Raw genomic sequence first — 57,671 nt, 5'->3', positions numbered from 1 at the left:
AACGTCCCGGCGAGGAGTCACCGCCGAACGACTGGCCGTCCGCGTTCGGCGGCCCCGCCTGGACGCAGGTGGACGACGGCGAGTGGTACCTGCACCTCTACGCGCGCGAGCAGCCGGACTTCAACTGGCGCAACCCCGAGGTCCAGCGCGAGTTCGAGGACATCCTGCGCTTCTGGCTCGACCGGGGCGTGGACGGCTTCCGCATCGACGTGGCCGCGGGCCTGTTCAAGGACGCGTCGTTCCGCGACCTCGGCGGAGAGGACCGCCGCGTGCTGAACGGCCCCATCTACAGCCGGCCGGAAGTCCACGACGTGTACCGGCGGTGGCGGCGGATCCTCGACGAGTACGACGGCGACCGCATGGCCATAGGCGAGGTGTGGACGGACGGGCCGGAAGACCTCGCCCTCTACCTCCGCCCAGACGAACTCCACCAGGTCTTCCAGTTCGACCTGCAACTCGCCTCGTGGTCGGCCGCAGCGTTCCGCGACGTGGCGACGGCCGCGATGAAGGCCGTCGCCCCCACGGGCGCCGCCCCGACCTGGGTCCTGTCCAGCCACGATTCGATCCGGCACGTCACCCGCTACGAGCGGCCGGAGAACGTCCCCGGCATCGGCCACGCCAGAGCGAAGGCGGCGTTACTGATGCTTCTGGCACTCCCAGGTTCGGCCTACCTGTACCAGGGTGAGGAACTGGGCCTGCCCGAGGTGACCGACCTCCCCGACGACGCCAGGCAGGACCCCATCTGGGAGCGCACCAACGGTGAACTGGTGGGCCGGGACGGCTGCCGCGTCCCGCTGCCCTGGTCCGGCGACTCCGAGCCGTACGGGTTCTGCGCGGACGGCGCCCGCCCCTGGCTGCCGATGCCGCGGGACTGGGCGTCGATGACCGTGGAGGCCCAGTCTTCGGACCCGTCCTCCATGCTGGCGTTCTACCGCGAGGCCCTGGCCCTGCGCCGCCGCCTCCTGGACGACCTCCCGGAGGACGTCGAATGGCTCGACTCCCCCGACACGGCCGTCTTCTTCCGGCGGGGCCCGCTGATCTGCGCCCTCAACTGCGGCGACAACCCCGTCCGCCTACCTCCCGGCGAGCCGCTCCTGAGCAGCTCCCCCCTCTACGGAGACCTGCTCCCCGGCAACGCAAGCGCACTAATCGCACACCAGCAATGACACCCCCGTTGGTGGGCCGTCCCCGGCGAGGGGTCAGCGCTTGGGACGGCCCACCGCGAGGTCGGCGCTACAGCGGCGGACGCTGGAGCTGGAGGGGGTCGTCGGCGGTCGGTGCGGACTTGAGCGTCGGCGCGTCCGCGTCGATGCCGGCCCACCGCTTGAGGTCGGCGACCGCCTTGGCCTGCTGCTCCGCGGGCAGCCTGGTGATCAGGCGGCCGCTGTGGTTCATGCCGGGAGCGACGTAGACGGCCGAGTCACGGGCGCCCTTCCCGAGCCGGAACGGCTTGGCGCCCCACGGGTCGTTCTCCCCGTACACGAACATCATCTGGCTCGCGTTCCCGCGCACCCAGCTGTCGATGTCGCGCATGGCGCGGCCGTTGTCGAACCGCATCGGGATCTCGCGCGGGACGTACGTGCGCGGGTGGTAGCTGCGCTCGTGCCGCAGCAGCTTGCGCATGTGCGCGAACTTCGGCGACGGCCAGCCGAGCTCCGTGCCCGCCTGGTAGTAGTACGGGATGTAGGGCTCAAGGCCCTGGTCGGTGTAGAACGACAGGCCGGAGATGGTGTCGAGCGACTCGTACAGCACGTCGTCGGACGAGTCCACCGGCGGCAGGTCCGCGCAGTCGGACTGCAGGCTGTACTGCCAGAACGCCCACTCGTAGTCCATCACCGAGTTCTCGAACGCCCGGTCCGGGGTGCGCAGGATGTCGAACGTCCAGCCGTTCTCCTCGGCGGCGGCGGTGAAGCGCTCGAGCATGGCGGGGCGGCGCTTGAGAAACTCCCGCGCGAGGCCCTGCAGCTGGGCGCGGCACTCGGGGTCGGTCCCGACCGTCTGGAAGAACTCGTCGTAGGCGCGGTCGTCGTTGTTGCGGTAGTCGTTCGGCGCCACGTAGACGACGCTGCCGTCGACGTCACGGGGGTAGAACCGCTTGTGGTAGACGGCCGTCATGCCGCCCTTGCTGCCGCCCGTCGAGATCCACTTGCCGCCGTAGATGGCCTTGAGCGCGCGGATGAGCCGGTGCTCGTCGGTGGCGGCCTGCCAGATCGTGTCCTTCGTCCAGTCCGTGGGGACGGGGCGGGACGGGCTGAAGTACCGGTACTCGACCGAGATCTGGTTGCCGTCGACCAGCGCGGTCGGCTCGGAGGTGAACATCACCTCCGGGGTGTGGTAGCCGCTGGTGTAGAGGACCATCGGCAGGTCGGCGGACTTGTGCTGCAGCATGATGCGCTGCTCGAACCACTGCCCCCGCGGGTTGCGGTGGTCGACCGGCTGCCGGTATTCGAGCCAGAACCAGCGGTAGCCCGGCAACGTCGAGGTCTTCTCCGTCACCTGCATTCCGGGAATCGCCTTGAGGCGGTCGAGGACGTCGCCCGCCTGGGCCGTGCCCGCCGTGGCCGTGCCCGCCGTGGCCTTGCCCGCCGTGGCCTTGCCCGCCTGGACGGTGACCGCCTGCGCCGCAGTGGCGCCCGCCCCGGTCAGCGCCGCGGCGAGCAGCAGTGCCATCGCTCCTTGTGAGACGCGCCGCATTGTGCCCCTTTCACGTGGGTTCTCCACAATCGCGTCGCGACACTAGATCAAATACAGGCCAAAAACGGACCCCTGTCACGCTTGTTACTTATCCGTGATGAAATGGTTCTCTCACCCGACCCACCCCCGATTTACGACACTTCCCCCACCCCAAATGATCAACCGCAGGCCCTGTCACAAGACCTGGACCGGCCCGTGAAACGGCGCCCCGCGCGGACCAGGGCCCCAAGAGTGCCGCCACCCAGGCAGGCACTTGGAACAACCCAGCTCACCTGCATAAATGATCACCCCGCGGGTCGTGCGGCCGGAGGCGCCCCAGGCGCCGGAGGTCGCACGACCCGACGCACGGGCGCCGTTTCACGAGACGCGGAGCGGATCGGGAAACGGTGCGCCGTGCGCAACGGGGGGTTCCAGGGGGTCGTCCCCCTGGGCTAGCAGGGCGGGGTTGGGGAGATTCCGTCGTCCCAGGGGGCTAGGCGTTCGAAGAGGCGTTCGTCGTGCCAGCGGCCGTTCAGGTGGATGTGCCGGCGGGCCGTTCCCACCACCGTGAAGCCGTTGCGTTGCAGGACGCGCTGGGATGCGAGGTTGTCCACCCGGGTGAAGGCTTCGACGCGGTGCAGGCGGAGTGCTCCGAACGCGACGTCCAGCGCCTGCCGCAGCGCCTCTGTCGCGACACCGCGTCCGGCGTGCGCGCGCGCCACCCAGTAGCCGACGAAGCAGCTCTGCAGGGGGCCGCGCAGGACGTTGTTCAGCGTGATCCGTCCGGCGATCTCACCGTCGACCAGGATGACGCCCGGCCACATCTCGCCCGTCGCGTACGCCTCGATCAGGTCGTACAGGTTGTCGCGCTGGCCGTCCACGGTGAAGTACGCGTCGTCGCGCTCAGGCTCCCAGGGGCGCAGGTACTCGCGGTTCTCCGCGCACAGCGCGGCGAGCCGTTCCGCGTCCGCCATCTGGACGACCCGCAGCCGCACCCCGGGCTGGAGGCGGTCCAGCGGGGCGGGCGACCCGGCGAGCGCGGTCATGGCGAGGGGGCCGCATAGCGTCCGATGAACTCCCGCTCCTCGGGGGTGAAGCGCCGCAGCCGGTTGGACTCCGGGTCGAACGCCACGAGGGTCGAGGTGGCCTCTGCGTAGACGTTGTCGTCGTCCCGCACCTCGTAGGCCAGCTTGAACGAGGCCGCGCGCGCCTCGGTCACCCACGTCTCCACGCGGATCGGGTACACGGTCGGCAGCAGCGGCGTCCGGTAGTCGATCTCGTGGCGTGAGATCACCATGCCGCGGACGGGCTTCTCCCCCTTGCGCACCGGGTCGCCGTGGAACATCTCCAGGCGGGCGTCCTCCAGGTAGCCGAGGAACTTCACGTTGTTGACGTGGCCCTGGGAGTCGATGTCGCCGAACCGGATCTTGAACTCGTAGATGTGCCGGTACTCGGCCGCGGGCAGGTCGGTCTGCTGCATGTCCTCGCCTGGGGTACGGGGAAGCCGGGGTTCGGCCCGATGTTACCCGCCGCCGGTTCCGTCCCGATCGCCACGGGGCGCCGTTGGCCGCTCAGTCGCGGACGAGGCAGGGGCGCTTCGGGTCGAATGTCCAGCCGGGCACCAGGTACTCCATCGCGGCGGCGTCGTCCCGGTCGCCGAGGCCGTGCTTGACGTACAGCCGGTGCGCCGCCTCGACGCGCTCCTCGTCGACCTCGACGCCGAGGCCGGGCTCCTCCGGCAGCGTGATCCGGCCGTCCATGATGCGCAGCGGGTCCCGGGTGAGGCGCTGGCCGTCCTGCCAGATCCAGTGCGTGTCGATCGCGGTGATCTCGCCGGGCGCGGCGGCCGCGACGTGGGTGAACATCGCGAGCGACACGTCGAAGTGGTTGTTGGAGTGCGAGCCCCAGGTCAGCCCCCACGCCTGGCACAGCTGCGCCACCCGCACCGAGCCGCGCATCGTCCAGAAGTGCGGGTCGGCGAGCGGGATGTCCACCGAGTCCAGCCGGATCGCGTGGCCGAGCTCCCGCCAGTCGATGGCGATCATGTTGGTCGCGGTGCGCAGGCCGGTGGCGCGGCGGAACTCCGCCATCGTCTCGCGCCCGGAGTAGCCCAGCTCCGCGCCGCACGGGTCCTCGGCGTAGGCGAGGACGTCCTTCAGCTCGGTGCCTATCCGGACGGCCTCCGCCAGCGACCACGCGCCGTTCGGGTCCAGGTTGATCCGGGCGTCGGGGAACCGCTCGGCCAGCGCCCGCACGGCCGCGGCCTCCTCGTCGCCCCTGAGCACACCGCCCTTGAGCTTGAAGTCGGCGAACCCGTACCGCTCGCGGGCCGCCTCCGCCTGCCGGACGATCGCGTCCGGTGTCATGGTCTCCTCGTGCCTGACCCGCAGCCACCCGTCGGCGCCCTCCGCCGGCGCCGCGTACGGAAGGCCCGTCCTGCGGCGGTCGCCGATGTAGAACAGGTAGCCGAGCATCGGGATCGTCGTCCGCTGGACGCCGTCGCCGAGCAGCGCCGCCACCGGGACGCCGAGGAACCGCCCCATCAGGTCGAGCAGCGCCGACTCGATCGCGGTCAGCGCGTGGACGGTGATCCTCGTGTCGTGGGTCAGCGGGCCGCGCCCGCCCGCGTCCAGGTGGCCGAACGCGGTGCGGACGGCGTTCAGGATCTCGTCCGACCGCCCGATGGGGCTGCCGACGACCAGGTCGCGCGCGTCCTCCAGTGTCCGCCGGATTCCCTCGCCGCCCGGGACCTCCCCGACGCCGGTGGCGCCGGACGAGTCGCCCAGCAGCACCAGGTTCCGGGTGAAGAACGGGCCGTGCGCGCCGCCCAGGTTGAGCAGCATGCTGTCGCGCCCCGCGACGGGGACGACGCGCATCTCGGTGACGACCGGCGTGCTCATCGCCGCGCCCCCTGGTAGGCGATCGGCCGCCGGAACCGCTCGATGGCCAGGCTCCCCACGGACGTCGTCCGCGAATCGGACGTCGCCGGGAACGGCCCGCCGTGGACCATCGCGTGCCCGACCCGCACCCCGGTGGGCCAGCCGTCCCACACGATCCGTCCGGCCAGCCGCTCCAGGACGGGCAGCAGCCGGTCCGCCGCCTCCCGGTCGCCCGCGGCCGCGTGGATCGTCACGGTCAGCTGCCCCTCAAGGCCGCGGGCCAGTTCCCGGACCTGGTCGAGATCCGCGCACCGGACGACGAGGGAGCACGCGCCGAAGATCTCTTCCTGCAGGCCGGGCCCGAAGTGCTCGGCGTCCACGGCGGCGAGGGCGGCCGCGCCGCCGACCGCCGCGTCGGGTTCCCTTCCCCGCGCGAGGATCTCGACCTCGGGGTGCCGTTCGAGGCGTCCGACGCCCTCCGCGTAGGCGCGGGCGATGCCGGGGGTGAGCATGGGCGCGCCCGGGTCGCCGGCGATGGCCTTCGCCGCCGCGTCCAGGAACGCGTCCAGCGCGGGCCCCCTGACCGCGAAGACCAGGCCCGGGCTCGTGCAGAACTGCCCGGCCCCGAGCGTCACCGACCCGGCGAACGCGTCCGCGAGTTCGCCGCCGCCCTCCGCGAGGGCCTCCGGGAGCAGGAAGACCGGGTTGACGCTGCTCATCTCCGCGTACACCGGGATCGGGCGGGGCCGGTTCGCCGCCGCCTTCGCGATCGCCAGGCCCGCCGCCCGCGAACCGGTGAACCCGACCGCCTGGACGCGCGGGTCGGTGACGAGCGCGATGCCCAGCGTCGGCCCGTCCCCGTACAGCATCGAGAACACGCCCTCCGGCAGCCCCGCCTCCCGGACGGCCCCCGACACGGCCCGGCCGACCAGCTCGCACGTCCCGGGGTGGGCGTCGTGCGCCTTCACGATCACCGGGCAGCCGGCCGCCAGCGCCGACGCCGTGTCCCCGCCCGCCACAGAGAACGCAAGCGGGAAGTTGCTCGCCCCGAACACCGTCACCGGCCCGAGCGCCACCCTGCCCTGCCGGATCTCCGGACCGGCGTCCCCGGCGGGATCGACGGGGCCGGTTCCGTCGCCGGCGGCGCGGAGGTCTGCGGCGAAGAGGCGGAGCTGCCCGGTGGTACGGGCGACCTCCCCCGTCAGGCGCGGCTCGGGAAGCCCCGTCTCGGCCGTGGCGCGCGCGACGAGCGCGTCGGTGAGATCGTCGAGCTTGACCGCGACCGTTTCCAGGAAGGCGGCGCGACGCTCGGGGGGCGTGGCGCGGTAGGCGTCGAACGCCTCCTCCGCCAGCGCGCAGGCCCGCTCCACCTCGGCCTCACCGCCGTAGCGGTACTCCGGGTCGAGGCGCGCACCGGTGCGCGGATCGACGGCCCTGATCGCCGTGCCCGTCCCGGCGACGCGCTCGGAGCCGATCACCATGCGCCCGGTGAGCCGCGCCATCGTCCGTCCTCCTAGGTCCGGCGGTGGGGTCAACCCGGACGATAGGAGACGCGATCAATACCTGTCCAACACGAAATGCGCATCAATCGATGCACAGCGAGCATCACTCAACGCATTGACGTCCCGGGCATGCGAACGGCCGCGCGCTCGGTCGAGCGCGCGGCCGTCCAGGGTCGTTCAGGGGGTCAGCGGGTCAGCTTGCGGTGCGTCACCCGGTGCGGGCGGGCGGCGTCGGCGCCCAGCCGCTCGATCTTGTTCTTCTCGTAGTCGGCGAAGTTGCCCTCGAACCAGAACCAGCTCGACCCCTCCTCCCACGCGAGGATGTGCGTGGCGATGCGGTCCAGGAACCACCGGTCGTGCGAGGTGATCACGGCGCAGCCGGGGAACTCCAGAAGGGCGTTCTCCAGGCTGGACAGGGTCTCGGTGTCGAGGTCGTTCGTCGGCTCGTCCAGCAGCAGGACGTTCCCGCCCATCTTCAGCGTGAGCGCCAGGTTGAGGCGGTTGCGCTCGCCGCCGGACAGGACGCCCGCCGGCTTCTGCTGGTCGGGGCCCTTGAAGCCGAACGCCGCGACGTACGCGCGGGACGGCATCTCGACCTGCCCGACCTTGATGTGGTCGAGGCCGTCGGACACGACCTCCCACACCGTCTTCTTCGGGTCGATGCCCCCGCGGCCCTGGTCGACGTAGGAGACCTGGACGGTCTCGCCGAGCCGCAGCTCGCCCGCGTCCGGCTGCTCCTCGCCGATGATCATGCGGAAGAGCGTGGTCTTGCCGACGCCGTTCGGGCCGATGACGCCGACGATGCCGTTCGGCGGCAGGTTGAACGACAGGTCCTCCATGAGGAGCCGGTCGCCGAACCCCTTCGTCAGCTTGTCGGCCACGATGACCGTGTTGCCGAGGCGGGGGCCCGGCGGGATCTGGATCTCCTCGAAGTCCAGCTTGCGGTGCTTGGCCGCCTCGGCGGCCATCTCCTCGTACCGCTCCAGGCGCGCCTTGCTCTTCGTCTGCCGCGCCTTCGGGTTCGACCGGACCCACTCCAGCTCGTCCTGGAGGCGCTTCTTGCGCTTGGCGTCCTTGTTGCCCTCGACCTTCAGCCGCTCGGCCTTCTTCTCCAGGTAGACGGAGTAGTTGCCCTCGTACGGGTAGCAGCGGCCCCGGTCGAGCTCCAGGATCCAGGTGGCGACGTTGTCGAGGAAGTACCGGTCGTGCGTGACGGCCAGGACGGTCCCCTCGTACTTCGCGAGGAACTGCTCCAGCCACTGCACGCTCTCGGCGTCCAGGTGGTTGGTGGGCTCGTCCAGCAGCAGCAGGTCGGGGGCTTCGAGGAGCAGCTTGCACAGCGCGACGCGGCGGCGCTCGCCACCGGACAGCTTCGACACCTCGGCGTCGCCCGCCGGGCAGCGCAGCGCGTCCATCGCCTGTTCGAGCTGGCTGTCGAGGTCCCACGCGTTGCGGTGGTCGAGGTGCTCCTGGAGCTTGCCCATCTCCTCCATCAGCTCGTCGGAGTAGTCCGTCGCCATCTTCTCGGCGATCTCGTTGAACCGGTCGAGCATCGCCTTCGTCTCGGCGACGCCCTCCTCGACGTTCCCGAGGACGGTCTTCTCCTCGTTCAGCGGGGGCTCCTGCTGGAGCATGCCGACCGTGAAGCCCGGCATGAGTCGCGCCTCGCCGTTGGACGGCTGTTCCAGACCGGCCATCATGCGCAGCAGCGTCGACTTACCGGTGCCGTTCGGCCCCAGGACTCCGATCTTCGCACCCGGAAGGAAATGCAGGGTGACGTCGTCAAGGACGACCTTGTCGCCATGTGCCTTGCGCACACGCTGCATCGTGTAGATGTACTCGGCCATATCCTCAAGCCTAGAGGGTCTGCGACGGTGTTAAGTGCCACCTGCCATGCCCTCGGCGGCCGGCCCCCGGGCTCCTCCCGGGGACGTTCAGGTTCCGGTCGGTCTCGGGCCGTCCACCGCGGGGAGGCAGACGCGGTCCCGGCCGGAGGACTTGGCCCGGTAGAGGGCCAGGTCGGCGGACGCCAGGAGTTCCAGGAGGTCCTGGCCGTGGGTGCGGAACAGGGCCACGCCCACCGAGACCGTCACCGTGACCGTGCCCTCCTCGGCGGGCACCGCCAGCCTGCGCACGCGGCCGCGCAGGCGTTCGGCCACGCGGCACGCCTCGACGGTGTCGGCGCCGGGGAGCAGGACCACGAACTCCTCGCCGCCGAACCTGCCCACCACGTCGTAGTCCCGCAACTGGTGGCACAGGGTGCTGGCCACTCCCACGAGGACCTGATCCCCCATGAGGTGGCCGTGGGTGTCGTTGACCCGTTTGAAATGGTCGATGTCGATGAGGAGCAGCGCCACGGTGTCGTGGGTGCGCTGGGCCCGGGACAGTTCGGTGTCGGCCTCCATCTGCCAGGCCGCCGCGTTCAGCAGCCCCGTCTTGGCGTCCGTCCGCGCCGCCGCCTGGAGCTGCTGGTGCATCAGGCTCCGCTGCAGCAGCATCAGCGGGGGCAGTGCCAGGATCAGCAGGCCGAGGGACAGCGCGCAGGTGATCGCCACGAGGATGCCGACGCACAGCTCGACCACGTCGAGGAGCAGGTTCTCGCGCGTCCACAGGACGTCGCGCCAGCGGCTCTCGGGGCTCGCCGCGTGGGCCGCGACCGCCACGATCGCGGTGTTCACCACCGTGAACACCGCGGCGCACCCGACCGCCGCCAGGATGCCCGGGTACGCCTGGACGACCCATTCCGGCGCCCCCTCCAGGGGGTCGCGCACCACCTGGTGAAACGCCAGGGACGCGCACGCGCCGGCGATCCCGTGCGCCGCGGCGACCAGGGCGCGCCGGTAGATCAGCGTGCGGCGCACCCGGAACTGGAGGAGCGCCTGCACCGGCAGCGGGATCAGCAGCGCGTACACCGGGGGCAGCAGCAGCGCGACCGGCAGCCACCACGCCGACAGCAGGTCGCGCGCGACCCCGGCCGGCATCCCGAGCCGGCGGGTGGCCTCGATGCACATCGCGCCGCACGCCAGCAGGGCCGCGAACGTCGCCAGCTCGGCGGTCCGGAGCGGCGTGCTGAGGAGCCCCGCGACGGTGAGGCCGAAATGGGCGGCCACCACCACCGGTACGTAGATCACGAGCAGGGACGGACGCCCCAGAAGCGTCCGGCGCCTCGGCCGGAAGGCCAGCTCCCCGCCACGGTCCTCGGCGGACGACTGCACTGCCGTCATCCTTCCCCCTAACGCGCATCACCTTGTGTAACACGATAGTTGCAACGTGTGCGGAAGGGGCGTGAAACAGGTACGTTCGGGAACGCACATGCGAGTGACCGTCCGGACACCACGCATCGGGGCCCGCGTCTCCGCGGCCCCGGCACATCCTGAGGGGGATACGACCATGCGCGGCATTTCCTGGATCTGACGCCGCATAACCCCCACGGTGCGGGGGGCGCCGACCGGCAGCGACACCACTGCCGGCCACGCCCCTCCACTCGCAGTGCCTTCTCCAAGTGGTCCGGACGTGCCGGTCGCCAGGACGTGCGACTTCTTCCGCTCGGCCGCCTCGATCGCCTCGAACCGGCGGCCGCCCGCCGCCGTGCGCGCTAGGCCGCTTTGGGTTCGTCCTCTGCGGGGGCGGTGAGGGCCCATTCGTCGGCGGCGTCGCGGGCGAGCTGGCGGTCTTCCTCGCTCAGCGGGCCGCCGCGCTGGACGGGCCGGAAGTCGGCGGTGCCGCGCTGCAGGTCGGGGCCGAGGGTGCCGGCCTCCACCTCGGCGGAGAAGCGCCACTGGCCGTCACGCTCGTACTGGCGGATCCGGAGGCGGCCCGTGACCAGGACCGGGGTGCCGCGCGGGAACTCGGACGCGTTGACGTTGTCGGCGAGCCCACGCCAGCAGTTGACCGTCAAGAACAGCGTCTCGACGTCCTGCCACTGGCCCGTCTGCCGATCGTAGCGCCGGGGCGTGCAGCCGACCCGCAGGGAGAGGAACGGCGTCCCGTTGGGCGTCATGGTGTAGCGGGGCTCGGCCGCGACCCAGCCGGTGATGGTGATGTGGGCCTCGTTCACTGCGTCCTCCGTCTCTCGCACGTGGTGTACGCGTCAACGGTGGCGCAGGGGCGGCGGGCGGCGGGACCGGTCGGGAAACTGTGGATAACTAGCGGCCGAGGGCGATGTCCACGTTCTCGCGGAAGCGGGCGTAGACCTGCAGGTCCTCCTCGATGGGCCCGATCACCTTCTCGTGGGCGACGCGCTCGATGCCCACGCGCATGTGGTGCTCCATCTTGTCGCCGTGCTTCGCGGACGACAGGGCCACGAGGTTGCGGCAGGCGGACGCGGTGAGCCAGCCCATCCCGAGCGTGCACACGACCAGGACGGCGACATAGGGGATGAGACCGGCGTCCCCGACCAGGCGGCTGGGGTTGTCGCCGCCGAGGTCGAACAGGCCGTAGGCGACGAGGAAGCCGATCCACACGACGCTCAGGACGGCGACCAGCACCAGGAAGTACTGCCACGTCTTGACCAGCCACCACCAGCGGGGCACGGCGTTGAACGTGGGCAGCGCGTGCTTGAGCGATTCGCCCAGGGCCTCCGGGATCTCGGTGGCGTGCGACCGGGCGGCGGCGCGGACGGAGCGTCCCCAATGTGTAGGAAGCTCCTGGGACAGCCCCTCGGTCACGGCCTGGAGCGCGTTGTCCACATCGCCCTGCTGCGCGCCGATCGGCCCGGTGAAGGCGTTGCGGAGTTCCTCGCGCAGCTCGGTCAGCCGCATCCGGCGCAGCGGGTCGGACCGGAGCCGGGCGGCGATGGCGGCGACGGGCCAGCCCACGAAGTCGGCGGCGCGCAGTTCGTAGGCGCTCTCCATGGCCTCGGCGACCGCGGGCGCGCCCGCGGCGTCGGTGAACGCCTGCACGAGGTCGGCGCGGCGGGCGTCGTCGACGGTGGTCGGCGGCTCGGCCGCGTAGCGGTAGTCGGCGAACCGCTCGGCGACCTTGTCGACGTCGGCGGAGAGCCGCTCGGTGCGGGCGCGGCGGGCGGCGACGGTGTCCACGAGGACGTCGCGGAACCCGTACGTGCCGTCCTCGGCGACCGCGGAGGTGGTCACGATGCGCGGGTCGGCGAGGCCCTCGGCCTCCAGCAGGCGGCGCAGGTCGGCGACGCAGTCGTCGATCTCGTGCGGGGTGAGCCGGTCGACCTGGTTGAGGACGATCAGCGTCACGCCGGTGTGCCGGGCGAACGGGACGATGTAGTTGCGGTGCAGGGCCGCGTCGGCGTACTTCTGCGGGTCGACGACCCAGACGAGCAGGTCGGCGATGGTGACGAAGCGGTCGACCTCGGCGCGGTGCATCGCCTGGATGGAGTCGTGGTCGGGCAGGTCGATGAGGACGAGGCCCTGCAGGGAGTGGTCGGCGCGCTCCAGGTCGAGGGCGCTGGCGCGGGCGTAGCGGTGCCGCTTGTCCACGTCCAGCCAGTCGAGCAGGGGGCCCGCGCCGTCCAGGCCCCAGACGCAGGCGTGGGCCTTCGACGTCATCGGGCGGCGCATCCCGGTGGGTGAGAGCTCCAGCCCGCAGATCGCGTTGAACAGCGACGACTTCCCGCTGCCGGTGCCGCCGGCGAGGGTGACGACGGTGTGCTCGCCGGACAGCCGCAGCCGCTGCCCGGCCCGGTCGAGCAGTGCGACGGCGTCGTCCAGGACGGGCTGGTCGAGTCGGCCGACGCCCGCGTGGACGAGCCGGTCGAGGCCGGCCAGCCGGTCGGTCAGCCCGGGCGGCCCGGCGGGCGGGCCGGGCACGTCCGCGGGGACGAGGGGGATCCCGCCGGTTCCGGCCGGCGAGTTCGCGGGGATGGCCGAGGTGGTCATCGGGCAACCTCGAGGTTGTAGGTGGCCTGGTACAGCTGGACGGGGACGGTCTCGTCGGGGATGCCGGCGGAGTCGAGCACCTGCCCGAACCGGATGGCCTCCTCGTCGAACAGCATCCCGATGCGGCTGCGCAGGTCGGCGCGGGCCTTGGCGCCCATGCCGCGCAGCGACTCGGCGCCGAACAGGGCCTTGAGCAGCCGCTGCGGGACGGCGCTGTTGCCGCCCTCGACGGCCACGTCGGAGGTGCCGTAGCCGAGCAGGCCGATCATCAGGACGAGCGACACCGCCTCGGTGTCGAACGAGACCAGCTTGGCGACCGAGCGCTTGGTGACGCCCTCGGTGCGGATGAGCTCCTGGACGTGGTCCTGCCAGGAGCTGACGGCCCGGGTGACGCGGCGCGACAGCTCCGGGGAGACGTGCGCGAGCTCGGCGTCGGTCCCGGCGAGGACCTGGCGTCCGGACGGGTGGTCGCGCCAGCGGGCGATGACCTGCTCGGCGCCGTGCTCGGCGGACGCCATGATCAGCGATTCGAGGCCGGCGCGCAGCGCGGCCTTGAGCGCGCGGACGCGGGCGGGGCTGCGGCGGTTGCGGCGACCGGCGCCGCGGCCGCGGCGCCCGCGCTGGACGTGCAGGGCCTTCAGCAGGTCGCCGGTGCCGGCGAAGTCCTGCCAGCGGGCGAGCACCTCGCCGCGCAGCAGGGAGCCGTTGCGGGTCGCCTCGTCCAGCTCGGCGAGGGCGGTGCCGTAGCCGGCGTCGACCTCCCCGGCCAGCTCGGTGCGCTGCTCGACCTGCGCCTCGACCTGCCGGGCCAGCTCGGGGACGCGGGTGCGGAAGCTGTCGAGGACGGCGGCGAGGGTGTCGCTGATGACGATCTCGCGGTCCTCGGTGTCCTCGGCGACGCCGGTCAGCCAGGCGCGGATGTCGGCGACGGTCTCCTCAGGGAGGCGGCTGTTCTCGATGCGGGTCTCGGGGACGGTGAAGCGGCGGGCGTCGCCGACCTCGTGCTCGTCCAGCATCTCGCCGAAGTGCTCGACGACCTCGGCCCCCTGCGGCCCGGCGCCCTGCGGGACGCGGGACAGGACGACGCCGATGGTGGCGCCGTTCTCCTTGGCCCGCTGGAGCATCTGCCACACCTGGGCGTCGGCGTAGCGGGCGGCGGTGGTGACGCACAGCCAGAGGTCGGCCGCGGCCATCAGCTTGGTCGCGAACTCGTAGTGGTCCTCGAAGACCGAGTCGAAGTCGGGGCTGTCGAGCAGCGCCAGGCCCGGCGGGAGGACGTCGCTGCCGATGATGACCAGTTGGTCGCCCGCGATGGCGTCGGGAGCCGGGCCGCGGACCCGTCCCATGCCGGGCAGCATCGGCCCCTCCATGAACCAGTCGACGTGGTCGGGGTGGCACACCAGGATCGGGCTGCTGGTGGTGGGCCGCAGCACGCCGGTCGCGCTCACGCGGGAGCCGACGAGGGTGTTGACCAGCGTGGACTTGCCCGCGCCGGTGGACCCGCCGAGCACCACCAGCATCGGCGCGCCGGCGGCCTGGATGCGCGGGAGGACGTAGTCCTCCAGCTGGGCGCGCAGCTCGTCGCGGGCCTCGCGGGCCTCCGGGACGCCCGGGACGTCCAGCAGGAACTCGAAGGCGTCGAGCTGCTCGCGGAGCGCGGTCAGCGCCCGGATCAGCTCGCCCTGCCGCACCGTCCCGGCGCCGGGCTTCGCGGCCCGCCGGCGGCCGCGCCGCGCCTTGGCGTCCCCGGCCTCCTTGGCCGCGCCTTCGTCGGCGCCGTCCTCCGGCTCGGGCTCGGCGCCCTTCCGGGACGTCTCCTTGTCGCGCACCTCGTCCTCTTCGCGCGCGCCTTGCCCGCGCGCCTCCTTGTCGGGCGCGGCGTCGCCGCCGGGGACCGCGGAGTCCTCGATTCCGCGTCCCGGACCGGAGCCGGCCTGCTCGTCGTGGACCGCGCTTCGCTCTGCCGGGGGTGTCACGGATCCCGTCCCATGTCGGCTCGAATCATGTCGATCTCTCGTGCCACGTCGACCACATCGCCCACGACCACGATCGCCGGGGGCCGGATGTCACCGGCGGCCATCGCGTCGGCCACCGTGCCCAGGGTCGCCGTGAGCGACCGCTGGCCGGGGAGGGTGCCATCCTGGATCACGGCGACCGGCGTGCCGGACGACCGACCATAGCGCATGAGCGCGTCCGCGATCAGCGCCATGCGCTCCACCGCCATGAGCAGGACGATCGTGCCGTTCGCGCGCCCCAGCGCCGCCCAGTCGACGGTCGAGTGCTCGTGTCCGGGCGGGACGTGCGCGGAGACGACGTGGAACTCCTGCGCCACGCCCCGGTGGGTGACCGGGATGCCCGCGGCGGACGGCACGGCGACCGCGCTGGTGATGCCGGGTACGACGGTGACCGGGACGCCGTGGCGGGCGCAGTGCAGGGCCTCCTCGCCGCCGCGCCCGAACACGAACGGGTCGCCGCCCTTGAGCCGGACGACGAACTTCCCCTGGCGGGCGTGCTCGACCATGTAGTCGTTGATGCGCTCCTGCGCGACCGTCCGCCCGTAGGGGATCTTGGCGGCGTCGATCACCTCGACGTCGGCGGGCAGCTCGTCGAGGAGCCCGCCGGGGGCGAGCCGGTCGGTGACGACGACGTCGGCCATGGCGAGCAGCTGCCGCCCGCGGACCGTGATCAGGCCGGGGTCGCCGGGGCCGCCGCCGACGAGGGCGACTCCGGCGGGCTTGCGCCGGGAGTGCCGGGATTCGAGCGCGCCGTCGCGCAGCCCCTCGACCACGGCGTCGCGGATGCCCGCCGCGCGCCGGGGGTCGCCGCCGAGCAGCACGCCGACGGTCGCGTCGCCGGCGTGCCCGCTCGCGGGCGTCCAGGCCGGCGAGGACTCGGCGTCGTCGGCGCGGACGGCCCAGATCCGGGCGGCGTCGGCCTCGGCGACCACGTCCCCGTTGACCTTGGAGTCGTCGGTGACGGCCTGCACCAGCCAGGCGCCCGCGCAGTCGCCGGGCTCGTAGCGCCGCCGGTGCCAGGTGATCCTGCCGCGCTCGGCCATGCCCTCCAGGGAGGGGGTGACCTCGGGCGAGACCAGGACGACCGACGCGCCCGCGTCCAGGAGGGCGGGCACGCGGCGCTGGGCGACCCGCCCCCCGCCGACGACGAGGACGCGTCGCCCGCCGAGTCGCAGGCCTAGCAGGTACGGGGGCACGTGGTGGTTCTCTCGATCGGGTGCGCGGTCGGTTGACGTGCTGGTCGGTGACGTGCGGGGGCGGCTTGCGGACGCCGGTGTCGGACACGTGTCTTCAGTGAACAAAGGTACTCGGCTTCACAAGTGCATGGAGAGGGCCTCCGCGCAGTCGATAGCCGAGCGTGATCCATTCCGTGATCAATTAGTTACGGGGCCCGGCGTCCTTGCCGCTGACTCCGGCGGAGTCGAACGTGGCGACCTCGTGCAGCACCCGCACCGCGCCCTGGACCAGCGGCAACGCCAGCAGCGCGCCGGTCCCCTCGCCCAGCCGCAGTTCCAGGTCGACGAGCGGCCGCAGCCCCAGCGCGTCGACGGCCGCGGTGTGGCCCGGTTCGGCCGACCGGTGCCCGGCGACGCACGCGCCGAGGGCCCGCGGGCACAGCGCCGCGGCCGCCAGTGCGGCGGCACCGGCGATCACCCCGTCGAGGACGACGGGGACCCGCAGCGACGCCGCCCCCAGGACGAATCCGGCGATCGCGGCGTGCTCCAGCCCGCCGACGGCCGCGAGGACGCCGAGGGGGTCGGCGCCGTCCTCCGCTGGCAGGCCGTGCAGGGCCAGCGCCGTCCGGACGACCTCGACCTTGCGGGCGTGGGTGGCGTCGTCGATCCCGGTGCCCCGGCCGGTGACCCGCTCGGGCGGCAGGCCGGTGAACGCGGCGATCAGCGCGGCGGACGCGGTGGTGTTGGCGATCCCCATGTCCCCGGTGACCAGGCACGCCGCGCCCTCCGCGACCAGATCGCGCGCGACCTCGATCCCGACTTCCATGGCGCGCCGGGCCTCGCCGTCGGTCATCGCCGGGCCGCGGGCCAGGTCGGCGGTGCCGTGGGCGACCTTGCGCCGGATCAGCCCGGGAGCCGCGTCGAGGTCGGCGGCGACGCCGATGTCGACGACGCTGACCCCGGCGCCGACCTGGGCGGCGAACGCGTTGACCACGGCGCCGCCGGCGAGGAAGTTGGCCACCATCTGCGCGGTCACCTCCTGCGGCCACGGCGTGACGCCCTGGGCGTGGACGCCGTGGTCGGCGGCGAACACGGCGACGGCGGCGGGCTCGGGCATCGGCGGCGGGCAGCACCCGGCCAGCCCGGCGAGCCTGACCGACACCTCCTCCAGGACGCCGAGGGACCCGGGCGGCTTGGTGAGCCGGGCCTGGTGGTCCCGGGCGTCCCGCATGGCGGCCTCGTCCAGCGGCGGGACGGAGGCGATGGTCTGCTCGATCAGGTCCACGGTGTCCTCTCGGGGGTCGGGCCTTGCTCAGATTCCCAGTTCGCCCAGCACGTTCAGCAGCGCGTCGTTGGACGGCCGGTCGCGGACCGCGATGCGCAGCCAGTCGGAGCCGAGACCTGGGAAGGTGTCGCCGCGCCTGACGGCGTAGCCGCGCTGCCTCAGCAGCGCCCTGATCCCGAGGGCGTCGGGCACGCACAGGCACAGGAACGAGGCACGCGCTCCTGGCACGACATAGAGGCCGCGTGCGCTTAGTTCCGCGGCCAGCCTGTCGCGTTCGGCTGCGAGTTCGACGGCCCACGCCTCGGCCTCGGCGACCGCCTCCGGGGTGGAGCACGCTTCGACGGCGACGAGAGCGGGCGTCGACACGGCCCAGAGCGGCTGCGCCTCCGTGAGCCGTTCGATCAGGTGGGGGTCGGCCAGGACGTATCCGGCGCGCAGCCCGGCGAGGCCCCACGTCTTGGTCAGCGAGCGGATGACCACCACTCCTGCGGGGAGACGGGTGGCGAGGCTCTCCGGCTCACCGGGGACGCAGTCCATGAACGCCTCGTCGACCACGACCGTCCGGCCCGGCGCGGCCAGCGCGGCGACGGCCTCAGCGGGATGCAGCACCGAGGTCGGGTTGGTGGGGTTGCCCACCACGACCATGTCGGCGTCGGAGGGGACGGCGGCGGGGTCGAGGGTGAAGTCCTTGGTGAGGATCACGCGCTCCACGGGGTGCCCGGCGGCCCGCAGCGCGGCTTCGGGCTCGGTGAACTGCGGATGCACGACGACGGCCCTGCGCGGTGCCAGGACCCGCGCGAGCAGGACGAACGCCTCCGCGGCACCGGCGGTGAGCAGCACCTCCCCGGCGGACCGGCCGTGCCGCCGCGCGACCGCACGGCGCGCCGGACGCGGGTCGGGGTAGCCGGCCAGGTCGGCGACCGAGGCCCGGATCCGCTCGGCCAGCCACGGCGGGGGCATGCCGGCGCGGACGTTCACGGCGAAGTCGGCGAGCCCGCCGCCGACCTCCGCGTCGCCGTGGTGGCGCAGGTCGATCTCGTCCGGCTCGGCGGGGTGCTGGATCACCGGTGCCCCGCCCCGTCCGAGTACAGCAGGGCGTTGACGGCGGCCGCGGCGACCACCGAGCCGCCCTTCTCCGAGGCGTTGCTGAGCTGCGGCAGCCCGCTGGCGCGCAGCGCCTCCTTGGCCTCGCGGGCGCCGACGAAGCCGACCGGCACGCCGATGACCAGCGCGGGGTTCACCCGGCGGGCGATGATCTCGGAGATCGCCTCCGGGGAGGAGCCGACGACCCAGACCGCGCCCGGCCCGACCTCCGCGTACGAGAGCCGGACCGCGGCGGCGGAGCGGGTGATGCCGGCGGCCCGCGCCATCCGCGCGGCGGCCGGGTCGGCGATGTGGCACACCGGCTCCCGGGCGGTGATCCCGGCCGCGACCATCCCCTCGTCGGTCACGACCGGCGCGCCGTCGCGCAGCGCGGCCCAGCCCCGCGCGAGGTACTCCTCCGTGGTGACCAGGTCCACCGCGTACTCCAGGTCGGCGGTGGCGTGGATCACCCGCTCGGTGACGGCCCGCCACAGCGGCGGCATCGGGGACAGGTCGACGCGGGACCGCAGGATCTCGTACGACCGGACCTCGATCGGGTGGGGTTGACGGACGGTCAACTGCGCCTCCTGCTTCGCTTCCAGGTCAGGACACCAGGGTGGCACGGCTTTACGGGAGCTACGCCCCGATGCCAGGCTCTTCGGACTCGCCGGGAAGGGCGGGGATCGTGGCGATCGGCCTGCTGCGCCGGGCCGGGCGGCGGCCGGGGACCCGGGCGTCCCGCTCGCCCCAGACGACGGTCACCGGCTCCCCCGGCGGAGCGGACGGGTCCAGCGGGCTCGCCTGGAGCCGGACGGCGTCGGCGGTGAAGCCCTGCTCGGCCAGCAGTGCCAGGATCTCGCGGGCCTCCTCACCGGAGGCGGTGGCCTTGTCGCCGGAGGCAACGGCCTTGTCGCCGGAGGCGATGGCCACGATGCGGGCGGGGGCCAGGGCGGCGCAGGCGCGGACGGCCTCGGTCCCGGCGCGCCCGGTGAACCCGGGGCCGACGAAGACGGCGTCGGGCTTGGGCAGGTGATCGGCGGTGGGCCGCACGTCGCCGGAGGCCATCGCGACCTTGACGCCGTGCAGCCGCACGCTCTCGCGGATCCGCTCGCAGGTCGCGTAGTCGCGGTCGACGGCGACCACGGCGGCGCCGAAGCGCGCGCATTCGACGGCTATGGAGCCGTCGCCGGACTCCACGTCCCACACCATGTCGCCGACCCTGGGGCCCAGCTTGGCCAGGACGAAGGCCCTGACGTCCGGACGCAGGCCAGGCCCCTCGCCGAAGGCTTCCGCGGGCAGCGCCCATCCGGCTGGGGCCCGGGCAGGCCCGGAGCGCCAGCCCTGCTTTCCCAGCGCGTGCCGGTTGTCCAGGACGAGCACGACCTCCGGGTGGTTCCAGGGACGAGTGGTCGCCTCCGCCGGACGGACGTAGACGACGCGCTCCCGAGGCCCGTCCAAGTTCTCGCACACCACGAACGACCGCGGCGTCACCGGGAACAGCGCGCGCGCCAGTTCCGCAGGCCCCGCACCAGGCCCGGTCAGCACCGCGACCTTGGGGTGGGCCCGGCACGCGTTCACGGCCTGCCGCAGATGCCCGTCCCTTGCCGAGACGACCAGTGCGTCCTCCCAGGGCAGCCCCGCTTGGGCGAAAGCCCGCGCCACCAGGGGCGCGGCGGGCACGGTCTCCGGCGCGTGGCCCTCTTCGAGCAGGGTCCGGAGGATGCCGAAGTGGCCGGGATCGCCGTTCACGATGAGGACGACGTCCTGGTCCGACACATCGACGCCTTGCAGCGCGCCTGGGAGATCCTCGGTGGCGACCGTGCGCGCACCGGGCGCCAACGGCAGGCCCTCCAGGAGACCGGGCTCCCCCATCACGAGGGCTGCGCTCTCCACGGCCTCCCGTGCCGCTTCGCTCAGCGGCGACCCGTCACGGCCGACGACGGTCAGCATCGCCCACCCGATCGCTCATCCACCGGCACCCTGTCCACCTGCCACCGGGTCCACCTGCCACCGGGTCCACCTGCCACCGGGTCCACCTGCCACCGGGTCCACCTGCCACCGGGCCCACCTACCGGGCCATTCGCCCGTACATGCCGACCATGCGCTCCCCCGCCGCGTCGACCAGCACCACCTGCGCGGCGACGGGGCTCGCCGCCGACCCGGCCGCCTCGGCGGCGAGGCGCTCCAGCTCACCGGCGGTGCGGCGGCACAGCTCCCGGCCGCACGGCCCGAGCCGGCCGGCGGCCTCCCACAGCGCGTAGGCGTCCCGGGCCGTCGGAGCCGCGGCCACCTCGGCGGCCAGTGCGGCGCCCCCGTCCATGTCGAGGGTGATCGATTCGAGGACCCCGGCGCCGTCCAGGAAGGCGACCTGCCCGTCCATGCCGGCGACCAGGACGACCTGCGCGAGCCCGTCCTTCACCGCCGCGCGCAGCGCTTCCGTCCCGGCCGGGACGAAGCACGCGTCCGGGAGCTTCGGCAGCATCCGCCGGGCAGCGTCCCGCACACCGTCCCCGTACATCACGAGCGTCCTGTCCTCAGCGGTCACTGGGCCGTCCTTCCTCGTCCTGGTGGACGAGCCTTCCGGAGGCACCGCCGGAGCGCCGCCACGGCACGCCGGACGCCGCCGATCCGGGCCGCGGATCGGTCGCGACGCGGCTGAAGACGATCATGTCCTGGTTCACCCCGGCGGCGTCGCGTTCGGCTCCCCGCGCGATCCCCTCGCGGGTGTACCCGGCCTTCTCGGCGACGCGGACGGAGGCGTGGTTGGTGACCATGGCCCGCAGTTCGACGCGGAAGAGCCCGCAGTCGCGCAGCGCCCAGTCGGTGACCAGGGAGAGGGCCTCGGTGGCGTAGCCGCGCCCGCGCACGCCCCGCCGCATCCCGTAGCCGACCTCGCTCGTCAGGTGGTCCCAGCTCACCTTGAACAGCCCGATGGTGCCGAGCAGGCCGCCGGTGTCGCGGTCCGTCGCCGCGAGGTGGATGCCCAGGCCGAAGCGCTGCACCTTGTGGACGCCCTCCCGCAGGAACCACGCGATGGGCTCGGCCTCCAGAACCCCTGGGAAGTTGGGCGGCAGGAAGTCCTCCCTGGAGCGGATCGCCTCGATCAGCCCGGGAGCGTCGTCGAGTCCGAACGGGCGGAGCACGATCCGCTCGCCCTCCAGGCGAACGCTCTTGTCGAAGGCGTTCACGCGCGTTCCCTTCCGCAGGCGTCGACGAACCTGCTCGCGACCCACGGCGACCCGGCCCAGTGCAGATGAAGGTAGGACGCGACGCAATCGCCCTGCACGAACCCCGCGGGGCCGGACCCGGCCCACTGCCACGCGGCCGTGTCCCCGCGAACCGGTTCGGTGACCGTTCCGTGGAACTCGTGGCCGCGGACGCGTTCGCCCGTGCGGGCGACGACCGAGTCGGCCACCGCCACCGCGGCACGATAACCCAGCGTCAGCCGCGAGGCCATGGCCGCACGGACACCGTCCAAGACCCCGCACATCGGCGCACCGTCCAGCTCTTGGGCGAGATAGAGGAGGCCGGCGCATTCGGCGTAGACGGGCCGGGACGCCCTGCCGAACCCCGCCATCTCCTCGCGCAGGGACTCGTTGGCCGAAAGCTCCGCCGCGTGCACCTCGGGGAACCCTCCGCCGATGACGACACCCTTCGTGCCTTCGGGGAGCCTCTCGTCGCGCAGCGGGTCGAACCGGACGACCTCGGCCCCGGCGGCGGTGAGGAGTTCCTCGTTCTCCGCGTAGCCGAACGTGAAGGCCGGTCCCCCGGCGACGGCGACGCGCGGCCGTCCGCCCGTCTTCTCCGGGACGGCCTCGGACGGGTTCCACGGCTCGGCCCCCAGCGGTGAGGCGGCGCGGGCCAGGGCGAGCACCGCGTCCAGGTCGCAGGAGGCGGCGACGAGGTCGCCCAGCCGCCGGACGGCCTCCACCGCCTCCGCCCGCCGTTCGGCGGCCGGGACGAGCCCGAGATGGCGGGACGGGGCCGTCACCCCGCCCGTCTCGTGGAGCGCGCCCAGCACCGGCAGGCCCAGTTCCTCGACGGCCTCGCGGCACATGCGCTCGTGCCCGTCCGAGCCGAGCCGGTTGAGGATCACGCCGCCGACCCTGACCGTCCCGAACGAGCGGAACCCGTGGACGAGGGCCGCGACCGACCGTCCCGCCGCCGCCGAAGCGTCCACCACCAGCACGACGGGTGCGTCCAGAAGGGTCGCGACGTGCGCGGTGGACGCGTAGTCGCCGCCACCGGCCGCGTCGGACGGCCCCAGGCCCGCCGCGCCGTCGTACAGGCCCATGACGCCTTCGACGACGGCGATGTCCGCCCCGGAGGCGCCGTGCAGGAACAGCGGGACGACCATGTCCTCGGACGTCAGCCACGGATCCAGGTTGCGTCCGGGGCGTCCTGTGGCGAGCGCGTGGTAGCCCGGGTCGATGTAGTCCGGACCCACCTTGTGCGGGGAGACGCGCAGGCCGCGACCGGCGAAGGCGGCCATCAAGCCCGTCGCCACGGTCGTCTTGCCGCTTCCGGTGGAAGGCGCGGCCACCACGAGACGGGGGACGGTAAGCACGTCCGCACAGCATAGGCTGTCACGGTGAGCTACCAGCGCCTGGCCCCGGACGAGCGGCGTGCCCAGATCCTGGACGTCGCGCGCCGGATGTTCACCGAACTCCCCTACGCCGAGGTGTCCACCGCGGCGATCGCCCGCGAGACCGGGGTCCAGCGCGGGCTGATCCACTACTACTTCGGGACGAAGCGGGAGCTCTTCCTCAAGGTCGTCCACGGGCTGACGGCGTCGGCCGCGCTGCAGGTGCCGCCGGTGGACGAGCGGCGGACGCTGCCCGAGGCGGTCGAGCTGTGCGTGAACCTGTTCCTCGACACGGCGGAGCGGAACGCGACGACGTGGTTCGCGGCGCTGGACGCCGAGGGGTTCGGGCAGGACGCGGAGCTGCTGCGGATCGTCAACCGGTTCCGCGACGAGGCCGTCGAGCACATGCTCGCGGTGCTGCGGGTGCCGGAGCCGACCGAGACCCTGCGCGCCGTCCTGCGCACCTATTCGGGGCTGGCGGACGCGGCGACCCGGCAATGGCTCCAGGAGGAGACGCTCGACCGCGAGCAGGTGCACACGCTGCTCTCGCGCTCTCTCCTCACCCTGGTGAGCGATATTGGTCCTGCCCTGGAAAAGGAATCCGCCCGGAAATGAGGACCGGCCGCAGAAATGAGCCGGGCCGTCCGGGCAAAAGGGACGGCAGGGCGGGCCGGGCGGGCCGGCCGGGAAAGCGCGGCAGGTCCAGGAGCGGTAGGGCTAGGAAAGGACCGCGGTGGCGCCGGGAACGGCGAACCAGACGGCCTTGCCGCGGACGGGCGGCCCTAATCGCGACACCGTCCGCCGCATGCCCCATCGCTCCCCGGACAGCTCGCGGACGATGCTGAGCCCGCGCCCGCAGTCGCCGGACGTCCACGAGTAGCCGGGCAGCGCCGCGTCGGCGAGCGCGTCGAAGACGGCGCACCGCACCTCGCCCGCCCCGCCCCCGGCCCCGACGACCGGGGGGTCGCCGTCGGCCACGTACAGCCACAGCTCGTGGGGGCCGTGCTCGCCGGCGTGCTGGTGCGCGTTCGTGGCGAGCTCGCTCACCATGAGCTGCGCGTCGGCGATCGCGTCGCGCGGCGCGCCCAGCGAGGCGAGCGCGTCGCGCAGGACGGCGCGGGCGTGCCGCGCGCATCCCGGACCGCCGGGCAGGGCCCACACCCAGCCCGGCATGGCGCCCGCCGGGGCGCGGGCGTCTCCGGTCGGGTCGGCCGTCGCGTCGGCCATGGTCTGGGGCGTGAGATCGGCTGGCGTGCGCTGCACGGGGTTCCTCCCACGGTCTGCGTGCCTGACGCGGCCGGTCCGCTCGTCACGCAGAGTCCGCGACCGGTCACGGAACAAAGCGTGACGTGAGAATCTCACGATCGCAAGCCTCTTCACACAATTGCTTCACCCTTTCAGCCGGGTTCGTCATTCGCGTTGTGGCGGGCGCCCGGAGTGGTAAGACTCCACTCCCATGACCTACCGCCCCACCGTCCGTGGCCGCCGCCTGGCGCGGGAGCTCCGCAAGCTCCGCGAGGAGCAGGGCCTGACCCTGCAGGAGGTGGCCGACCGGCTCGACTGGTCGCGAGCCACCGTCTCCCGCCTCGAAACAAGCCAGACCCGCCCGAAGCCAGGCGACATCGCCGACATCCTCGACCTCTACGGCGTGCCGAGCCCCGACCGCGACGCGCTCATCACCCTCGCCCGGCAGGCCGGGCAGCGCGGCTGGTGGACCGCCTACCAGGACGTCTTCGCCGGCAGCTACGTCGCCCTGGAGGACGAGGCGTCGCACATCCGCACCTGGGACCCCCAGCTCGTGCACGGGCTGCTGCAGACCGAGCCGTACTCCCGCGCCGTGATCACGGCGGGCCGGCTGCTGCCCGCCCAGGAGGACATCGAGCGCCGGATCGCCGCGCGCAAGATCCGGCAGTCCCTGCTCGACCGGGCGGACGCGCCGCGGCTGCAGGTGATCTTCGACGAGGCGGTCCTGCACCGGCCGATCGGCGGCGACGAGGTGATGCGCGGGCAGCTGGACGCGCTCGCCACCGCCGCGGCAACCCGCCCAACCGTGTCAATACAGGTACTTCCGTATACGGCAAAGGAGCATGCGGGCCTTGACGGACGATTCACCATATTGTCGTATCCCGACCCCGCAGACCCAGATATCGCCTATGTAGAGGGCACCATGGGTGACGTTTACCTTGAGAGTGCAGAGGCAATAGCAAAGCACAGGGATCGCTTCCAGCGGATCGAGGATGCGGCCCTGTCCCCCGAGGATTCCGCGCACCTCATCGCCGAGGCAGCAAGGAGCAGCCCGTGACCAACCTGCAGCGCGAACTGACCGGTGCCCCCTGGCGCACGTCCTCCCACAGCGGGAGCGGCGACCAGTGCGTCGAGGTGGCGCCACTGTCCAGCGAACTTCGCGCGGTGCGCGACTCCAAGGACCCCGCCGGACCGGCGCTGGTGCTGACGCCGGCCGCCTGGCGGGACCTGGTGAGCGCGATCAAGGAGAGTTAGCGGCGACCGGCCGGGGGCCGCGGCGATGCGCCGCGGCCCCCGCCCTTCCGAGAAACTAGAACCTGTTCTAGTATCGCGGTGCGTCGACAACCGGAGGGTGCAACGTGACCGCGGAACTCAAGCTCGGCATCAACGTCGGCTACTGGCAGCGCGAGGCCGACGACCAGACCGAGACGGTACTGGCCGCCGAGCGGTGCGGCTACGACTCGGTGTTCACCGCCGAGGCGTACGGCTCGGACGCCTTCACCCCGCTGGCCTGGTACGCCGCCCGCACGTCCCGGATCAAGCTCGGAACCGCGGTCGTCCAGCTCTCGGCGCGGACCCCCGCGGCGACCGCGATGCACGCGCTGACGCTGGACGCGCTGTCCGGCGGGCGGCTGATCCTCGGGGTCGGCGCGTCCGGCCCGCAGGTCGTCGAGGGCTGGTACGGGCAGCCGTTCCCGAAGCCGCTGGCCCGCACCCGCGAGTACCTCGACATCGTCCGGCAGGTGTGGCGCCGCGAGGCGCCGGTGGCCAGCGAGGGCCCGCACTACCCGCTGCCGTACCCCGGCGGCGCGGGCCTCGGCAAGCCGCTGAAGTCGATCGTCCACCCGCTCCGCCCGGAGATCCCCGTCTACCTGGGCGCCGAGGGCCCGAAGAACGTCGCGCTGTCCACCGAGGTCGCGCAGGGCTGGCTGCCGCTGTTCGTCGACCCGCAGCAGATCGAGCCGGTGTTCGGCGCGTCCCTCGCGAACCGCCCGGACGGCTTCGAGATCGCCGCGACCGTCACCACGATCGTCACCGACGACCTCGCGTCCGCGCTGCAGTTCGCCAAGATCCCGCTCGCGTTCTACATCGGCGGGATGGGCGCCCGCGACCGCAATTTCCACCTCGACCTGATCGGCCGGCTCGGCTACGCCGAGGAGGCGGCGCGCGTGCAGGACCTCTTCCTCGGCGGCCGCCGCGACGAGGCGATCCAGGCCGTGCCGGACGCGCTGGCCGACGCGATCTCCCTGCTCGGCCCGCTCGGGCGGATCAAGGAGCGGCTCCAGCTGTGGCGCGACAGCCCGGTCACCACCCTGCTCATCGCGGGCGTGCGGGACGAGCCCACGCTGCGCGCGATCAAGGACCTCGCCGACTCCTGACGCGGCGGGCTCCTGAGACCGACTCCACATCATCGCGCGGAATGGAGGTAGGACACCGGGTGCTACACCGAACAGCACCCCGGCGATACGCAGTATGGAGATGAGGACATCCGATGTCCGCGCAACAGGACGCCGCCCGCCTTCTCGTCAGGACCCTGGAGGCGGAGGGCGTCGAGTACGTCTTCGGCATTCCCGGTGAAGAGAACATCCATTTCGTCCACGCCCTGAAGGACTCCCCCATCCGCTACGTGCTCGTCCGGCACGAGCAGGCCGCCGCGTTCATGGCGGAGATCTACGGCCGGCTGACCGGCAGGGCGGGCGTGGCCTCGGCGACGCTCGGTCCCGGCGCGATCAACCTGCAGCTCGGCGTGGCGGACGCCACCACCAACAGCACCCCCGTCGTCGCGATCTCCGCGCAGGTCGGCCTCGACCGCATCTACAAGGAGTCGCACCAGATCGTCGACCTGGTCTCGCTCTTCCGCCCGATCACCAAGTGGTCCGAGCTGGCCCCGACCGCCGAGGCCCTGCCGGAGATGGTGCGCAAGGCGTTCAAGACCGCGCAGACCGAGCGTCCCGGCGCCGTCTACCTGGCGATCCCCGAGGACGTCGAGACCGCGCAGGTCTCCGCCGAGCTGAAGCCGCTGCCGGTCAACGTCGTCCGCCCGCAGGAGCCGTCGCCGTCGCAGATCGCCCGCGCCGCCGACGTCCTCGCCACCGCCCGCCGCCCGATCGTCCTCGCCGGCCACGGCGCGACCCGCGCCGGCGCGAGCACCGCGCTGCGGTACTTCTCCGAGCGGCTCGGCCTGCCGGTCGCGACGACGTTCAACGGCAAGGGCGTCTTCCCGGACGACCACCGGCACGCCCTCGGCGCGGTCGGGTTCATGCGCCACGACTACGTCAACTTCGGGTTCGGCGAGGCGGACGTCCTCATCGCCGTGGGCTACGAGCCCCAGGAGTTCGACCCCGTCAAGATCAACCCGAGCGGCGACAAGAAGATCATCCATATCCACCAGTTCCCGGCCGAGGTCGACGAGAACTACCCGGTCGAGGTCGGCATCCAGGGCGACATCTCCCGCAGCCTGCACACGCTGGCCGACAGCGTCCACCGCCGCTTCGACGTCAACGGCACCGGCGAGGAGATCCGCCGGATGCTCCGCGAGGAGCTGGCCCAGGGCGCGAACGACGACGGCCATCCGCTCTCGCCGCGGCGCATCGTCGCCGACATCCGCGCCGCCATGGGCCGCGACGACATCGTCCTCGCCGACACCGGTGCGGTGAAGATGTGGATGGCGCGCATGTACCCGACGTACGAGCCGAACACCCTGCTGGTCTCCAACGGCCTGTCGTCCATGGGCTTCTCCGTGCCGGGCGCGATCGCCGCCAAGCTCGTCCACCCGGAGCGCAAGGTCCTCGCCGCGACCGGCGACGGCGCGTTCCTGATGAACTCCCAGGAGCTGGAGACCGCGGTCCGCGAGAACATCCCGATCACGGTGCTGATCTGGGACGACTCCGCCTACGGGCTGATCGAGTGGAAGATGGACATGGACCTCGGGGAGAGCTCCAGCATCAGGTTCGGCAACCCGGACTTCGTCCGGTACGCGGAGAGCTTCGGCGCCCGCGGGTACCGGGTGGAGTCCGCGGACGAGCTCCTTCCCACCCTCCGCAAGGCCCTGGCCGGGGACGAGGTCTCGGTCATCGCCGTCCCGGTCGACTACTCCCACAACCTGCGGCTGACCGACATGCTGGGCGAGCTGACCGGCCCCTTCTGAGCGCGATCACCGGACGGGCCGAGCGCGATTGCCGGACCGGCGACGGGGTAATGCGGCGAAGTGACCTCCCGCAAGGGCTTTGATGCCGTTCCGCCCGCATTGCGCAACACCGCGGCGGTGGCCGCGTGCATCCTGGTCATCGTCGCGGCCGTCGGCGTGCTCATCTACCTCGCGCTGAAGGTCGCGTCCCTGGTGATGGCGGTGATCTCCGCGCTGCTGCTCACCGCGCTGGTGGCACCGGTCGCCCGGCAGGTGCGGCGGTTGCGGGCGCCCGCCTGGGTCGCCGCGCTCGTCGGGCTGCTCACCGTGCTCGTCGCCGTCGGCGGGTCGATCGCGCTGGTCACCAACCAGGTCACCGCCCAGTGGCCGGAGATACGCGGCAGCCTCACCCAGGGCCTCCAGCGGGCCCAGACCCAGATCGTGAACACGCTGCCGATCAACGACCGGCAGCTCGACGACGCCGTCAACGGCCTCCTCAACGCGCTGCGGCGGGGCTCGCCCGACCCGGTCGCCGGCGCGAGCATGGCGACGCGCGTGGGCGCCGCGGTGCTGATCGCGCTGTTCCTGCTGTTCTTCATGCTCAAGGACGGGCGGAGCATGTGGGAATGGGTCCTGCGCCTCGTCCCCGAGCAGCGCCGCGCGAAGGTCGACGTCGCCGGCCTGGCGGGATGGCGGGCGCTCGGGCAGTACGTGCGCGGGATCGTCCTGGTGGCGCTCGCGGACGCCGTCGGCATCGGGCTGGCCCTCGTGCTGATCGGGGTCCCGTTCGCGCTGCCGCTGGCGCTGCTGACGTTCGTCGCCGCGTTCGTCCCGATCATCGGGGCGGTCGTCGCGGGGGCCGCGGCCGTCCTCATCGCGTTCGTCAGCGGCGGGCTGACGGACGCGCTGCTCGTGCTGGCCGCCGTCCTCGCCGTCCAGCAGGCCGAGAGCCATCTGCTGCAGCCGCTGATCATGGGCCGGACGCTGCACCTGCACCCGGTGGTGGTCGTCGTGGCGGTCGCCGCCGGAACGCTGGCCGCGGGCATCGCGGGAGCCGTCGTCGCGGTCCCGCTCGTCGCGGTCGTCTACCGCATCGCCCGCGTGCTCGCCGACGACGACCCCGCCCCGGAGACCGGGCCGGGCAAGGCGCGCGACCCCGCGCCGGAGACGGCCGGCTCCTAGCCGCGCCGCCCGGTCAGGCGCGGCAGACGATCTCGCCGTGGGTGACCGAGAACCAGCCGTCGTCGGACGCCGCCCACGCCTTCCAGCCTTCGTAGACCTTCTGGAGTTCGCCGCGGGTGGCGTGACCGCCCGCGACGGCGTGCTCGGCCACCGACGACCTGATCATGCGGCCGCCCCAGGATTCGCTCCACCACTCGCGGTCGGCGGGCGTGGAGTAGCACCAGGTCGAGGAGGATGCGGTCACGTCGGTGAATCCGGCGGCGCGGGCCCAGGAGACCAGGCGGCGGCCTGCGTCGGGTTCGCCGCCGTTGCCGCGGGCGACCGCGTAGTAGACCGGCAGCCAGGCGGCCATGCCGGGCGGCTCCGGGTACCAGATCATGGCGCCGAAGTCGGCGTCGCGCGCGGCGACGAGGCCGCCGGGGCGGGTGACCCGGCGCATCTCGCGGAGGGCGCCGACCGGGTCCGCGACGTGCTGCAGGACCTGGTGGGCGTGGACGATGTCGAATGTGCCGTCCGCGTAGTCCAGGGCGTGGACGTCGGCGACGGCGAACTCGACGTTGTCCGACCCGGCGGTGTTCGCGCGGGCCTCGTCCAGGACGGTCTCCGCGGAGTCGGCGGCGACGACCCTGCCCGGGGCCACGCGTTCGGCGAGGCCGGCGGTGATCGTGCCCGGACCACAGCCCACGTCCAGGACCGAAAGCCCTGGACGCAGGTGCTCGGCCAGGTAGGCGGCGGAGTTGTCGACCGTCCGCCACTTGTGGGCGCTCAGCACGCTCGCGTGGTGGCCGTGGGTGTAGGCCGGGGCCATCGCAATCACCTCTCTCCGGTGTCCGCACCCTACGCCGCTTCTCATATGATGGGAAATCTGTATCGACATATGAGACGCCAGGGCAAGAGAAAAGGGACCGAGGGCCGCTCGGTCCCTTCCTCGTCGTCTTCCTCGTCGCCGGTCAGGCCGCCACGGCGACGCGGGCGGGCTCGGGCCGGGCGGCCGGGGCCGGCCGCACGGGCAGGGCCTCGACCGGGGCGAGCGCGGGCGAGGTCTCGGCGTAGGCGTTCAGCGTCGCGTGGGAGAGTTCGGTGAGCCACGGCTCCACGACGGTCCGCTCGGCGGGCCCGTCGAGCCGCGGGTGGGAAAGATGGAACGTGTCGGTCGCTGCCACTGCCAACACCCCTTCCAAGCCGGTGAGCCGCGCCGGTGCGAACCACCGAGAGTCACATACCCCTAGGTACGTCATTACAAGCCACTCGGTTCGACTCCTGTTCCCAGGTGTCGCCCGAATCACAAGGTCAACAGTACGGAGCACCTCTGACATTCTCGAACCTTTATTCGACCGCCCGGCCCGCCGCAGCCGCCCGGCGGATGCACGGAACGTGAACAGGCCGGACGAATCGGTCGATCGGCCCTACGCTGCTTGAGCGTGAGCGACAAGGGAGCGGGACTCGACCGCATCCACCGGGCGGGCGGCTGCTTCGCGCGCATCGCGTACGGCGGGTTCGCCTCTCTGTATCTGCTGGGGTGCCTGGTCTCCATCTACCGCGACCTCGCCTCGGTGTGGGTGGTCGTCGTCGCCGCGGTGGCGAACCTCGCGGTGGTCTCCCGGCGCCGCTTCACCGCGTGGACGATCGCCGCCGGGGTCCTGTCGCTGGTCGGCACCGTCTACCTCGGCGCCGCGTCCAGGCCCGAGTTCCTCGCGGGCGTGCTGGCGGAGATCGGCGCGCTGCTGATCCTCACCGCGCGGACGGCCTGGCGGGCCGAGCGGCCGCGGCTCGTCCCGATGACGGTGCTGCTCGGCGCGGCGATCCTCGCGTGCCCGCTGCGCTGGTCGGTGGTCGCGGCGGCGGCCTTCACCGCGCCGCTCGGCATCGCCCTCGCGGTCTTCCTCGGCGTCGGGCTCTACCTGCGGGCGCTGGACGCGCGGCGGTCCCGGGCGCTGGCGGCCGCGCGCCGGGACGAGCGGCTCGAACTGGCGCGCGACCTGCACGACTTCGTCGCCCACCACGTGACGGGCATCGTCGTCCAGGCGCAGGCGGCGCGGTTCGCGGCGCAGGCGGGGTCGGCACAGTCGCCCGAGCAGCTCGACCGGATGTTCGGCGGGATCGAGAAGGCCGGCACGGAGGCGCTCACGTCGATGCGCCGCATGGTCGGCCTGCTCAGGGACGCCCAGAACGCCGGCGCGCGGGACGGCGAGGCCCGCCCGGCCGCGCTCGCGGCGGACACCGGCTCTGGGCGGCATCCGGTCGGCGACCTCACGCAGCTCCGCGACCTCGTCGCCGGGTTCACCCATCCGCCCGCCGCGCTGACCCTCGCGCCGGACCTCGGCACGCTGCCGCCCGAGGTGGCGGCCTCGGCGCACCGCATCGTCCAGGAGGCGCTGACCAACGTCCGCAAGCACGCCGCCGACGCGGCGGCCGTGCGGGTCACGCTCGCGCGGGCGAATGGCGCGGTCGAGGTCGCGGTCCGCGACGACGGCGGCGGCCGGGGCCGCCGCCTGCCCTCCGGCGGGTTCGGGCTGACCGGCCTCGCGGAGCGGGTCGGCGCGCTCGGCGGGCGGCTGCACGCGGGACCGCGTCCCGAGGGCGGCTGGGAGGTCGTCGCCGTCCTACCCGCCGGGGACGCGAAGCCGTAATGCTGCCAGAATTCACCACATGAGGGCGGGGCCGGGCGCCCGGCCCCGCAGTCCGGCGGCGGACGGGGTAGACCGCCCAGGGGAAGGCCGGGTCGGGGACGGCCGCGGGGGAAGGACGAGGCACTGGCACCGGAAGCGCTGAACGGCCTGCCCGCGGCGGTGTCGGCCCTGTGGCTGCTGTGCTTCGCCGGATGGGCCGCCGTCCTCGCGGCCCTGCGCCGCGGCGTCCGCGGGCCGGCCCGCGGCCCGGTGCTCTTCGCGCACACCGCGACGCCCGCGGGCGTCGTCCTGCTGTTCTCGCTGATCGGCTTCGGGTCGCTGTACGCGACGATCCTGCTGGCCGCGGAATGGTGGGCGCTGCTGCTCGTGACCGGTCTCCGCCCCGAGAGACTTCTGTCCACCGGGGGCCTAGGCCGCCTCGCCGCATGGGCCACCGTCACCGGCGCCGCGACGCTCGCCACCACGCGGTTCGTGTTCCAGATCTGAAGAAAACCGCCGGTGAACGCGAACCCGCGTTGGGCCGTGCAAGTCAAAGGTACGTAGTATCCGGTACAGCGAAGCGCAAAGCCGTCGGAGGTGAACCATGCCGTGTGCGCTGTGCGGCGACATCATCCCGACCGAGGTCGTCCGCTGCCCCGCGTGCGGCGCGTGGGCGCGGCGCCGCGACTTCCGGGCCGTCGGCGTCGCCGTGTTCATGCTCCTCGGATTCAACGCGTTCGTCGCGCTCGGCTCCGGGCTCAGCCTGCTCCGGTTCTCCGAACCGCTCCGCGCCGCCACGCACGGCACCTATGACGCGGCGGCCACGGAGCGGGCCCTCGCCCCCTACACCGAGCTGTTCACGATCAGCGCCATCATGGCCGGTGTCACCGGCATCCTGTATCTGACCTGGCTGTGGCGCGCCTTCGGGCAGTCGCCCGGGCCGCACCAGTACCACCGGGCCTGGGTGCTGCTCGGCTGGGTCACCCCGGTCGTCAACCTGTGGCTCCCCGCCCGGACGGTCTACGAGGTGTGGGTGAACAGCGGCCGGTACCGGACGGCCCAGCGCCAGGCCGTCGGCGCGGTCGTCGCCGCCTGGTGGGCCTGCCTCCTCCTCGGCGTGCTGCTCGCCTACGCCTTCGCGCACGGCAGCGTGGACACGCTCTCCGACGCCCGCTTCGACGTCCACGTCGGCGTCGCGGCCGCCGCGTGCCAGTCCCTCGCCGCGTCCCTCTGCATGGCGGCCGTGTTCCAGATCACCAGGCTGCAGACCGCCCCGGGAGAACTGGCGCAGGCCCGGGAGAGCTAGCGCGGGGCGGGCCCCGAGCTGCCCTGGCTGGTGTGCCGGAGGGCGCCTCGCGGCGGACGCCCCGCGACCGGTCCGGCGTGGCCGATGTCCGAGTACGGCGACATCGCGAAGCCCGTCGGCCGCACGATGCGGCTGCCGACGGGACGTCCCGGCGGTGCCGGGGCGGCCAGCGCGGCGCGGACGGCCTCCCGCCCTCCCCGGCGCCACTCCCCGTACAGGGCGTTCAGGTCCCAGCAGGCGTGCGCGGTGATCGAGACGGCCCGCGCCCCGGAGCGGCGGAGCCGGCCCCGGACGACGAGCAGCCACGAGCCGAAGACGGTGGCGGCGCACCTGTCCTGCACCGACTCGAAGAACGCGAGGTCGACGGGGCCGGTCGCGTCGTCCAGCGTGGCGAAGATGACGCGCTGCCCCGACCTGACCGCCGGGGTCTGCGTGGCGACCTTGACGCCGGCGACCAGGACCTCGGACCCGTCGGGGCGTCCCGGCAGGTCGCCGGCGCGGACCGCGCCCAGGTCGGCGAGCAGCCCGGCGTAGAAGGTCATGACGTGGCGGCTGACGTCCATGCCGAGGATGTCGAGCTCCGCCTCGACCACCTCGGCGGGCGTCATCGGCGGCAGTTCGCCCGCGGGGACGTCGGCGGCGAGTTCGAGTTCGAGGGGGCTCTCCCCGTCCCCGCCGCCGATGGGGATCTGGCCTTCGACGATGGGTGCGCGGCCGGTTGCGCGGTCCAGGGCTCCCACGCGGCAGAGCAGGTCGCGGCGGGCCACCTGCTCCGGTGCGTAGACGCCGTCGAAGGCTCCGGCCAGGGCGAGTCGCTCGGCGGTCGTGCGGGAGACCTTGGCGCGGCGCCAGAAGTCGGTCAGCGACGTGTAGGGGCGCGCGGCGACGATCGCGGCCACCTCCGCGTCCCTGATGCCCTTGACCTCGCTCAGCGCGACGCGGATCCCGGCCCGGCCGCTCCCCGGGACGGGCTCGACGTGCCAGTCGGCCCCGGACCGGTTGACGTCCAGCGGCAGGATCGGGACCCCGAAATGCCGCGCGTCGTCCAGGATGACCCGCTTGGGGTACATGCCGGGGTCGTGGGTCAGGACGCCGGCGTAGAACGCGGCCGTGTGGTGCCGTTTGAGCCAGGCGGACTGGTAGGTCGGCAGCGCGAACGACGCGGCGTGGGCCTTGCAGAACCCGAAGGCGCCGAACGCGGTCAGCGTCCGCCAGACCCGCTCGACGACCGGCTCGGCGTAGCCCTTGGCCAGGGCCCGCTCCCGGAACCAGGCGCCGACCACCGCCTGGCCCCGCGCGTCGTTCAGGCTCCGCCGCGCCGCCTCGGCCGTCGAGAGGCCGCAGCCGGTCATCACGTCGACGACGCGCAGCACCTGCTCGTGGAAGACGACCACGCCGAGGCTCTCCCGCAGCGCCGGTTCCAGGTCGGGGTGCGGGTACTCGGGCTCCCTGGTCCCGGCGCGCGACTCCAGGAACGGCGTCACCATGTCGGAGTTGACCGGGCCGGGCCGGAACAGCGAGATGTCGATGACCAGGTCGTCCAGGTCGCGCGGCTGGAGCCTGCCGATCAGGTCCCGCTGGCCGGGCGACTCGATCTGGAAGCAGCCGAGCGTGCGGGACGTGCGGATCAGCCGGTAGGTCGCGGGATCGTCGCGCGGGACGTCCTCCAGCGCGATCCGCTCCCCGGTCGTACGTGCCACTTCCGCCACCGCGTGCGCCATCGCCGACTGCATCCGCACGCCGATGACGTCGAGCTTGAGCAGGCCCATCGCCTCGACGTCGTCCTTGTCGAACTGGCTCATCGGGAACCCGGCGGCGGCCCGCTCGACCGGCGTCCGGTCCAGCAGCGTCGGGTTCGACAGCAGCACGCCGCACGGGTGCATGGCGATGTGGCGGGGCAGGCCGTCCAGCCGCTCGGCGATCCGGAACAGGACCTCCAGGCGCCCCGCCGCCAGGTTGCTCTGCCGCAGCTCGGGCAGGTCGTGCAGCGCCGTCCGGATCTGGCTCGCCCGGATCTGCGGGAACGCCTTGGCGATCGCGTCGATCTCCAGGGGCGGCAGGCCGACGGCGTTGCCGACGTCGCGGATGGCGCTGCGCGCCCGGTAGGTCTCCATCATCGACACGCAGGCCGTGCCCTCCCCGCCGAAGCGGTCGAACAGCGCCTCGTACGCCTCCAGGCGGCGGGCCGACTCCACGTCGAGGTCGATGTCGGGCAGCCCCTCGCGGCTGTCGGCGAGGAACCGCTCCATGAGCAGGTCGTGCCGCAGCGGGTCGAGGTCGCCGATGCCGAGCAGGTAGTTGACCAGGCTGCCGGCGCCCGAGCCGCGGACGGCGCACCGGATGCCGCGCGACCTGATCAGCGCGGCCGCGTCGGCGACCGTGATGAAGTAGGGGGCGAGCCCCTTGCGGGCGATCACGCCGAGCTCGTCCTCCAGGCGGGCGGCGGCCCGCCACGACGTGCCGAGCCCGCGGCGGGTCAGCCCGGCCGCGCAGCGCGCGACGAGCCGCGCGTGCGCGTCGCCCGCGACGGCCGGCAGGTGGACGTCGTTCATGCCGAGGTCGCCGTCCGGGTCGAGGACGCAGCGTTCCGACAGCCGCCGGGTGGCGGCGAGCAGCGCGTCCGCCTCGTCCGGGCCGCAGCTCAGTTCCGCGACCCGCCGCATCTCGGGGACCGACTTCAGGTAGGCGTGGCCGGTCCGGTCGTCCAGGTTCCGCCGGTTCAGCGGGGCGAGGCGGCGCGCCGCGTCCAGCACCTGCGCGACCGGGTGGTCGGCCGGCTCCACGTACCGGACGGCGTTGCCCAGCACTGCGGGCACCCCGGCCTCGCGGGCGAGCGCGAGCATCCGGGCGGCGCGGGGCCCGTCCCCCTTGCCGAGGTGGTCGACGATCTCGATGACGGTCTCGGCGGTCGCGCGCCACGCGGCCAGGAGCCGCGCCGCCTCGCCGGGCCGCCGCTCGGCGACGGCCCTGCCCACGTCCGACCAGGGCCCGAGCAGGACGACGAGACCCTCGGCGTGCGCACCGACCAGCTCCCGCGTCACGGCGGGCTTCCCGCGCCCGCCCGCCGCGTGCGCCGCCGTCACCAGGCGGCAGAGCGACCGCCAGCCCGCCCGGCCCTCGGCGAGCACGACGATCCGCTCCGCACCCGCGGTGGCGGTGCGCGGGGCGGCCACCCCGGTCACCAGGTCCGCGGGCGGGGACGCGACGCCGAGGTCGGCGCCGACGACGGCGCCGATCCCCGCGTCGCCGCAGGACCGGACGTGCCGGACCGCGCCGTACAGGCCGTCGCGGTCGGTCAGCGCGAGCGTCTCCAGGCCGAGGTCCGCCGCGCGCCGGACCAGGGCGGCGGGCGGCGCCACCCCGTACCGGAGCGAATAGCCCGAGGCGACATGAACGTGCACGTCAATCCCATACCCGGGATAGCAGCCAACTGTCGGCGGCCACGTCATAACGCAGCTCGTAGACGCCGATCTCCCGGTCCGGGGTCGCCTCGACCCGCCAGAACTCCCGCTCGCCGGTGGCCTCGCCGTCGGGCTGCTGCTCCCGCCACCAGTCACGGGTCGTGACCCAGTGCTCCAGCACCCGCCGGACGGTGTAGAGCCGGCCACGCCAGACGAACCGGACCGGACGTCCGTCACTCACCCAGACGTCCACCGGGTCGCCGAAAACGCGAGTCATCTGCCTCCCCCTCGTGCGCGCCGCACGGGGGAAGTGCATGCGGGTGTTCGAACAAACGTTCGGACCCGAGTCTAGAGACATCGCCCGCCGGAGGGCAAGGCGGGGGCCTGCCGGGGGCTATCCAAGCAGACGGGTCAGACGTTCTGCGACGTCCGCGGCCTCGGCCACGCCGGCCATGCCGCCACCTGGCCAAAGGTAGTACCAGCCGTCCCCGCAGAGGGTGGCGACGACCATGGCCTGCCGCCGCGTCCGCGGGCCGCTCACGCTCAGCAGGGACTCCTCGGGACCGGCGAGACGCCAGGAAAGGCCCCGCGCCTCCACCTCTCGCGCGAGGACCGCGAGGTGACGCCGGCGCACCTCGGCGATCTCCCGCCCACCGACTACAGACACAACAGCCGCCTCACCATGGTCCGGATCGCCGGATACCACCATGGGCGATCATCCGGCGACGATTGGTGACCGGCTCCCAGCATGACCCGATCCCGGGGGCCGCGCAGGGGAAATACCGAGAGTGGGACGCCTGTTTCGCGATACCGCGGGGATGGTCCTGGAACGGGCCGGCGACTCGCCGCGCCCACCTGCGCCATTCGCGTGCGGACCCTTCCGGGGCGTGGAACCCGGCGCCCATCCGGAGGGGCCGTCCGTGATAAAAGCCACCTGTGAGCCGGGTGCCCCAGCGCCCGCGCCAAGCGGACCGAAGGAGCGAGCCGATGAGCGCCGTCCCCGCCGGCGACCCGTCAGGCCCCGTGCACGACCGCCCTCCCGCGCCGCCGCGCGCCCTCGCCGGACTGCGCGAGCGCAAGAAGCAGCGGACCAGGACGGCGCTCGTCGACGCGGCGCTGGACCTGTTCCTCTCGCAGGGCTACGAGGCGACCACGATCGACGAGATCGTCGCGGCGGTGGAGGTGTCGCAGCGGACGTTCTTCCGCTACTTCGCCACCAAGGAGGACGTCGTCACGAGCTTCCTCGCCGACCACGACGAGATCCTGAAGGAGGCGCTGGCCGCGCGCCCGCCCGGGGAGCGCCCGTTCACCGCGCTGCTGGAGTCGCTGCGCGCGATGCTGCGGACGATCTCCGAGGGCGACCCGGCGGACGGCGCCCGGTTCCGCCGCGTCCGGCAGGTGATCGAGGCGACGCCGTCGCTGATGGCGGCGCAGATCGCGCGGCACTCGGCGTCCTCGGAGGCGCTGGCCGCCGAGATCGCGCGGCGCGAGGACGTCGACCCGGAGCACGACCTGCGGCCGCGGATCGTCGTCGCGTTCTTCCTGAGCGCGGTCAAGGTCGCGTTCGAGGACTGCGCGCGCCGCGACATCTGGGACGCCGGGACGGTCGCGGCCCGCGTGGACGAGGCCGTCGCGGTGGTCGCCCGCACGATGCGCGACTGGGTCTGACCGGCGGGTCACCGGCGGAGGTTCGCGTCCGTAGTGGAATAGCCCGCGAGGGCGCCGGGTTCCCCGGGGCAGTGGCATCCGACCGGCAGGAGCAGGAGAACGACATGCGCGCGATCGTCATCACCGAGAACGGCGGCCCCGAGGTCCTGGTGGCCGGGGAGCGTCCCGTCCCGGAGCCGGGTCCCGGGGAGGTGCTGATCGACATCGCGGCGGCGGGCGTCAACTTCATCGACGTGTACTTCCGGACGGGCGCGTACCGGCAGGAGCTCCCGTACATCCCCGGCGTCGAGGCGGCGGGGACGGTCGCGGCGGTCGGCGACGGCGTCACGGAGTTCTCCGCCGGGGACCGCGTGGCCTGGGCCAACGTCCAGGGCGCCTACGCGGAGCAGGCGGCGGTTCCGGCTGACCGGGTCGTCCCCGTCCCGGACGGGGTCACGCTGGAGGACGCGGCGGCATCGCTGCTCCAGGGCATGACCGCGCACTACCTGACGCGCTCGACGTACCCGATCCAGGAGGGCGACACCGTCCTCGTGCATGCGGCGGCGGGCGGGATGGGCCTGCTGCTCACCCAGGCGGCCAAGGCCCTCGGCGCACGGGTCATCGGGACGGCCTCCACCCCGGAGAAGGAGAAGCTGGCCAAGGACGCGGGCGCGGACGTCACGATGGGCTACGACGGCTTCCCCGAGAGGGTGCGCGAGCTGACCGGCGGCGAGGGCGTCGCGGCCGTGTACGACGGCGTCGGCGCGCCCACGTTCGACGGGAGCCTGGCGAGCCTGCGCCGGCGCGGCGTCCTCGCGCTCTACGGCGCGGCCGGCGGGCCGGTGCCGCCGTTCGATCCGCAGCGCCTCAACGCGGCCGGTTCGGTGTACCTCGCGCGCCCGTCGCTCGCCCACTTCACCGAGGTCCGCGAGGAACTGCTGGAGCGCGCAGCCGACGTCTACGGGTGGGTCGGATCGGGCGCGCTGCGGGTCCATGTCGGGCGGCGCCACGACCTCGCCGAGGCCGCCACCGCGCACGCCGACCTCGAGGCGAGGCGCAGCACGGGCAAGCTCCTGCTCCTTCCCTGACGGGCGCTCCGGCGTCCCGCGGCTCCCTTAGGGTGGTCGGGAGGAGCCGATCAGCCGAGGAGCGCCGCCCCCCATGACGACGACCGCCGCCGAACCGCTGGAGCAGGACGAATCCCGGGTCCTCGGGCCGTACCGCCTGCTCGGACGACTGGGCCGCGGCGGCATGGGCACCGTCTACCTCGGTGCCGAGCCGGACGGGCGCCGCGTCGCGGTGAAGGTCGTCAACCGCGAGCTGGCCGGGGAGCCGGCGTTCCTCGCGCGGTTCCGCCGGGAGGTCACCGCCGCGCGGCGCGTCCACCGGTTCTGCACCGCGCCCGTCCTGGACGCCGAACTCGACCAGGACCCGCCCTACATCGTCACCGAGTACATCGACGGGCCGAGCCTGGAGAAGGCCGTCCGGGGCAAGGGGCCGCTGGCCGCCTCCGACCTGGAGGGCCTCGCGGTCGGGGTCGCCACCGCGCTCGCCGCCATCCACGGCGCCGGGATCGTCCACCGCGACCTCAAGCCCGCCAACGTCCTGCTGTCGCCGACCGGCCCCCGCGTCATCGACTTCGGCATCGCCCGCGCCCTCGACGCCACCGACGGCCCCACCCGCACCGGCCAGTTCGTCGGGACCCCGAACTATCTGCCGCCCGAGGTGCTGCGGGGCGAGGCGGTCGAGCAGGCGTCGGACGTGTTCTCGTGGGGCTGCGTCGTCGCCTACGCCGGGACGGGCCGCCCCCCGTTCCAGGGCACGACGGTCGCGGAGACGTTCCACCTCATCACCACCGAGGAGCCGGACCTCGCCGGCATCCACCCGCGGCTGCGCGGCATCGTCGCCGCCGCGCTCGACAAGGACCCGCGGGCCAGGCCCACGGCACGGCAGCTCCTCACCCGGCTCGTCGGCCAGGAGAAGGCCGACCCGGAGCGGGCCGCGGAGACGATCTCGGCGACCTGGCGGGGTCCGGACCCGGCCACCGAGACCGGGGCCGAGCCCGTGGCGAACGGCGCGGGTCCCGCGGCGGCGGGCGCGGCAACGGACGTCCCGCGGCCGAGGCCCGCCGCCGAGACCGCGTCCAAGGCCGCGTCCAAGGCCGCGTCGAAGGCCGTGCCGCCCGAGACCGCATCCGCCGAGGCCCCGGCCGCCGCGTCTCCGGCCCCGTCTTCATCCGAGCCCGTCAAGCGGGGCCCGGACGAAGGCGAGCAGACCGTCGTGGTCGACCTTCCCTTCCCCGCGACATGGCAGGGGCCGCGCCGCTGGCTGACCCTCCTCCGGGGCCTGCTGGTGATCCCGCACCTCGTCGTGATGCTGCTCATGTACACGGCGCTGGTGATCGTGATGCTGCTCAGCTGGTTCGTCATCCCGTTCACCGGCCGCTACCCCCGCCCGCTGTACGGTCTCATCGTCGGCTGCCAGCGCTGGTCCGGACGGGTCGTGGCGTACGCGTTCGGCCTCACCGGCGAGAAGCTCCCGCCGTTCCGGACCCTGCCCAAGGCACGCCGGATCCGCTGACCGTCCGACCCTCGCGAATCCCCCGGGGCCGCTAGGGTTCTACGCGAAACAGACACCGATTCCAGTTCAGGACCACGATGACCACGCACGCAGGAGAGAACGGCGAGGCCCTGCGCCCGGACGACCCCGAGAGGCTCGGGCCCTACCGGCTGGTCGGCCGGCTCGGCCGCGGCGGCATGGGCACGGTCTACCTGGGCGAGGACAGCGCCGGACGCCGCGTCGCCGTCAAGGTGATCAACAGGGAGCTGGCCGGGGAGGGCACCTTCCGGGAGCGCTTCCGCCGCGAGGTGACCGCCGCGCGGCAGGTCCGCCGGTTCTGCACCGCGCCGGTCATGGACGCCGAACTGGACACCGACCCCCTGTACGTCGTCACCGAGTACATCGAGGGCCCGAGCCTGGAGAGCGCCGTCGCCGAACGCGGCCCGCTGCCCGGGTCCGACCTGGAGGGCCTCGCGGTCGGGGTCGCCACCGCGCTCGCCGCCATCCACGGCGCCGGGATCGTCCACCGCGACCTCAAGCCCGCCAACGTCCTGCTGTCGTCCACCGGCCCCCGCGTCATCGACTTCGGCATCGCCCGCGCCCTCGACGCCACCGACGGCCCCACCCGCACCGGCCAGTTCGTCGGGACCCCCAACTACCTGCCGCCCGAACTGCTGCGCGGCGAGCAGGTGACGCCCGCGTCGGACGTGTTCTCGTGGGGCTGCGTCGTCGCCTACGCCGGGACGGGCAGCGCGCCGTTCGCGGGCAGCACCGTCCCGGAGATCTTCTACCGGGTCGTGCACGACGAGCCGAAGCTGGACGGGCTCGACCCGGGCCTGCGCGACATCGTCGCCGCCGCGCTCGACAAGGACCCGCGCAACCGCCCGTCCGTCCAGGACCTGCTCGGGCGGCTCGTCGGCAACGGCAAGGCCGACCCGGCGACGCTCGCCGAGAACGTCCGGGCGGGCTGGCACGGCCCCGCGGGCGACCCGACCGTGCAGGCGCGAACCGGCCAGGCCGCCTTCCCGCCCCCGACGGTCGCGTCCCCCGCCGACACCACGCGCCGCGACGGCGCCGCCCCCGCTCCCGGCGGCCCCCGGCCCGGCTCCGGCGGGAAGGCCGGACTCCCCCTCCGTCCCCTGATCATCGGTGCCGCGGCGGTCGCCGCGCTCGCCGTCCTCGCCGTCGTCGGGTTCACCGTGCTGCGGCCGGGCGGCGGCCCGCCGGAGAACCTCGCCACGGTGTTCAGCGACGACTTCGCCAACGACGAGTCCGGCTGGCAGAGCTTCGGCGACGAGTACGGCTACCGCGACGGCAAGTACTTCATGCGCACGGACAACTACAGCGAAGCCGTCAGCAGGTGGGTGCCGAAGGACGACGTGAAGACCTTCCCCGACCCGATCCTGGCGACCGTGACCGCCACCGTCACCGAGGGATCGCCCGATGCGCGGTACGGGCTCCTGTGCCGCGCGAACAACGACCGCAACACGATCTACCAGTACCTCTTCCTGATCCGCAACGACGGCAAGGGCGCGGTGCTCCGCAAGACCAACGGGGCCCAGGGCAGCAAGGAACTCGCCGTCACCGACTCGGTGCCCGGCTTCTCCGGCGACGGCGGGAACAAGCTGCAGATCGGCTGCGCGGGCCAGGACGGCGGAAAGCGGGTCAGGCTGCGGCTGTGGGTGAACGGCGAGCAGGTCATCGACGTGACGGACACCGACCAGCCGCTCGACAACGGGTGGGTCGGGATGGAGGTTCAGCGGGGCGGGAACAAGGCCCAGCAGGTGAACGCCCAGTTCGACGACTTCGACATGTCGAAGGTCCTCGACTAGCCGGGTTCTCGGCCGACCGGGTTCTCAGCCGCCGGGTTCTCCGCGGGCAGGTAGCCGTTCGTCCAGCGGGTCAGCTCCTCGAAGACCCGCGTCCGGGCGGGCTCGGCCGACAGCACCAGGTCGTGCAGGCCGCCCTCGATCCGGACGAGCGTGACATGCCGCCCGATCCGCGGCGCCCACCGCGCCATGTGCTCGACGTCCAGGACGGCGTCGGCGCCCGTCACGTCCAGCACCTTGCGGGTCGGCCGGATGCTGCGCGTCGACGCCATGACCAGGACCGGCACGTCCACGTCGAGGCCCTTGTGCAGGCGCAGCTGCCCGCGGCGCACGGCCGCCAGCCACGCCGCCCGCACCGGGAACCCGAGGATCGGCTTCCACGCCAGGTCGAAGTCCCACTCGCCCTCGTGGTCGCGGTGGATGCTCCGCGGGTACCGGTCGGACACGCCCGCCGGCAGCTTCGCCTTCGGGAACCGGGAGCGCAGCGCCCGCGCGAGGGCGGCGCCCGCCTTGCGCATCACCAGCGGCTCGGCGATGTCGAGGAACGGGCTGTTCAGGAACACCCCGTCGACCCGCCCCGTGCCCCGCACCCGGTCGGCGTAGAGCGCGGCGATCAGGCCGCCGGTCGAGTGGCCGTTCAGCAGCAGCGTGTCGTGCCCGTCCACGTCCCGGACGATCCGGACCGCCTCGTCGATCTCCGGGAAGTAGTCCGACAGGCTCGCGACATAGTTCGGGGTCTGGTGCGGGCGCAGCGACCGCCCGTACTTGCGCAGGTCGAGCGCGTAGAAGTCGAAACCTAGGTCCACGTAGAAGTCGGCCAGGTGCCGCTGGAAGAAGTAGTCGACGAAGCCGTGCAGGTACAGCACCGCCCGGCGGGAGCCCGACCCGGCGTCGCGCCGCCGCACCAGCGTCGCCACGACCTCGCCCTCGGCGTCGCGTCCCATCGGCAGCTCGATCGCCTCGTAGCCGGGGCCGAGCACGTCCGCCGTCACTTCCACGCTTCCTCCCGAACCAGCCCGCCGATTCCAGCATCTAAGCGTATGGGCGGGACAGCGGGCCGCGCGGGAACGTGCGCGCTTTGTTCCGGCGGCGGAAGATGTGCGGAAGAAGAGAAGACACTGCGGCACAGGGAGACTCCCATGCAGGCCCCGCTTCGTGACCGAGACCCGCGGCGGCTCGGCCCCTACCGGCTGCTCGGACGACTCGGCCGCGGCGGTATGGGCACGGTCTTCCTCGGCGAGGACGGCTCCGGGCGGCAGGTCGCGGTCAAGGTCATCAACGCGGAGCTGGCCGACGACGAGGCGTTCCACGAGCGGTTCCGCAGCGAGGTGACGGCGGCGCGGCAGGTCCGCCGGTTCTGCACCGCCGCGGTGCTGGACGCCCGGCTGGACGGCGAGCCGCTGTACGTCGTCACCGAGTACGTCGCCGGGCCGCCGCTGGAGACGGCCGTCCGGGAGAACGGGCCGCTGCGCGGCGGCGACCTGGAGGCCCTCGCGGTCAACATCGCGACCGCGCTGAGCGCGATCCACGGCGCCGGGATCGTGCACCGCGACCTCAAGCCGTCCAACGTGCTGCTGTCCCCGACCGGCCCCCGCGTGATCGACTTCGGCATCGCCCGCGCCCTGGACGCCTCCGACGGCCCCACCCGGACCGGCCAGTTCATCGGCACCCCCGCCTTCATGGCGCCCGAGCTCATGCACGGCCGGGAGATCACGCCCGCCGCGGACGTGTTCTCCTGGGGCTGCGTCGTCGCGTACGCGGGCACGGGCCGCGCCCCGTTCGGCGGCGGGACGCTCCCGGAGATCATCAACCGGGTGACCGGCGGCGAGGCCGACCTGGACGGCCTCGACCCGGCGCTGCGCGACCTCGTCGCCCGCTCGCTGGCGAAGGACCCGGCGGAACGCCCCGCGGTGAAGCAGCTGATCCAGACGCTGACCGGCGAGGAGGAGCCGCCCGCGACTCCGCCGCCGGTCGCGCTCCCGGCACCCGTCGAACCGGCCGCCGAGGCCGCGGCGTCCCCTGCCGGACCACCGGCCGAGTCCCCGGCGACCGAGCCGGCGGCCGCCGCGGTCGGACCGAGCCCGCTGCCGCCGGCCGGGCCGCCGCCGAACGTGCCGCCGTCCCCGCCGCGCACCACCGTGGACTCCGTCCCGGAGACCCACCCGGTAGGCGCGCCACCGCCGGCCGCGCCTGCGAAGCGGCCGAGCCCGGCGGCGCGGAGCCCGCGGCCGCGCCGCGCCCTGGTCGTCCTCGCCGCGGGAGTCGTCGGCGCGTCGGCCCTGTTCGGCGTGCTCAGCCTGAAGTCCGACGACAAGGACCCCGGAAAGGACCCCGGGCGCGCGCCCGGCGCGGCGGCCGTCGCGGACGGCGGCGGCGCGGAGCCCCCGGAGGTCGACGAGAAGGTCTTCGACGACAACTTCAGCGACGAGGACTCGGGCTGGGAGAAGCCCGCCGCACCGACCTGGGAAGCGTCCTACCGCGACCGCAAGTACGAGCTGCACGTCCTGCCCACGTCCAACTCGACCGTCGTCAACGCGCCCGTGGAGAACGTCCCCGACTCGCAGCTCATGGAGGTGAAGGTCGAGCACACGGCAGGCGAGGGCGGTGAGGCGGGCGTCTACTGCCACGGGCAGGGCGACGGCTTCGCGTTCCTCCTCCGCGACGACGGCCGGGCCCGCATCGCCAAGCTGGACGGCCTCACGCTGACGGACCTGGCGACCGGCACCGCCACCGACCTTCGCGACCACGACGACCGGATCCAAGCCTCCTGCGTCGAGGACGGGTCGCGCCTGACCCTCGGCATGTGGGTCAACGGCGAGCACGTCGCGAGCGCCGCCGCCGAGGCCCCGGACGACGACCCGGAACCGAGCGGGCTGATCGCGTACCGTCCCGAGGGCACCACCGGAAACCCGGAGGCGACCTTCGACAACTTCTCCCTCTGCTCCGTCTAGCCCCGGCTACTCCTTGCGGCCGGTGGCGGCGACGGTGACGCCGAGGCCGATCATCAGCAGCCCGCCGGCCCCGCCGACCGCCGCGAGCCGCCGGGGCGAACGCGCGAACCAGGCGCGGGCCGTCCCGGCGGCGACGCCCCACACGCTGTCGCTCAGCAGCGCGATGATCGCGAAGATCAGCCCGAACACCGTCATCTGCAGGACCGCATGACCGTTCTCGCGCACCACGAACTGCGGCAGGACCGCCGCGAAGAACACCGTCGTCTTCGGGTTGGTGATGCCGACGACGAACCCCTGCCAGAGGGCCCGGCCCCCGCCGCCGCTCCCCACGTCCCCGCCGACCGCGTCCTGGAGCGAACGGCGGTGCCGGATGGCCTGGATCCCGAGGTGGACGATGTAGACCGCGCCGACGGTCTTCAGCACGGTGAACAGGACCGCGGACCGCTCGACGAGCGAGCCGACGCCGACCGCGACGGCGACCGTCAGCACCAGCGCGGCCAGCACGCCGCCGACGACGCCGGCGAGGGCGGTGCGGCGGCCGTGCGCCAGCGCGCGTCCGACGACGAACAGCACGGACGGGCCGGGGATCACGATGATGGCGAACGCCATCGCGGAGAAGGCGAGCACCTGATGCGTCGACACCATGCCCGCACGGTATGCCGCGGGCCCCGGCCCGTCCCAGTGGATTTCCGGGCCCCGGCGGGCGCCGCGGTATGTCCTGGTCCGGCCGGGACGGTGATCGTGACGCCGGTCACGTCGGCGAATAGGGTTCGATCATGACCGCTCCGGCCCCCGCGGCGTCCGATCCCGCCGAGACCGAAGCCTCCCCCGGACCTCCCGGGGTCGCCTGGCGGCCGGTGCTGCTGATCGCCGGGGCGCTGGGCGTGGTGCTGCTCGCCGTCAGCGCCCGCTACGGCTACCACCGCGACGAGCTGTACTTCCGTGTCGCCGGGCGGCACCCGATGTGGGGCTACCCGGACCAGCCCCCGCTGGTGCCGCTGCTCGGCCGGGCGGTCACCGCGGTGTTCGGCGACTCGCTGGTCGCGCTGCGCGTCCCTTCCGCGCTCTTCTCCGCCGCCGGCGTGGTCGTCGCCGCGCTCACGGCCCGCGACATGGGCGGCGGACGGCGGGCGCAGCTCCTCACCGCCGGCGCCTACGCCGTCTGCCCGTTCGTCGTCGCGGCCGGCCACCTGTTCTCCACCGCGACGCTCGACCTGCTGCTGTCGACGACGCTCGTGTGGCTGGCCGTCCGGTGGGTGCGGACCCGCGACCAGCGGCTGCTCCTCGCCGCCGGCGCCGCGGCCGCGCTGGCGCTGAACGTCAAGTACCTGGCGGCCTTCCTGCTGGCCGGGGTGGTCGCCGGGCTGCTGATCTCCGGGCCGCGGGAGTTCCTGCGGCGGCCGATGTTCGCCGCCGCCGTGCTCCTCGTCGCCGCCGCGGCCGCCCCGGGACTGATGTGGCAGGCCGATCACGGGTGGCCGCAGCTCGACATGGCGGACGCCATCGCCGGCAAGGGCGACTTCGGCGGCCGTCCCGGCCTCATCCCGTTCCAGATACTGCTGACCGGGGTCGTGCTGTCCTGGCTGTGGATCTACGGGCTGTGGCGGACGTACCGGTCGGACGACCTGCGGCCCTTCCGGTTCATCGGGCACGCGTACGTGCTGCTGACCGTCCTCTTCCTCGTCACGGCCGGGAAGCCGTACTACCTCAGCGGCCTGTGGGCGGCGCTGTTCGCCGCCGGGGCCGTGGAGATCGAGCGGAACGGCGCGCCGCGCGGCTGGGGCTGGGTGCCGGCCGTCCCGGTGTACGCGGTCACCGCCGTCACGACCGCGCTGCTCACGCTGCCCGTTTACCCGGTGAAGCGGCTCGCCGACACCCCGCAGCCCGCCGTCAACGCGGACTCGGCGGAGACCGTCGGCTGGCCACGGTTCGCCGAGCAGGTCGCGGACGCCTACCACTCGCTGCCCGCCGGTGAGCGCGCCGCCGCGACGATCGTCGTCGGCAACTACGGCGAGGCCGGCGCGCTCGACAAGTACGGGCCGGGCCTCGGGCTGCCCCGCGCGTACAGCGGGCACAACGGCTACTGGCACTTCGGGCGCCCCCAGGAGACCCGCGGCCCCGCGGTCGTCGTCGGGCCGGAGACCACGGCGGGCGCGGCCTACCTGCGGCGGTTCTGGACGGACGTGCGGCCGGTCGGCCGCATCGACAACGGCGTCGGCCTCGACAACCAGGAGCAGGGCAAACCGGTCTGGATCTGCCGCGGGCAGCGCGCGCCCTGGGCGGAGCTGTGGCCGCGGCTGAAGACGCTGTCCTAGCCGTCCAGGGCCGTCCGGGGCCGGTCAGGGGGCGAGGACGTCCCAGGCGCCGCCGCGGCGGACCAGCAGGTCATGGGTGAGGAGGCTCCCGGCGGGCACGTCCCAGGCGGGGTCGCCGCCGTTGTCCCCGCGGTCCTCGGCCCAGACCTGCTGGACGGCCCAGCGGAGCTTGTCGACACCGTCCGGATGGCCGGTGCCGGACGCGACGAACACGTCCCGCGCCGGGGCCGCCACGACGAGGTCGCCCTCCACGTCCTGCGCGAGCTTCTCCAGGAACCCCTCGTCCAGCAGCAGGCCCGACTCCAGGCTCCCCCGCCTCGCCGCCGTGCCCGCCCCGGCGAGGGACACCGTCACGGCGCGCACGTCCGGGTACCAGCTGAGGCTCAGCTCGGGGCGCAGATCACGCAGGTTGATCACCGCGAGGCGGCGCAGCTCGCCGGGCGGCACGCCCAGCTCGGCGCAGTGCCGGCGGGCGACGTGCTCGTAGCGCCGGCCGGCCGGTGCCGCCTCGTCGGCGATCTCCAGCGCGTAGCTCACGTACAGGTCCGCGGCGAACGGGTCGCGGATCGGCTCCTCCTCCGGAGGCAGCGGGAACTCCAGCTGGATCTCGGCCGGCACCCGCGCCTTCATCAGCGGGACGATCAGCCTGGACCGCGGATCGGTCACGGGACGTTCCTCCTGGTGCCTGGTGCGGCCGGTGCCATCGAAGGGATCACCCTACCGCCGTACCGGGGCCGCCCGCCGGATCCGGCGCCCCGCCGGGAGGGACGACGGGCAGGCCGGGCGGCGTGCCGCGCTCGATGATCCGCCAGACGGCGGCGGTGTCGAGATGCTCTTCCACGAGGTCGCCGAGCGTGTCGAGGGTCGCCTCCCGGAGGGCTGCGAACGACACGTCCGGGGCGGGTGTGAAATCGCGTCCGCTCATGTGGGCCACATCACGCAGGAACGCGCGCCGGAATCCGTCGTTCTCCATGGCGCCGTGCCAGGTCGTCCCCCAGACGGCGCCTTTCCGGCACCCGTCGAGGAACGGTTCACCCTCTGCGGTCACAACGCCATGGTGGATTTCGTACGCGTGGACGTCCTCCCCGTAGGCACGCCCTTCCGGCCGCCCTAGCACCTTCTCTTCCCCGAACACGACCCGCGCCGGAAGGAGGCCGAGACCTTGGACGCTCCCCGCCCCGGACTCAACGCGATCGACGATTTCCCCGCCGAGCATCTGGTAGCCGCCGCAGATGCCGAGCACCGGCTTTTCCTGCTCGGCCCGCCTTCTGATCTCGTCGGCCATTCCCCGCTCGCGCAGCCAGGCCAGATCGCTCACCGTGGCCCGCGTTCCAGGCAGGACGACGAGATCGGCCTCGGCCAGATCCCCGACACTGGCCGCATAGCGGACGACGACACCGGGCTCGCAGGCCAGCGCGTCCAGATCCGTGAAATTCGAGATGCGCGGAAAACGCACCACCACGACCCGCAGCGTTTCCCCGCCCACCGGCCCCTTGGCATCCGGCCGGGGCGCGTCCAATGCCAGAGTGTCCTCGGAGTCCAGATACAGCCCGAGCGTCCACGGCAGCACCCCGAGCGTCGGACGCCCGGTCAGCGCCATGAGCTGCGCGAGCCCCGGCTCCAGCAATTCCCTGGCACCCCGGAACTTGTTGATGACGAAGCCCGCGATCAGCGCCTGGTCCTCGGGTTCGAGCAGCGCCACCGTCCCGTACAACGACGCGAAGACACCACCGCGATCGATGTCGCCCACCACGATGACCGGCAGATCGGCGGCCCTGGCGAACCCCATGTTCACGATGTCGCCGCCACGCAGATTTATCTCGGCGGGACTACCGGCCCCTTCGCAGATCACCACGTCATAGTCAGCGCGCAATTCCGCGAAACTGTCCTGCACGACACCGTGGAGCCACCCCTTGCGCTCCCCGTACTGCAGCGCGTCGACCTCCGCCACAGGCCGCCCCAGAACCACGATCTGACTGCGCCGATCGCTCCCCGGCTTGAGCAGCACCGGGTTCATCACGGCCCTGGGCTCGACCCCGGCCGCCTGCGCCTGCATGTACTGCGCCCGCCCGATCTCCGCCCCGTCGCCCGTGACCATCGAGTTCAGCGACATGTTCTGGGCCTTGAACGGCGCGACCTTGACGCCCTTTCTCGCGAGCCACCGGCACAATCCCGCCGTGACCACGCTCTTGCCCGCGTCCGAGGTGGTCCCCGCGACCAGAAGCCCCGTCACCTGAGGCTCCAGATCACGGCCGCGGCCGCGAACGTCACCGCCGCCGAAAGCCGGACGGCCCTGCGAATGTCCCGCACTTCGGGGGCTCGGCCGTCCCCCATCTCGGGCCGCTTCTCGACCCGTCCCCCGTACTCGTTCACGCCCCCGAGCCGCACCCCGAGAGCCCCGGCGAAGGCGGCCTCACAACGTCCTGCGTTGGGACTCGGATGCTTGCCGCCGTCCCGCAGCAGCACCCGCCACGCACCGCGCCCCGAACAAAGGGCGACCAATCCTCCGGTCACCCGGGCGGGCACCCAATTGACGGCATCGTCCAGCCGCGCCGCGGCCCACCCGAAGCGCTCGTACCGTGAATTCCGGTACCCGACCATCGCGTCGAGCGTGTTGACGGCCCGATACATGAGCAACCCCGGAACACCCCCGACAGCACCCCAGAACAACGGCGCGATGGACGCGTCCGACGTGTTCTCCGCCACCGATTCGACAACGGCCCGCGTCAGCCCTCCGGCATCAAGCCCCCGCGGATCCCGAGCACACAGATGAGGGAGCCTTTCCCTGGCCGCCTCCAAATCCCCCCGCTCCAAGAAGCGCGCCATGACAAGCCCCTCGCGCCCCAGCGACGTCCCCCCGAGCACGGCCCAGGTAACGCCCGCGGTAGCCAGCCCATGCGCAACACGCCCCCGCGCGACCCGCTCGATCCCAACGCCGAGCGCCCCGGCACCCACCACAAGAACGCCGACGTAAACGACCCCACGCCACCGCGTATCGCCATACAGATACCGCTCGGCCACCGAAGCGACCCGCCCGAACCCGGCGACCGGATGCCATTTCTTCGGATCCCCGAGAAGCGCGTCCAGCGCGACCCCGAGGACCAGACCCTCAGCAGAGACGCGCATCAAGCTCGTCCCAGTGCCGCTCCAGCCAGTCCTGCGCCCGCCGTATCCGCTGCCCGGCACCCCCACGCCACATCCGCCCCCAACTCCCCCCGCCCTCCGCACGAAGCCGCATCGCCCGATAGGACCGCTCGAACCTCACCCGAGCCGCCGGCAGCACTTCCCGCCGCCGCACCTCGTCCAGCCCGTACGCATCACAGAAGACCCGCAACCGACGCCCGACATCCACCCGGTAGAGCAGCGCGTCCCTGTCCGCGGGATCGGCGATGGGCCCCCAATGCCGCAGCGCCGTCACCACATCGAACAACCGCGTCGTGGGCCGCGCCAGATCGAAATCGATCAGCGCGACCGGCACCCCGCCCCGGAAGACCACATTCTCCGGCGTCACATCACAATGCCCGATGACCTCGGGCTCCCCGTCCAGGTTCGAGGTCACCCCGTCCCAGGGCGCCCCCTCCGGCGCCTCATACGACTCCACCGCGTCGTGGTACCGCCGCAGCAGCCGCCCGACCCCTTTGAGCACCTCGTCCGAAACGACATGCCCCTCCAGCGGCCGCCGAGGCACCTCCCCCGGCACCCAGCTGAGGACCTCCCGCCCCCGCTCGTCGATCCCGAGCACCCGCGGCGCCCCGTCGAACCCCACCGCCTCGAGATGCCGCAGCACCCCGTGCACCGCCGGACTGTGCGCCCTCAGCGGCCTCCGTACCGTCTCCCCGACCCGCACCACACCCTCCGACACGTCCCCACCGGAGAGCGGCACCTCGAAATCCACCGCCACAGCACCCAAAGATAGAACCCCCACCACCCCCACCCGCACCGATAGCCCGATATAGATGTGGAGCCGGAGGACCCGCCCCCTTACACTGTGTCCCGGCGTCCCGCCGGGCGCCGAGCGCCCGTAGCTCAGCTGGACAGAGCATCGGACTTCTAATCCGACGGTCGCGGGTTCGAATCCTGCCGGGCGCGCCACCCCCACCAGCCGATCAACACCCTGACCTGCGAGAACGCCTCTCGCGTCCGTTCGGCCGGATGCAGCCAGATGCCACCGAACGCAACCGCGCGGCACTGTTCCCGGAATATACGCGGAATGACTCCGTCCACGTTTGCCCAGGTCAGCACACAAGACAAGAGAGGCCCCGGAACGCCCCGGAGCCTCTCCACCGCAGTTGCCGATCATGCCGCCAACGCGTCCTCGATGCGCTGGTTGGCTACCTCCCGCTGCCCATCGATGCACCTGGCGTACACACGCAACATCACATCGACCCCGTGGCCAGCGCGTTCGGCCGCTTCGGGCGCATGGACGCCCGCATTGAGCCAGAGCGACACCGCCGCATGCCGCAGGTCGTACGGCCGGGCCGCCAACGGCGATTCGACCTGATCCGGAGCGAGCGCCAGGACGCGAGCCCGCTTCCACACCTGCGCGTACGCCGAGCCGGAGAACGACCGGCCGCCACTGGTGACGAACAGCCGACCATCCTCGGCCGTCCCGAAGGCGTCGAGGTGTTCCCGGAGCATCGTCACCAACTCGGGAGGGATCGGGACAGGCCGCACGATGTCGTCCTCCCGATGCTTGAGGCCCCGATCATCGAAGGTCTCCCCCGAGTCGGTGTATCGCTTGTTGGTCTGGGGCCGGGTCTTCTTCAGCGTGATCAGCCCCCACCCGGTTGCCGGAAGTTCGCAGTCCTGCCGACGCAGCCCAGCGGCCTCAGCCGGGCGAAGGCCGGCGAAGTACATGCACCCGAACATCGCCCGCAGCCGAGGCCCCCGAGACCGGCCGACATAGGAAACCGCCGTCAGCAGCTCGCGAGCTTGGGACGGATTCACGACGACCCGCCGATCAACGGCCCCGTTCTGCTTGGGAGGACGCCACTTCACTCGGTCCAGGGGGTTGGCCGCCAACTCCCCCAGTTCGACCGCGTAGCCGAGCGCATGCTTGAACACCGCCCGCTTGCGCCGGAACGTCGAGGAGGCCGCGGGTTGCCCGTCGAGTTGGAGCGCGAGGGTTTCCAGCGCGGCCCGAGCCAATCGCGGTTCGTCCAGTTCGGTAATCGGCATGGACGCCGACTCCAGCCAGCGAAGCGCCGTGCCCAGTTCGGCCGACATGTCGGGACGGCGATCGTCCGGCACGAAGACAAATCGCCGGAGAAGCACCCGGAGGAGGGACGCGTCAGGACGACCGGGCATGTCCTTGACGAACACGAGCGTCACGGCCGTCATGGTGTCGGTGAGGCCCTCCCGAGACTTGGCAGCCGCATGAGGCCAACGCGCCTTGACGTAGGCACGTGCGAACTCCAACCACGTCCGAGCGGTCGCCGCTTTGAGCGTGGACAGCGGAAGGCCCGTGTCCGTATCGAACGCCTCACCGTTCTTGGCAGCCTGCCTGAGGTCAGACAGGAAGCTCTTTGCCTGTGAAGACCGTTCGAACGTCCGGGACTTCTCACGGCCGCCGACCGTCCAACGCGCGGTGTACGAGATGACCTTGCCCGGCTTGTCTGACCTCGGCCCCGCTTTGTTCGGTCGGGTCTCCCAGAACTTGACCTTGTAGGACGTGTTCACGCCGCCTCCCGCAGCGACCAGAGCCACGCGTCGAGATCACTCCGATAGATGCGGATCTCGCCGTTGGGGAGCTTGAACCCAGCCGGAGCCCGACCGATCTCCCGCCACCGGTAGAAGGTCCGCCGAGAGATCCCGCCGAGTTCTTCGAGCACCTGGTCAACCGTGAGAAGTTCATCCCGCTTGCCGCTCACGCTGCCTCCGGAGTTGCCGAAAGTTCGGGGGTTGGGTTGTGGGTGGCTTGGTCGAGTTGCTTGCGTCGATGGATGCGTTCGTTGATCAGCAGCAGTAGGCGTTGCTCTGCGGGTTTCACGTCCGGGTCGCCAGGCCCCGCGCGTTCCCAGACGTGAACGGCGTTCGGGTCGGCCGGGTTGGTGACGGGGACACCGGCCTCAGCCAGCCGTGCGAGGACCCAGGCTTTGCGGTCGGCTTTGTGGTCGGCCAGGGTCTTGCCGGACCATTTGCGGGAGACCAGGACGCGGCGGCCGCCGTAGCCGAGGTGTTCGCGTCGGTGTGCCTTGCCCTTGCAGTAGCCGGGTGTGAGGCCCTTGCGGGGGTTCTTGGGTTGGATGCCGTAGCGCAGCCAGTTCGCGCACGTGGGTGAGCACGGTTCGTAGCGCAGTGCTTCGGCCATCCGGTCGACGTGTTCGCGCTGCGCGCTTGTCTTTGCCTGGTGGCATTCGGCTACGCCCTTGACGAGGTACTTGGTCAGGTAGCCGATGAGCTTGCGCGACTGCGGGGAGTCGGCCAGCACGCCTTGTGCGTCGATCTGCCGCCCGAACCTGACCACGTGCAGGGGTTCGGCGTCGGGGTCTTGGCCGAGAGCGTCAAGTGCCTCATCCCAGGTCGGGAGCACTTCACCGGTTGCGGGGTCGAGGTACCCGCCCTCTGGACCGGCTGCCTCGTCCCAGACCGGGAGCTGCTCCCCCTCGAAGACGACGCGATCGGTGGAGGGCCACCACACCTGGTGGTAGGTGGCCGCGACCACTTGGCGCAGTTCGGCGCGGGAGATGGTGCCGCGTATGGCCATGTGCAGGTGGGGAGCGAGGCGGCGTTGTGGTTCGACGGCGGCGAAGTACTGCACGTCGTAGCCGACGAACCGGCGCAGGTTCTGCACGAACCGATCGACCAGCTTGGAGAAGTGCAGAGCGTCCCGCGCGGCCCGCGTGTAGTCGTAGGCGTCGGGGTCGACCGGGGTTCCGTCCGAGCGCACCCGCCCGTAGGAGTCCAGGGTCAGGGTGAGGAAGATCGAGGGCCGGAACGCCTTGCCGTCCTTGCCTCGGAAGACTTTGCCGACCGTGCGGGAGTCGACCGGCCGCCGGGGAAGGTCCGGCGCATCCTGCCGCCGCCGGGTCGACCGCGTCCGCCGGCCCTTGCTTCCCTCATCGGTCTTGAGGGCACCGCGCACCCCGGTGCGTTCGAGCTCGTTGTCGAGGTCACGTATGACCGCGTCCCAGAACTCGGAGTCTTCCCCGTCCGCCGTGCCATCCTCGGCTGCTCGGTCACGGGCCGCCGCCGCGTGCGCCCGCAGTTCCATCCACCCGCGCTGTTCCTCGTCCGGGTCAGCGCGCGTGATGACGGGTTCTTCGGTCAGGTGCCAGCCCTGGGAGCACTGCACGGCCCTCAGCTGGCGCTTGCGTTCAGCGCAGGACGGGCAGACCGAGGCCAGGGTGTGACCGCACGGGACATACACCACCTCGGCTGCACCGGTGTTCAGGTCGACGCGTCGCATGGGCACGGGGCGGATGCAGACGCCGTGTTCGACCGCGACCGCTTCCAGCACACCCCGCGCCAGCGGAGGCAGCGTCTTGACCACCGGTTCCGGCTCGGGCCCGTCGGGAGCGTCGAGAGTGGGTTGCTTCACGCGGCCCCCTCGATGTCCAGGTCGGGCAGGCCGAGCGCGACCATCGCGCGGATATCGGCATCGGAGACGTACGCGGCCCGGACCCGCACCGGGTCAGGGGAGGTTTCCAGACGGACGAACCCGACCCCCGCCCCGACCTCCGGGACGGACGAGATCTGGTCGGCCAGGGCGCCGCGGTCGCGGGCACCGTCGCCAAGGACCATGTCCACCTGCTCGTCCTCGTCCAGGCGCAGGGCGATGCGGTCGGGGAACAGGTTGCGCAGGTTGTTGACCTCTTTGCGCGCGTCCTGCTGCGCGCCGATCACGCAGTACCCCACCGACCGGCCCTGCGAGGTGAGCACGGCCAGTGCGGACTCGGCGCGCTTGCGTAGGTCGCGTTCGGGGCAGTAGGCGGTCAGGAACGCCAGCTCATCGACCACGATCACCCGGAACGGAAACTCCCGCGACGGCGTGAACGACCGGGTCACGCCCGCGAAGCGTTCGGCGCGTGCGTTCATGTCCTCGGCCGCCGCCTCCAGCAGATCGACCATCCCGCCCTTGGGATCGGAGGAGTACCGCCCGTACCGCTCGAACAGCACCCGCCCGAAGCTGAGTTCCATCCGTTTCGGGTCGATGGCCCACACCTCCACCAGCCCGGACAGCATGAGCGGCAGAAGTGCGCGGACGGCAGACCAGATGACCGAGCCCTTGCCGGCCCCCGTCGCCCCCGCGATCAACACGTGGGTTCCGAGGAGCCGCAGCCGCCAGGGTGAGCCGTCCTCGCACCGTCCGACCTCCACGCCGGACAGGTCGACATCGCAGGCGTTCGGGACGGGGAGGGCCGGTATCGGTTCGGCGAAGGCATCGCGGCGGACGAACTCCAGCCAGACCCGTCCCGGACGGTCCCCGTCCCGCACCCGGACCAGGGACGCGCCGAAGCCGTGCGCCAGGTTGGCGGTGACCTGTTCCCATGCGTCGGGCGCTTGGCCTTTGAGCATGCAGACGAGCACCCGATCACACGTCGGGCCGCAGCGGACCCGGACGAGGGAGGGCAGGTACTCCCTGCCCTTGTGCACTTTGGTCAGGCCCGCGGTGACCAGGACCGGTTGCCAGTGCCGCCGGTAGACGAACACCATGCGCCACCAGGACTGGACGGGACGGGCGATCCAGCGGACGAAGGACGGACGGTCCACCACCGCCCACACGCTCAGGACGACGCCGACGAGGGCCAGGACCAGGACGGGGACGGTCCACCCGTAGGCGTAGCCGAGCCAGCCAAGTCCGGCCGTGATCGAGACGGGGACGATGTTGCGGACCAGGAACACGACCGTGCGGACGAGGACGCGGACGGCGTTGACGATGAGGACCAGGCCCTCGGGCATGTGCCACACCGGAGGCGCCCACTTCGGGGCCGCGAACGGGTCACGCTGGGTTTCGACGGCGACGTTTTCGCCGGGGGCGAGCTTGCGGAACTCCCATGCCATGATGGGTCACACCTCTTCTTTGTGCTGTTCAGGGGAGAGAAGCGGGGCGGCCGGAGGTACCAGCTCCAGCCGCCCCACCCCGGACATCAACTCGCGGGAACGCGCGGGACGTGCGCCGACAGCGACCGGGAGCGGCACACCCCGCAGGCCGGGTCACCGCAGAACCGGGCCAGGGTGTGAGCCCACCGCACCGACCGGCGCCGCTCGCCCGCTTCCAGCAGCAGGCCAACTCCCGCGATCCCGCAGAGCATGACGAAGGCGAAGGCGCAGGCGAGCATGGTCATGCCGCATCCTTCGCAGCCGTGTCCTTGCCCGAGTTGCGGGCCGCGCCGCCACGGGAGTTGGCCGGACGGACCGCCGCCGCCTTGAGGCTGTAGGCCAGCCGCCCGGTTCCGGAGTTGACGTACGGCGTCACCGCCAGCCCGTCGAACTCCACCGGCACGAACGGGAAC

51 protein-coding genes and 1 tRNA gene (1 of these 52 cut by a window edge) are annotated in these 57,671 nt (G+C 72.7%); 17 read left to right on the top strand and 35 right to left on the bottom strand.

The genetic code is table 11. The features are described 5' to 3' along the window. Positions 1-1,166, top strand: the 3' portion of a protein-coding gene (locus IEZ03_RS18875) for a glycoside hydrolase family 13 protein (RefSeq protein WP_184881932.1). Its footprint begins 409 nt before the window's first position; the window shows 1,166 of its 1,575 coding nt (coding positions 410-1,575); the start codon falls outside the window, past its left edge; it ends in the stop codon at positions 1,164-1,166. A 67-nt stretch (positions 1,167-1,233) separates the two neighbouring features. On the opposite strand, the gene IEZ03_RS18870 is transcribed toward IEZ03_RS18875, so the two are convergent. From IEZ03_RS18870 to IEZ03_RS18785, 18 genes are all read right to left on the bottom strand, one after another. Next, a complete protein-coding gene (locus IEZ03_RS18870; RefSeq protein ID WP_229808391.1) occupies positions 1,234-2,670 on the bottom strand; it encodes a S28 family serine protease in 1,437 nt (478 codons plus the stop codon). 455 nt (positions 2,671-3,125) lie between these two features. Continuing rightward, positions 3,126-3,719 carry a GNAT family N-acetyltransferase gene (locus tag IEZ03_RS18865; protein ID WP_184881928.1) on the bottom strand — a complete coding sequence of 198 codons (594 nt, stop codon included), beginning with the start codon at positions 3,717-3,719 and terminating at the stop codon, positions 3,126-3,128. After that, positions 3,716-4,153, bottom strand: a complete 438-nt coding sequence (locus IEZ03_RS18860; protein WP_132047834.1) for an acyl-CoA thioesterase — start codon at positions 4,151-4,153, stop codon at positions 3,716-3,718. Before IEZ03_RS18860 ends, IEZ03_RS18865 begins: the two co-directional genes overlap by 4 nt. A 91-nt stretch (positions 4,154-4,244) precedes the next feature. Further along, positions 4,245-5,573, bottom strand: a complete 1,329-nt coding sequence (locus IEZ03_RS18855) for an enolase C-terminal domain-like protein (protein WP_184881926.1) — start codon at positions 5,571-5,573, stop codon at positions 4,245-4,247. Continuing rightward, entirely contained in the window at positions 5,570-7,054 is a 1,485-nt protein-coding gene (locus tag IEZ03_RS18850) for an aldehyde dehydrogenase (NADP(+)) (protein WP_184881923.1), read from the bottom strand. Before IEZ03_RS18850 ends, IEZ03_RS18855 begins: the two co-directional genes overlap by 4 nt. 185 nt (positions 7,055-7,239) lie before the next feature. Then, a complete protein-coding gene (gene ettA, locus IEZ03_RS18845) occupies positions 7,240-8,901 on the bottom strand; it encodes an energy-dependent translational throttle protein EttA (RefSeq protein ID WP_184881920.1) in 1,662 nt (553 codons plus the stop codon). 87 nt (positions 8,902-8,988) lie between these two features. Beyond that, positions 8,989-10,278: a sensor domain-containing diguanylate cyclase gene (locus tag IEZ03_RS18840; protein WP_184881918.1), complete on the bottom strand. Its 1,290-nt coding sequence runs from the start codon at positions 10,276-10,278 to the stop codon at positions 8,989-8,991. A gap of 371 nt (positions 10,279-10,649) precedes the next feature. After that, positions 10,650-11,111 (bottom strand): single-stranded DNA-binding protein, encoded by a 462-nt coding sequence (locus tag IEZ03_RS18835; protein WP_132047827.1) that lies wholly within the window; start codon positions 11,109-11,111, stop codon positions 10,650-10,652. Between the two features lie 88 nt (positions 11,112-11,199). Continuing rightward, complete coding sequence (locus IEZ03_RS18830; protein WP_184881916.1) at positions 11,200-12,903, bottom strand: GTPase family protein; 1,704 nt, start codon at positions 12,901-12,903, stop codon at positions 11,200-11,202. Beyond that, positions 12,900-14,879 (bottom strand): AAA family ATPase, encoded by a 1,980-nt coding sequence (locus IEZ03_RS18825; RefSeq protein ID WP_229808390.1) that lies wholly within the window; start codon positions 14,877-14,879, stop codon positions 12,900-12,902. Before IEZ03_RS18825 ends, IEZ03_RS18830 begins: the two co-directional genes overlap by 4 nt. After that, positions 14,876-16,114: a uroporphyrinogen-III C-methyltransferase gene (cobA, locus tag IEZ03_RS18820; protein ID WP_184881914.1), complete on the bottom strand. Its 1,239-nt coding sequence runs from the start codon at positions 16,112-16,114 to the stop codon at positions 14,876-14,878. Before cobA ends, IEZ03_RS18825 begins: the two co-directional genes overlap by 4 nt. 181 nt (positions 16,115-16,295) lie before the next feature. Continuing rightward, positions 16,296-17,378: a nicotinate-nucleotide--dimethylbenzimidazole phosphoribosyltransferase gene (gene cobT, locus IEZ03_RS18815; protein ID WP_184881912.1), complete on the bottom strand. Its 1,083-nt coding sequence runs from the start codon at positions 17,376-17,378 to the stop codon at positions 16,296-16,298. A 27-nt stretch (positions 17,379-17,405) separates the two neighbouring features. Beyond that, complete coding sequence (gene cobC / locus IEZ03_RS18810; RefSeq protein ID WP_184881910.1) at positions 17,406-18,443, bottom strand: Rv2231c family histidinol phosphate aminotransferase CobC; 1,038 nt, start codon at positions 18,441-18,443, stop codon at positions 17,406-17,408. Further along, positions 18,440-19,039 carry a precorrin-8X methylmutase gene (locus tag IEZ03_RS18805; RefSeq protein ID WP_184881908.1) on the bottom strand — a complete coding sequence of 200 codons (600 nt, stop codon included), beginning with the start codon at positions 19,037-19,039 and terminating at the stop codon, positions 18,440-18,442. The genes cobC and IEZ03_RS18805 overlap by 4 nt, the downstream gene beginning before the upstream one ends. Positions 19,040-19,097: 58 nt before the next feature. After that, complete coding sequence (locus IEZ03_RS18800) at positions 19,098-20,411, bottom strand: bifunctional cobalt-precorrin-7 (C(5))-methyltransferase/cobalt-precorrin-6B (C(15))-methyltransferase (protein WP_184881906.1); 1,314 nt, start codon at positions 20,409-20,411, stop codon at positions 19,098-19,100. Positions 20,412-20,529: 118 nt separating this feature from the next. Next, positions 20,530-21,006, bottom strand: a complete 477-nt coding sequence (locus IEZ03_RS18795; RefSeq protein ID WP_184881904.1) for a hypothetical protein — start codon at positions 21,004-21,006, stop codon at positions 20,530-20,532. After that, a complete protein-coding gene (locus IEZ03_RS18790) occupies positions 20,996-21,649 on the bottom strand; it encodes a GNAT family N-acetyltransferase (RefSeq protein ID WP_184881902.1) in 654 nt (217 codons plus the stop codon). Before IEZ03_RS18790 ends, IEZ03_RS18795 begins: the two co-directional genes overlap by 11 nt. Continuing rightward, positions 21,646-23,028, bottom strand: a complete 1,383-nt coding sequence (locus IEZ03_RS18785; RefSeq protein ID WP_184881900.1) for a cobyrinic acid a,c-diamide synthase CobB — start codon at positions 23,026-23,028, stop codon at positions 21,646-21,648. The genes IEZ03_RS18790 and IEZ03_RS18785 overlap by 4 nt, the downstream gene beginning before the upstream one ends. A 24-nt stretch (positions 23,029-23,052) precedes the next feature. Here IEZ03_RS18785 and IEZ03_RS18780 point away from each other — a divergent pair, with 24 nt between their 5' ends. Next, complete coding sequence (locus IEZ03_RS18780; protein WP_184881898.1) at positions 23,053-23,661, top strand: TetR/AcrR family transcriptional regulator; 609 nt, start codon at positions 23,053-23,055, stop codon at positions 23,659-23,661. A 102-nt stretch (positions 23,662-23,763) separates the two neighbouring features. Here the strand turns inward: IEZ03_RS18780 and IEZ03_RS18775 are convergent, their stop codons facing one another. After that, the gene (locus tag IEZ03_RS18775; protein ID WP_229808389.1) at positions 23,764-24,309 is read right to left on the bottom strand and encodes an ATP-binding protein; all 546 of its coding nucleotides are present in this window, start codon (positions 24,307-24,309) and stop codon (positions 23,764-23,766) included. A 193-nt stretch (positions 24,310-24,502) separates the two neighbouring features. Between IEZ03_RS18775 and IEZ03_RS18770 the strand changes: the two genes are divergently transcribed. The 5 genes from IEZ03_RS18770 to IEZ03_RS18750 all read left to right on the top strand — a co-directional run bounded on the left by IEZ03_RS18770 (position 24,503) and on the right by IEZ03_RS18750 (position 29,599). After that, entirely contained in the window at positions 24,503-25,348 is an 846-nt protein-coding gene (locus IEZ03_RS18770; protein ID WP_184881896.1) for a helix-turn-helix domain-containing protein, read from the top strand. Beyond that, positions 25,345-25,545: a DUF397 domain-containing protein gene (locus tag IEZ03_RS18765; RefSeq protein WP_229808388.1), complete on the top strand. Its 201-nt coding sequence runs from the start codon at positions 25,345-25,347 to the stop codon at positions 25,543-25,545. The genes IEZ03_RS18770 and IEZ03_RS18765 overlap by 4 nt, the downstream gene beginning before the upstream one ends. A gap of 104 nt (positions 25,546-25,649) precedes the next feature. After that, positions 25,650-26,669, top strand: coding sequence for an LLM class F420-dependent oxidoreductase (locus IEZ03_RS18760; protein WP_184881894.1), 1,020 nt, complete (start codon positions 25,650-25,652; stop codon positions 26,667-26,669). Positions 26,670-26,782: 113 nt separating this feature from the next. After that, on the top strand, positions 26,783-28,438 hold the full coding sequence (locus tag IEZ03_RS18755) for an acetolactate synthase large subunit (RefSeq protein ID WP_184881892.1): 1,656 nt from the start codon (positions 26,783-26,785) through the stop codon (positions 28,436-28,438). Positions 28,439-28,498: 60 nt separating this feature from the next. Further along, positions 28,499-29,599, top strand: coding sequence for an AI-2E family transporter (locus IEZ03_RS18750; protein ID WP_184881890.1), 1,101 nt, complete (start codon positions 28,499-28,501; stop codon positions 29,597-29,599). Between the two features lie 13 nt (positions 29,600-29,612). On the opposite strand, the gene IEZ03_RS18745 is transcribed toward IEZ03_RS18750, so the two are convergent. Both IEZ03_RS18745 and IEZ03_RS18740 read right to left on the bottom strand, forming a co-directional pair. Then, entirely contained in the window at positions 29,613-30,407 is a 795-nt protein-coding gene (locus tag IEZ03_RS18745) for a methyltransferase domain-containing protein (protein ID WP_184881888.1), read from the bottom strand. A gap of 142 nt (positions 30,408-30,549) precedes the next feature. Then, on the bottom strand, positions 30,550-30,762 hold the full coding sequence (locus IEZ03_RS18740; protein ID WP_184881886.1) for a hypothetical protein: 213 nt from the start codon (positions 30,760-30,762) through the stop codon (positions 30,550-30,552). A 258-nt stretch (positions 30,763-31,020) separates the two neighbouring features. Here IEZ03_RS18740 and IEZ03_RS18735 point away from each other — a divergent pair, with 258 nt between their 5' ends. The 3 genes from IEZ03_RS18735 (at position 31,021) to IEZ03_RS18725 (ending at position 33,514) form a co-directional block, all read left to right on the top strand. After that, positions 31,021-32,229: a sensor histidine kinase gene (locus IEZ03_RS18735; protein WP_184881884.1), complete on the top strand. Its 1,209-nt coding sequence runs from the start codon at positions 31,021-31,023 to the stop codon at positions 32,227-32,229. Positions 32,230-32,388: 159 nt separating this feature from the next. Next, complete coding sequence (locus IEZ03_RS18730; RefSeq protein WP_229808387.1) at positions 32,389-32,715, top strand: hypothetical protein; 327 nt, start codon at positions 32,389-32,391, stop codon at positions 32,713-32,715. A gap of 97 nt (positions 32,716-32,812) precedes the next feature. Beyond that, complete coding sequence (locus IEZ03_RS18725) at positions 32,813-33,514, top strand: DUF4328 domain-containing protein (protein ID WP_184881882.1); 702 nt, start codon at positions 32,813-32,815, stop codon at positions 33,512-33,514. Here IEZ03_RS18725 and IEZ03_RS18720 read toward each other — a convergent pair. The 3 genes from IEZ03_RS18720 to IEZ03_RS18710 form a co-directional block, all read right to left on the bottom strand. Beyond that, entirely contained in the window at positions 33,511-36,915 is a 3,405-nt protein-coding gene (locus tag IEZ03_RS18720; RefSeq protein ID WP_308427981.1) for a DNA polymerase III subunit alpha, read from the bottom strand. The two genes, IEZ03_RS18725 and IEZ03_RS18720, sit on opposite strands and share 4 nt — an antisense overlap. 1 nt (position 36,916) lies before the next feature. After that, a complete protein-coding gene (locus IEZ03_RS18715; protein ID WP_184881879.1) occupies positions 36,917-37,192 on the bottom strand; it encodes a DUF6504 family protein in 276 nt (91 codons plus the stop codon). A 117-nt stretch (positions 37,193-37,309) separates the two neighbouring features. Then, positions 37,310-37,582, bottom strand: a complete 273-nt coding sequence (locus tag IEZ03_RS18710) for a hypothetical protein (protein WP_221480601.1) — start codon at positions 37,580-37,582, stop codon at positions 37,310-37,312. 320 nt (positions 37,583-37,902) lie between these two features. Between IEZ03_RS18710 and IEZ03_RS18705 the strand changes: the two genes are divergently transcribed. The 4 genes from IEZ03_RS18705 to IEZ03_RS18690 all read left to right on the top strand — a co-directional run bounded on the left by IEZ03_RS18705 (position 37,903) and on the right by IEZ03_RS18690 (position 42,953). Continuing rightward, entirely contained in the window at positions 37,903-38,583 is a 681-nt protein-coding gene (locus IEZ03_RS18705) for a TetR family transcriptional regulator (protein ID WP_184881878.1), read from the top strand. A 104-nt stretch (positions 38,584-38,687) separates the two neighbouring features. Continuing rightward, the gene (locus IEZ03_RS18700) at positions 38,688-39,650 is read left to right on the top strand and encodes a quinone oxidoreductase family protein (protein ID WP_184881876.1); all 963 of its coding nucleotides are present in this window, start codon (positions 38,688-38,690) and stop codon (positions 39,648-39,650) included. A gap of 73 nt (positions 39,651-39,723) precedes the next feature. Beyond that, positions 39,724-41,142, top strand: a complete 1,419-nt coding sequence (locus IEZ03_RS18695; protein WP_184881874.1) for a DUF4389 domain-containing protein — start codon at positions 39,724-39,726, stop codon at positions 41,140-41,142. 77 nt (positions 41,143-41,219) lie between these two features. Further along, on the top strand, positions 41,220-42,953 hold the full coding sequence (locus tag IEZ03_RS18690; RefSeq protein WP_184881872.1) for a serine/threonine-protein kinase: 1,734 nt from the start codon (positions 41,220-41,222) through the stop codon (positions 42,951-42,953). Here IEZ03_RS18690 and IEZ03_RS18685 read toward each other — a convergent pair. Further along, positions 42,950-43,948 (bottom strand): alpha/beta hydrolase, encoded by a 999-nt coding sequence (locus IEZ03_RS18685; RefSeq protein ID WP_229808386.1) that lies wholly within the window; start codon positions 43,946-43,948, stop codon positions 42,950-42,952. The genes IEZ03_RS18690 and IEZ03_RS18685 overlap by 4 nt on opposite strands. A 141-nt stretch (positions 43,949-44,089) precedes the next feature. On the opposite strand from IEZ03_RS18685, the gene IEZ03_RS37980 reads away from it, so the two are divergent. Beyond that, positions 44,090-45,901 (top strand): serine/threonine-protein kinase, encoded by a 1,812-nt coding sequence (locus tag IEZ03_RS37980; protein WP_221480600.1) that lies wholly within the window; start codon positions 44,090-44,092, stop codon positions 45,899-45,901. Positions 45,902-45,907: 6 nt separating this feature from the next. Here the strand turns inward: IEZ03_RS37980 and IEZ03_RS18675 are convergent, their stop codons facing one another. Beyond that, positions 45,908-46,546, bottom strand: a complete 639-nt coding sequence (locus IEZ03_RS18675) for a LysE family translocator (protein ID WP_184881869.1) — start codon at positions 46,544-46,546, stop codon at positions 45,908-45,910. A 131-nt stretch (positions 46,547-46,677) separates the two neighbouring features. Between IEZ03_RS18675 and IEZ03_RS18670 the strand changes: the two genes are divergently transcribed. After that, the gene (locus tag IEZ03_RS18670; RefSeq protein WP_184881867.1) at positions 46,678-48,216 is read left to right on the top strand and encodes a glycosyltransferase family 39 protein; all 1,539 of its coding nucleotides are present in this window, start codon (positions 46,678-46,680) and stop codon (positions 48,214-48,216) included. Positions 48,217-48,240: 24 nt separating this feature from the next. On the opposite strand, the gene IEZ03_RS18665 is transcribed toward IEZ03_RS18670, so the two are convergent. The 4 genes from IEZ03_RS18665 to IEZ03_RS18650 are packed head-to-tail and all read right to left on the bottom strand — an operon-like array spanning position 48,241 to position 52,117. Next, entirely contained in the window at positions 48,241-48,882 is a 642-nt protein-coding gene (locus tag IEZ03_RS18665) for a DUF1444 domain-containing protein (RefSeq protein ID WP_229808385.1), read from the bottom strand. A gap of 46 nt (positions 48,883-48,928) precedes the next feature. After that, the gene (locus IEZ03_RS18660) at positions 48,929-50,449 is read right to left on the bottom strand and encodes a cobyric acid synthase (protein WP_184881863.1); all 1,521 of its coding nucleotides are present in this window, start codon (positions 50,447-50,449) and stop codon (positions 48,929-48,931) included. Next, positions 50,446-51,342: a cobalamin biosynthesis protein gene (locus IEZ03_RS18655; protein ID WP_184881861.1), complete on the bottom strand. Its 897-nt coding sequence runs from the start codon at positions 51,340-51,342 to the stop codon at positions 50,446-50,448. The genes IEZ03_RS18660 and IEZ03_RS18655 overlap by 4 nt, the downstream gene beginning before the upstream one ends. Then, the gene (locus IEZ03_RS18650) at positions 51,326-52,117 is read right to left on the bottom strand and encodes a phosphotransferase (RefSeq protein WP_184881859.1); all 792 of its coding nucleotides are present in this window, start codon (positions 52,115-52,117) and stop codon (positions 51,326-51,328) included. Before IEZ03_RS18650 ends, IEZ03_RS18655 begins: the two co-directional genes overlap by 17 nt. A 114-nt stretch (positions 52,118-52,231) precedes the next feature. On the opposite strand from IEZ03_RS18650, the gene IEZ03_RS18645 reads away from it, so the two are divergent. After that, positions 52,232-52,308 (top strand) — tRNA-Arg (locus IEZ03_RS18645). Positions 52,309-52,512: 204 nt separating this feature from the next. Here IEZ03_RS18645 and IEZ03_RS18640 read toward each other — a convergent pair. From IEZ03_RS18640 to IEZ03_RS18620, 5 genes are all read right to left on the bottom strand, one after another. Then, positions 52,513-53,895 carry a tyrosine-type recombinase/integrase gene (locus IEZ03_RS18640; RefSeq protein WP_184881857.1) on the bottom strand — a complete coding sequence of 461 codons (1,383 nt, stop codon included), beginning with the start codon at positions 53,893-53,895 and terminating at the stop codon, positions 52,513-52,515. Then, positions 53,892-54,086, bottom strand: coding sequence for a helix-turn-helix transcriptional regulator (locus tag IEZ03_RS18635; protein ID WP_131982633.1), 195 nt, complete (start codon positions 54,084-54,086; stop codon positions 53,892-53,894). The genes IEZ03_RS18640 and IEZ03_RS18635 overlap by 4 nt, the downstream gene beginning before the upstream one ends. Then, the gene (locus IEZ03_RS18630; protein WP_373293644.1) at positions 54,083-55,756 is read right to left on the bottom strand and encodes a replication initiator; all 1,674 of its coding nucleotides are present in this window, start codon (positions 55,754-55,756) and stop codon (positions 54,083-54,085) included. Before IEZ03_RS18630 ends, IEZ03_RS18635 begins: the two co-directional genes overlap by 4 nt. After that, the gene (locus IEZ03_RS18625) at positions 55,753-57,219 is read right to left on the bottom strand and encodes an FtsK/SpoIIIE domain-containing protein (RefSeq protein WP_229808384.1); all 1,467 of its coding nucleotides are present in this window, start codon (positions 57,217-57,219) and stop codon (positions 55,753-55,755) included. The genes IEZ03_RS18630 and IEZ03_RS18625 overlap by 4 nt, the downstream gene beginning before the upstream one ends. Positions 57,220-57,305: 86 nt before the next feature. Continuing rightward, positions 57,306-57,503, bottom strand: coding sequence for a hypothetical protein (locus IEZ03_RS18620; protein ID WP_184881856.1), 198 nt, complete (start codon positions 57,501-57,503; stop codon positions 57,306-57,308). Positions 57,504-57,671 lie beyond the last annotated feature (168 nt).

The organism is Actinomadura livida (genome assembly GCF_014648675.1).
Taxonomy (GTDB): Bacteria; Actinomycetota; Actinomycetes; order Streptosporangiales; family Streptosporangiaceae; genus Spirillospora; species Spirillospora livida.
Note: the sequence above shows the minus strand (reverse complement) of the source record. Positions and strands in the feature narration are given on the sequence as shown.

Bases quoted from the DNA above. Each gene is read 5' to 3' on its own strand.
- IEZ03_RS18870 (WP_229808391.1), bottom strand. From the start codon at position 2,670: ATGGCACTGCTGCTCGCCGCGGCGCTGACCGGGGCGGGCGCCACTGCG.
- IEZ03_RS18620 (WP_184881856.1), bottom strand. From the start codon at position 57,503: ATGACCATGCTCGCCTGCGCCTTCGCCTTCGTCATGCTCTGCGGGATC.
- IEZ03_RS18860 (WP_132047834.1), bottom strand. From the start codon at position 4,153: ATGCAGCAGACCGACCTGCCCGCGGCCGAGTACCGGCACATCTACGAG.
- IEZ03_RS18695 (WP_184881874.1), top strand. From the start codon at position 39,724: ATGACGACGACCGCCGCCGAACCGCTGGAGCAGGACGAATCCCGGGTC.
- IEZ03_RS18625 (WP_229808384.1), bottom strand. From the start codon at position 57,219: ATGGCATGGGAGTTCCGCAAGCTCGCCCCCGGCGAAAACGTCGCCGTC.
- IEZ03_RS18745 (WP_184881888.1), bottom strand. From the start codon at position 30,407: ATGGCCCCGGCCTACACCCACGGCCACCACGCGAGCGTGCTGAGCGCC.
- IEZ03_RS37980 (WP_221480600.1), top strand. From the start codon at position 44,090: ATGCAGGCCCCGCTTCGTGACCGAGACCCGCGGCGGCTCGGCCCCTAC.
- IEZ03_RS18705 (WP_184881878.1), top strand. From the start codon at position 37,903: ATGAGCGCCGTCCCCGCCGGCGACCCGTCAGGCCCCGTGCACGACCGC.
- ettA (WP_184881920.1), bottom strand. From the start codon at position 8,901: ATGGCCGAGTACATCTACACGATGCAGCGTGTGCGCAAGGCACATGGC.
- IEZ03_RS18690 (WP_184881872.1), top strand. From the start codon at position 41,220: ATGACCACGCACGCAGGAGAGAACGGCGAGGCCCTGCGCCCGGACGAC.
- IEZ03_RS18755 (WP_184881892.1), top strand. From the start codon at position 26,783: ATGTCCGCGCAACAGGACGCCGCCCGCCTTCTCGTCAGGACCCTGGAG.
- IEZ03_RS18725 (WP_184881882.1), top strand. From the start codon at position 32,813: ATGCCGTGTGCGCTGTGCGGCGACATCATCCCGACCGAGGTCGTCCGC.
- IEZ03_RS18830 (WP_184881916.1), bottom strand. From the start codon at position 12,903: ATGACCACCTCGGCCATCCCCGCGAACTCGCCGGCCGGAACCGGCGGG.
- IEZ03_RS18865 (WP_184881928.1), bottom strand. From the start codon at position 3,719: ATGACCGCGCTCGCCGGGTCGCCCGCCCCGCTGGACCGCCTCCAGCCC.
- IEZ03_RS18655 (WP_184881861.1), bottom strand. From the start codon at position 51,342: ATGCGCGTCTCTGCTGAGGGTCTGGTCCTCGGGGTCGCGCTGGACGCG.
- IEZ03_RS18800 (WP_184881906.1), bottom strand. From the start codon at position 20,411: ATGCTGACCGTCGTCGGCCGTGACGGGTCGCCGCTGAGCGAAGCGGCA.
- IEZ03_RS18840 (WP_184881918.1), bottom strand. From the start codon at position 10,278: ATGACGGCAGTGCAGTCGTCCGCCGAGGACCGTGGCGGGGAGCTGGCC.
- IEZ03_RS18855 (WP_184881926.1), bottom strand. From the start codon at position 5,573: ATGAGCACGCCGGTCGTCACCGAGATGCGCGTCGTCCCCGTCGCGGGG.
- IEZ03_RS18670 (WP_184881867.1), top strand. From the start codon at position 46,678: ATGACCGCTCCGGCCCCCGCGGCGTCCGATCCCGCCGAGACCGAAGCC.
- IEZ03_RS18700 (WP_184881876.1), top strand. From the start codon at position 38,688: ATGCGCGCGATCGTCATCACCGAGAACGGCGGCCCCGAGGTCCTGGTG.
- IEZ03_RS18675 (WP_184881869.1), bottom strand. From the start codon at position 46,546: ATGGTGTCGACGCATCAGGTGCTCGCCTTCTCCGCGATGGCGTTCGCC.
- IEZ03_RS18770 (WP_184881896.1), top strand. From the start codon at position 24,503: ATGACCTACCGCCCCACCGTCCGTGGCCGCCGCCTGGCGCGGGAGCTC.
- IEZ03_RS18715 (WP_184881879.1), bottom strand. From the start codon at position 37,192: ATGACTCGCGTTTTCGGCGACCCGGTGGACGTCTGGGTGAGTGACGGA.
- IEZ03_RS18850 (WP_184881923.1), bottom strand. From the start codon at position 7,054: ATGGCGCGGCTCACCGGGCGCATGGTGATCGGCTCCGAGCGCGTCGCC.